Genomic DNA, 57,333 nt, shown 5'->3' with positions numbered 1-57,333 from the left:
GGTGAAAGTCCAAGAGAGTATGTATCGAGAGTTGCTCTGGGTAAAGCGATGTCAGCTCTTGAGGGTGATGAATACCAGAAGCAGTGGCCGGTTCTGACAGCAGACACCACGGTAGTACACAATAATGAAGCTTTGGGTAAACCTCAGGACCTGGAGCATGCGACAGAGTTGTTGCAACGTCTGAGCGGGAATACCCATACTGTCATATCAAGTGTCGTCATAGCGACCCCCCAGCAGCACTGGCAAAGTACGGTAGAAACCGAAGTGGTGTTTGCGCCACTGGATACCCAGTTGATAGAGCGCTATTGCCAAAGCAAAGAGCCACTGGGTAAAGCCGGTGGTTATGCCATACAGGGACTTGGCGGTTCCCTGGTTGAGTCAATTCGCGGAAGTTATAGTAACGTTGTTGGTTTACCCATTTATCAGACACGTCTCTTGTTGGAAGACGTAGGCATTCAGTTTGCACTGAGATAAGGAATATAAGTATGCGTGATGAAATTCTGATTAATATTACGCCTCAGGAGACGCGTGCTTCTATCGTGGAAAATGGCGTGTTGCAGGAAGTTCATTTAGAGCGCACAGAAAATAGAGGTATTGTCGGTAATATCTATAAAGGTGTTGTTAAGCGAGTAATGCCTGGGATGCAAGCGGCTTTTGTCGACATCGGTCATGATAAAGCTGCTTTTCTTCACCTGGCGGATATCGTGACTGATAAAGCCGAGGGCAGTAAGCAGGCTATCGAGGGTTCTCAATTACTGGACAAGCAACAGGCACAGGAAACCGATATCACTACGGTCCTGCACGAAGGTCAGAAGATCATAGTGCAGGTCATCAAAGATCCCATCAGCAGTAAAGGCGCCCGATTAACGACTCATATTACGATTCCTTCCCGTTACCTGGTGTTAATGCCTGACACCGAGCATGTTGGTGTCTCACAAAGAATCGATAACCAGGACGAACGGGTCAGGTTGCGTGAGTTGCTGGAAGAGCATCAAGAGCTCGACAATGGATTTATTATTCGAACCGCAGCTGAAGGTGCATCTGAAAAAGAACTGGTTCGTGATGCTTTATTTCTCGCAAAGTTGTGGAATGGGATCACCGACAAGTCAAAACAAGTTAAAGCCCCCGGTTTGGTTCATGAGGACCTCGGATTAGAGCTTAGGATCATGCGTGATATCTTCGAGGATGACGTCGAAAGAGTTCGTATTGATGATGAAAAAGCTTTGGAGCGAATTCGAGATTTTGTAAAAGAGTTTTTGCCAGAGATGGAAAGCCGGATCGAGTTGTATCAGAGCGAACGTCCAATCTTTGATCTTTACAACGTCGAGGAGGAAATTAAAAAAGCTCTGGAACGAAAAGTACAGTTAAAATCGGGTGGTTACCTAATCATTGATCAGACTGAAGCGATGACTACGGTAGATGTTAACACCGGTGCTTTTGTTGGTCATAAAAATCTGGAAGAAACCATTTTCAGAACGAATCTGGAAGCTGCGACCGCTTTAGCTAGACAGTTAAGACTAAGAAACCTTGGCGGCATCATTATTGTTGATTTTATTGACATGAAAGATGAAGAGCATAAGCGTCAGGTATTAAGAACACTGGAAAAGCTACTGGAAAAGGATCATGTTAAAACTCAGATAACTGAAGTGTCTACTCTGGGCTTGGTTGAGATGACCCGCAAACGATCCAGAGAAAGTCTGGAGCGACTGCTGTGCGAGCCATGCCAACAATGTAATGGTCGAGGTTATGTTAAAACCGCAGTCACAGTCTGTTATGAAATCTTCCGTGAGCTGAGCCGGGCGGCACGAACCTATGATGTACAAAAATTTCTAGTTTTGGCAAGTCAGGAAGTCGTCGACTGTCTACTGGATGAAGAGGCTAGCAGTCTCGGTGATTTAGAAGTAGAAATTGATAAACCTATAAAACTGCAGGTCGAAAGCTTATATTCGCCAGAGCAGTTTGACGTTGTTTTAATGTAACCGGAACCTTAATGGCAAAATCGTTTGTTAGATTCTTGAGAAAAACATTAACCAAATTACTTTGGTTGATGTCGGTTCTTGTCATTATATTTGTTGTCCTTCTGTCGCTGGCTAAACTGACCTTACCCTATTGGACAGAAGATAAAGCTAGGATGATAGCTTTAGCCGAGGCAGAGTTCGGTGGTCAGTTTGATTACCAGTCACTGGATGTAGACTGGACAAAATTTAAACCCAGTATTTTTATGGAAGATGTTCAATGGAGTAGTGATGACGGTGATGTCTCATTGGGTTCCAGCAAGAGTCTTATAGTTCTTAATTTCTGGGAAAGTTTGTTCAAAGGTTATTTAGTTACTGAAAAGGTTGAGCTTAATACGGTAACTCTTGATATTGCGATCAATGAGTCTGCCGCTAGCAATGACTTTTCCCCCAATGTTGAATTATTCCTTAAACGTTATCCGGAAATCATTAATCAAGAATCCATTGCAATTGATAATGTATCGATTAACTTCAGAAAAAATGATCAAAGCAAAAAGGTCCAGGTCTCACAGTTAAACTTTATCAGGCGAGATCAGCAGCGGCAGTTAACGCTCGACTTTCAAAGTGAATTTGCATCTCAGGGTAAGGTTATTGTTGAGTCTGATGGCAAACCATTTGCTGACGATAACCCCATCGACATATATGGTTTACTTCGTGACTTTGACTTGGTCAATAGTAGTCAGTTCTTTAATTTACCTCAGGGAATTCCAGTTGAGCTCGCGGATACAGAGTTTTGGCTAAGCTATGAAGGTGATTTTCCTGTATCCGGTAAGTTACTTTTTAAAGCTGACAGCACGGATTCAAAAGTAGCTAAGTTAGATGCAGAAATTAACTATATACATGAAGGTCGTTATACGATTTTTTCCAGCGATAAGTTTCATGTAGTAGAGCGTCAGGAGTCTGGTGACTTAAAACGCTACAATAGTTACTTCAAGGTTGTCAGGGATAAGGTTGATGAAGACACTACGGTATGGCGTTTTGAAGCACAGAATACACCAATCGGTTACTTTTCTTCTCTGTCCATCCCTTTTATGCCCCAGGACATAAGACAACACCTAATAGACTTAAAGCCCGAGGGTGATTTAGTCTCTTTGGATCTTGAAACACTTCAAAAAAATAAAGAGCTGGTTCCGATTAACGGTAGAGCCAAGGTAGACTCGTTCAGTGTACAGTCTACTGCGAATTCTCCCGGGGTAATGCTGAAAAGCCTGTTTGTAAACAAGCTTGATGATGGGTGGACTGTTAGAGCGAGCACTGAGGATTCCAATATTAAATGGCCCGGAGTATTTAAAAACAATATTCCCGTGGATACCTTAAGTCTGGATGCATGGATTAGTTTCAAAGAAAGCCCATTTATTAAGGTGAACTCTTTTGCTTTAGATAACCCTGATACAGAAGTCTTTGCCAGCGGCAAAATTGAGATTGTGGATGGCGATCCTGATATGTCAATTTATGCTGAAGCTCGTAACGTTAATATTGCCGCATTGGAAACCTACTGGCCTCGTAATGAAATGGACGAAGAGGTACTGTCTTTTCTCGATCAGTCTTTAATTTCTGGACAAGTTGATTTTGGTAAATTGACATGGCGTGGCAATATCGAAAACTTTCCTTATGAAAACAATGATGGCCAGTTTGATATACAGGCAAAAGTATCGGACAGCCAGTTTAATTTTGATAAGGACTGGCCACAACTGGAAAATCTATCGGCTGATGTTCACTTTTTGAATAATAAGTTGATGATCAATGCCACTTCAGGAAGTGTTCTCGGAAATGATATTGGGAATGTTGAGGGAGTGATTGAGTCAATTTTTACAGAAAATTCTGTACTTAAGATGGACATTGAAAACCAGGTAGCTTATCAACCGTATAGAGATTTGTTTTTCGAATCACCGATACATCAGTGGCTTGGAGACGATTTAATCGACCTCAAGTTTTCTGGAAAACTTGATCATAAATTAAGTGTCAGCATTCCACTTAGTGAGGATGATGACAATACTCGGCTGACGGGTAATATCAGCTTCAATGGGCAAAGCATTCAGCTTGACGGTTACAACTTTGCTCTCGATTCCTTGACGGGATCGCTTCATTACACTGAAAGAGGCGCCTACTCTAAAAATTTGAAAGGGGAAATCTGGAAGAGTCCGGTCACTCTGGATATTACTGTTGATGAATATACTGAAAGTGATGATCTGGTCAATATTAATGCAGAATCAATGTTCAATCTCGCCAGAGCAGTAGAATTTCATAATATACAGGCTCCGCTTAAGATTGAGGGTGAAAGTCCAGTGACTCTTCACTACAGGAAAGATGTGGGCGGTTCGGCCTCACTGATTTTGCGCAGCGACTTGAAAGGGACGCTGATAGAAGGCCCATCCTGGCTGAGCAAGTCAAAGTCAGCAGCGGCATCTTTTCTGGCAACCTTGTTTCAAACCGAAGGACGGATTCAGTCAAGAACCATTTACAGGGATACTGTCTCGGCACAGTTGAATTTTAGCCAGTCTAATCCGGAAGATATCAATGGAGTGATTGCTCTGGGAGAGCTGGCGACGAACTCTATTCAAGTTCCACCTCAAGGGGTTGCGATACAGGGCTTCTTTCCAGAAATTCATAGTTACGAATGGATTAATAGTCTGCAGATGAAAAAAGAAGGCGACTTCTTCTGGCCCAAGTGGATTGATCATATCGCTGTTAGGACGGATTTATTTACCGTAGCAGGACAATCACTACATGAAGTTTCATTAACAGACTCATTACTGGATGATGAAAGCGTTCGTTTTAATGTCAGTGCAAAAGAAGGTAATGGTAGTTTGACTCTGTTCACTGACGGCCGAAAACATGTGGTAGTGGATAGTCTGGATATTGAATTACAGCCATTTTCCAGCTTGTCTGAGTCTGAGCTGGATCTCCAAAAAGATGCACTTGATAAGTGGCAGCTGGAATGCTTTAGCTGCAAAATCAATGGGATTGATACTGGAAAGTTAACACTGGTTTCAACAAAGGAAGGTGACGCTGTTGTTTTAAAAGGCGACAGCCAAATAAAAGGGCAGTTAGCTGCCTATTTAGAGGGACGCTGGCAGGATGATCAGAGCGCGGTCAATATTCGCTTCACCACACAGGATACCGGTGCTCTCCTCAAGCGATGGGGTTATGGCGATGGATTGAAAGAAACAGAAGCCACAGGCAGTATCGCTCTATCGTGGCCGGGAGGGTTTCATGACATCAGCCTGGAAACCTTGAACGGTAATATCAGTTTAGATACCGGACCGGGTGCTGTGAAAGAGCTGAGCGATCGTCAGGCGCGAGTGTTCAGTTTATTTTCACTACAAAGCGTTCGCCGACGGCTGTCGCTAGACTTTAGCGACTTGTTTGAAGATGGATTCTTCTATGACACAATGCGCGGAGTATTTACCATTAAAAATGGCGTGGTCCACAGTGATGATGTATTCATCAACGGTACTGCAGCGGATGTTGAAGTCAAAGGAAGTATTGATTTAGTCGAACAGACTGTCGATCAAAATGTTACTGTGGTGCCAAAGCTGGGATCAAGTTTACCTGTGCTAGCCGGCTGGGCAATTGAACCGACAACTGGCTTGATCATGCTGCTGGTTAACAAGATATTCGAGCCTGTGATTGATGTTGTAGTGAGTATTGAATATAAAGTGACGGGCGATCTGGCCAACCCAGAAGTTGTTGAGTTAAGTAAAAAATCGAAAGAAGTGACAGTTCCTGAGTCTGAGCTAAAGACAGAGCAAGAAAGACAGGAACCCACTGACGCTGAGCCCGAGTCAGACGAAGAAAAGTTACCATCCGAGCAAGAAACGGCGGAGGATATTAATGATGAGTGATTCTAAGAGAATCAAAATCGGCCTGATTCAGTTGTCTTCATCAAGCGATATTGATGAAAATCTTAAAGCAGCTGAAAAACTTATTAAAGACTCAGTGTCTGATGGCGCTGAGATGGTGGTTCTACCTGAAACCTTTGCCTTGATGGAAAAATATAATGGCCAGAAATTAGATTTTGTTGAACCTCCCGGTCAGGGCAAAATTCAAGACTGGATGAAGCGAGTTGCTAAAGAAAATCAGGTAGCACTTGTCGGGGGCACCATAGCAGTTGAGTCAGAGATTAAAGAGCGTCCTTATGCCAGGTGTTATGTTTATGCTCCTGATGGTAGCGTCATAACGCATTACGATAAAATTCATATGTTTGATGTCGCTGTTAAAGATGACGAGGTTTATTCAGAATCCGCCAACACGTTGGCCGGTTACGAAACCAAAACGTTTGAGTTTAAAGATATAAAGTTCGGTTTATCTGTCTGCTATGACCTGCGTTTTCCAGAGGTATACCGTTTATATCAAAAGCAAAATGTGGAAGTCATTCTGGCGCCTTCAGCCTTTACATTGCAAACGGGTAAAGTTCACTGGAACTTATTACTACAGGCAAGAGCGGTAGAAAACCTATGCTTTGTAGTTGCTCCCAATCAGACCGGGTTACATGATAATAAACGTAAAACCTATGGTCATAGTCTTTTCGTCGGACCGTGGGGAGATGTCCTTGCTGAAATGGACAACCAGGTTGGCTACATTAATCATGAAATTGATACTCAACAGATTAACGCCATTAAAAAGCGTTTTCCTGTCCATACACACCGAAAGTTATAAGGTACTGAATGACAAACATTCTTGATCGTGTTGAGCAACACTTATTCAAAGAGTCCGATCTTACTGTAGATGCAGTTCAAAAGGCGATCGGAGCTCTAGGTCACTACCAGCAGGATTATGCAGATATATTCTTGCAGGAAGTCGTGATGGAATATTGGCAGTTGGAAGATGGACTGGTCAAAGACGCTAGCTTTAATTTAAACAAGGGGCTGGGTATCCGGAGCATAGACGGCGAGAAAACCGGTTTTGCCTACGCCAATCAATTTGAGCAGACCGCTTTAAATAATGCGCTTGCGGCTGCTACCAGTATCAGTAGGGCGGGTCAGTCTAAGACCATCAGTTTCAATCAAATGCAAAGAACGACAAGTCTTTATGAGCCTGAGTCTACTTTAGGAAATGTCGAGCAGGCACATAAAATAGCGTTGTTGCGACAGCTTGATGCCAAGGCGCGTCAACTGGATGAAAAAGTTAAGCAGGTAATTGTTAGTTTGTCGGCAGCGGATGAGCATATGATGGTGGCGGCCATTGATGGTACCCTGGCCGCAGATATTCGCCCTATGATTCGTTTGAACGTGACGGTGGTTGCAGAGCATGATGGGCGCCGCGAGCGTGGAAGTTCTGGAATGGGAGGCCGTTACAGCTGGCACCATCTGATTAGTCTGGACCTTGAACAATTAGCAGAGCGTGCAGTTAGCCAGGCTCTTATCAATCTGGAAGCGGTTGAAGCACCTGCGGGAACTATGCCGGTGGTGCTTGGTAACGGCTGGCCAGGGGTGCTTCTTCATGAGGCGGTTGGTCATGGCCTTGAGGGCGACTTTAATCGCAAAGGCTCTTCTGCATATGCTAATCGGATGGGACAGAAAGTCGCCTCCGAACTGTGTACGGTTGTTGATGATGGCACTTTACAGAACCAGCGTGGTTCTCTTAATGTAGATGATGAGGGTACGCTTACCCAGTCTAACGTTTTGATAGAAAAAGGTGTCCTGAAAGGATATATGCAGGACAAGCATAATGCTCGTCTTATGGGGCAGTCTCCAACAGGTAATGGCCGAAGAGAGTCTTACGCGCATTTGCCCATGCCGAGGATGACTAATACACTGATGCTTTCAGGAGAGTCTGAACCAGAAGAAATTATTCGCAGCGTTAAGAAAGGGGTTTATGCTCCTAACTTTGCCGGCGGTCAGGTAGACATTACTTCAGGCAACTTTGTGTTCAGTGCCAGTGAGGCTTATTTGATAGAAGACGGTAAGTTGACGGCACCAATCAAAGGTGCGACTTTAGCCGGTAATGGGCCAGAGGTTTTAAAGTATGTCAGTATGGTTGGGAATGATAGCCAGCTAGATCCCGGAATCGGCATTTGCGGGAAAGATGGACAAAGTGTTCCCGTCTGTGTCGGCCAGCCTACTTTGAAAGTGGATCAGCTGACCGTGGGTGGTACTCAGTCCGGTTAAGCTTAACTGTCTTGAAATTCTGCAAAATCTCTCAAGTACCTGAAAAGTTCTCTCTGGTATTTGGGAGGTTTTTTGAGAGACTTTTCCTTGGTCGCATTTCGGACCAGCTGTCTCAGGTGCTGACGCTCCAGGTTAGGTGCCACCTGAAGTAACTCAAAGGCAGCTTCATCACCTTCTTCCAGCAGGCGTTCTCGCCAATGCTCACACAACTTCTCTCTTTGAACTTCCAGAGTATGCTGCTGGTTATTAATGACGAGTTGTTGCTCAATACCTTCAACATCCTCATTTCGGAGTAATTTGCCTAGATACTTAATTTGTCGCTTTAATCCGGTGTGATGCCCGATTTTAGGAATTTCTCGCAAAGCATGAAGCAGAGTATTTGATATGGGCAGTGTTTGCCATTGCTGCTCATTTAGCTTCGCCAGCTTCTCTCCCAAAGCCGTTAGCTCAAGCATTTCTTTTTTGATCTGTGATTTGGATTTTTCTTCAGCGAAATCTTCGCCTTCTTCGTAATTATCTATCATCATCGTATGGCAGCAGAAACTTTACTTTATGATAACGCTTTACGGGTAATTGTGGTAGCGTATCACCTAATGAATGCTTGTTATTCGGGCTTTTTATTGTATTTTAAGTCTTTATAATGACACAGCGAAATATAGCAAAATTATCAATCAAGGGAGCTACTCTTGTCGCAGGTCGATAGTCAACAACTTACTTTAAAGCAAATTGCCAAACAGCAGTCAGCAACCTCAGAGGTCATGCAGTCAATAGCTGATCGCGTTATTAGCGAAGCCAAAAAACTGGGAGCGGAGCAAACAGAAGTTTGGAGCTATAACACCATTGGCAATAGTCTTGAAGTGCGTAATGGAGAGCTTGAAACGCTGGAGTTTAACCAGGATAGCCATTTAGGCATTAATCTTTATGTGCAACAGCGAAAGGGTACGGTCTCAATAAATGACTTAACTGAAGCTGCGGCTCTTAAGGGCCTGGAAGCGGCGTTTAATATCGCTAAATACACCGAGCCTGATCCCTATGCTGGGTTAGTTGAAGCCGATAGAATGGCAACAGAGTTTAAGGACCTGTCTTTAGATCATCCTTTTGATTTATCACTTGAAGATATGTTGGCAGTAGCCCAGGAAGGTGAGGCCGCTGCGCTAAAACATAAAGAAATAAAACAGTCTGAAGGCGCAAATTTTTATAGTCATCGCTCCCTATCATCCTATGCTAACAGTCATGGCTTTAGAGGCCTGAATCAAACCACTCGCTACAGTCTATCCAATGTACTTATTGGCGAGACAGAGAAAGGGATGATCCGTGATGGCTACTACACCTTGGGCAGGGACTTCAACGATCTGCTTTTACCGGCAGAAGTTGGTGAGGCAGCTGCCGAGCGAATAAAAAATAAATTAATACAGGGCAAATGCCGCTCTGGTCAGTACCCGGTCGTGTTTAGTCCTGAGGTTGCTCGTGGTCTATGGTCTCATTTATTAAGTGCCCTTAAAGGGGGGGCTTTATATCAAAGGTCGTCTTTTATGCTGGACAAACTTGGGCATAAGATATTGCCAGACTTTATCAGTATCAATGAAGACCCATTTTTGCTGAAAGGTTTAGGCAGCTCAAACTATGATAGTGATGGTGTTGCAACTCAGCAGCGTACTATCGTTGGTGAGGGTATTTTAAACGGATACTTTTTAAGTGGTTATTCTGCTCGGCGTCTGGGTATGGAAACCACAGGTAATGCCGGCGGCATCCACAACATCAGCATTGATTCAGAAAAGAAAAGTTTGGATTCAATATTAAAGGATCTCGGTACAGGTCTTCTTGTAACGGAGGTCATGGGGCAAGGCGTTAATATCGTAACAGGTAATTATTCCAGAGGTGCCAGTGGGTTCTGGTTTGAGAATGGAGTAATTCAGCATTACGTTCAGGAAATTACTATTGCAGGAAACCTGGAGCAAATGTTGCAGTCGATAGTATCGATGGGTAGTGACGTGGATAAACGCTCAAGCATACTGACCGGCTCTGTGGCGATAGAGAGAATGACCGTAGCAGCCTAAGCGAAAAAGTAGGTTGCCAGACCCAGTAGTGCAAAAAATCCAGCAACATCGGTTACCGTGGTCAGAACCACGCCACCGGCAATGGCTGGATCAATATTGAGCTTCTTTAGAACCAGAGGTATGCTGGCTCCGCTGATAACACCGGTTACCAGATTGAAAAGCATGGCTCCACCGATAGTTATGGCGAGGTGAAAGTGATTGACGCCGGATTCTCGATAGAATGAAAAGGCGTAAACCAGTGTCGATATAATAATCGCCCATAAAATTCCGTTAATGATACTCACTGCCAGTTCTTTTTTCAGAAAGTAGGACTGGTTTCCGTCACTAATATGTCCAAGCGACATACCCCGGATAACCAGAGTGAGAGTCTGGGTTCCTGCAATGCCACCCATACTCGGTACTATGGGTAAAAGTACTGCGAGGAGCGTTACCTTTCCGATGGTGCTTTCAAAAAGACCAATCACAAGCGCCGCCAATATTACAGTTAGTAAATTAATACCTAACCATACGGCACGTTTTTTTGCGGTTTCCATTACTGGACCAAAGGTATCTTCTAATTCGTCCAGACCTGCCATAGACATTAATGAGTGATCGGCTTCTTCACGGATAACATCAACCACGTCATCGATGGTGATACGGCCTAAAAGACGGCCCTCGTTATCCAGTACAGGAGCTGATACCAAATCATGACGCTCAAATATTTGTGCGACTTCGGTGTCTATCATATCCGCTGGAATGGTGAACATTTCCTCGTCAACGATTTGCGTGATTGAGGTGTCTGGATCACAGGTCAGTATGGCGCTGATTGGAACTGAGCCAATGAGAACGTCACGTGAATTGACCACGTAGAGATGATCCGTATGAGGTGGCATATTACCGCGAATTCGCAAGTAACGAAGCACAACTTCCACCGATACTCGAGGTCTGATCATGATCGTATCTGTATTCATCAGACCGCCAGCGGTATCTTCCGGATAGGTCAGTGCGTGCTCAATTAATGCACGGTTTTGCTCATCCAGCAGGCGTAAAACCTGATTACTGACGTTATGAGATAAATCACCCAGAATATCCACAACATCATCCGTATCAAGATCTGCCAGTGCATTAGCCAGTTCTTGCGGCTGCATGTTTTCGATGAAGTTCTGACGAATTTCATCGTTAAGATGTTGTAGTACATCACCTTCACGTTCTTTATCCAGCAGCTGCCAAATAACGTTACGTACTCTTGGCGGGGTGGATTCCAGAAGGTGAGCGATATCCGCTGAGTGGAGCTCTTCCAGCAGGTTGCGGACAGGAATAAGGTGACCACTGTCGAGGGCAGAGTTAAGAAGCTGCAGCTGTTCTTGACGAGTCTGATTGTTTTGATTCTCAGCCATAGCTACCCTGTTAGTGGTTGATTTTATTGCTTTATTCTAACGTAGCTGGCGAGTCTAATCCAGCCGCTTGAGCCTTAGACGGATTTAAAATGAGACCGGTTACATTTTGTTGAGCTGACTATGCTCAACAGTGAGGTTAGGGTAGTTTGTATTCAGGAACTTCCCAAGGGTTTCAACCATATAAACGGAGCGATGCCGGCCCCCAGTACAACCAATTGCGCAGGTAAAATAACTACGCCCCTGTTTGCTGAACTCAGGAATCCAGGTAGTAAGGAAGACTTTTAGCTGCCAGGTATACTCCATAACCAATGAACTTGATGATAGGTACTCTACTATTTCCTGATCCTTACCGGTTAAGTCTCGAAGTTCTTCAACCCAATAGGGGTTAGGTAAGCAGCGTACATCAAAAACAAAGTCCGCGTCCTTTGGAGCACCGTGTTTAAAGCCGAAAGACACAAGGCGCACATCCATTTGTTGATTTGAATTTGAGGTGACTCTTTCGCGAACTCGCTCTCGTAGTTCGTGCGGAGTCAGTTCAGAGGTGTTGATAACCAGATCAGCTGATGCGCGTACTGGAGAAAGTAGGTTGCTTTCTTCATTAATCGCATCCCTCAGAGAATAACCTTCTTTGGTCAGTGGGTGACGTCGACGAGTTTCACTGAAGCGTTTTAGTAAAACATTTTCATCGGCATCAATAAACAAAACCGAAGCCTGTGGTGCTGCAGCTTTAATCTGTTCCATTTGATCTGAAAAATTGGCCAGGGTGTTAGGGTTTCTGGCATCTACACCAATAGCAATTTTATCGTTTTGTAAGATGTGATCATTAATGACATTCAGTGTCAGGCTGAGAGGCAGGTTATCGATACAGTAGTAGCCTGCATCCTCTAGTGCTTTAAGAACGACAGATTTTCCTGAGCCTGAGCGACCGCTTACAATGACTAATTTCAAGAAGCTTTTTCCTTTTCACCATATTCTTTAAAGGCTTGTTCAATGATATCAAATAATGCTTCATTATTGTGAGCATTCCTGATTTGGGCACAAAATGTTTTATTATCGAAGATTGTCTTTACTTGTTCGATTCCCGCTAAGTCTCGAAAATCCAGATCCTTAGGGATAAGCAGGGCAAACATTACATCTATGTTTTCTTTATCGGAAGCAAAAAAATCTACCGGAGTGTCCAGAGTAGCCAGAATTGCTATGGGTTTTTCGCAGTTACTTAGTCGGCCATGGGGAAGGGCTATACCATTACCAATTGCCGTTGTACCAACCTGCTCCCGTTCAGTTAGTGCTTGGAGTATTTCAAATGAATCAAGTGATTCACAACTTTGGCTGAATATGTTGGCGAGAACCTGTAAGGCTTTTTTCCTGCTTGAGGCTTGCAACCCGAGCTGGCAGCGCTCGGGTGCAAGAGTTTCTAATATGTGCATTATGGTTTTAGTGACGAGTCATCTTTTCTTTATGTTTTATCACTTGTCGGTCTAACTTATCAATCAATAAATCAATCGCAGCATACATATCTTCTGACTCGCTATTCGCAAATATTTCTCCACCGTTAACATGTAAGGTTGCTTCAGCAATTTGGCGAATTTTTTCAACACTCAAGACTACGTAAACATTATTGATATGGTCGAAATGTCGCTCTAGTTTCGAAAATTTTTCATCGACGAATTGTTTTAGCGGTTCTGTAATTTCTAAATGACGACCTGTTAGATTGATTTGCATAATAAATAATCCTTCTATTAAAAATTAGTGTAAATGATGGTAACTCGAAACGTCTAAGGCGCGGTTACCTGAGTTCACGTGCGAAGGGGCCACATGACTCGGCGGAATACTGTATCCACAGTGGATAGGTTGGAAATAATAAGGTTGGTTTAATAGTTCACCTCCTTTTTTCGGCTGGAGACTACTGATTGAAAAGAATCCGGGGAATGATCGCTTGTTATGTGTATAAGAAAAACGCTTAAGTAGGTTCTTGGATTTAGAGTGTATCCAAGTTAGGAGGGTGTACAATGTTGGGCGTTCTGTCATTACCACTAAGCTAATCAATTCCTTCTTGACCCTTTAGTTACAAGTTACCCTGAGATTGAGAATCTTGCAAGGCTTATTATAAATTTGGGGATGAGCTCTTAGTTTTCAATGACTAGGATCACATTTTAAAGTGTTCACCTAAGTAACGCTGCCTAACTACCGGATTTGAAAGGATTGTATCTGTGTTGCCGTCGGCAATGATATTCCCACTATCAACGATATAGGCCCTTTCACAGACATCCAGTGTTTCACGCACGTTGTGGTCTGTGATAAGTACTCCCAGACCACGCTCTTTCAACTGCATGATGATACTTTTAATTTCGATCACCGAAATAGGATCTACCCCTGCGAATGGTTCATCCAGCAGAATAAACTTCGGATCATTAGCAAGTGCTCTGGCAATCTCTACGCGACGACGTTCACCGCCGGACAGGCTCATGCCAAGACTGAGACGGATATGCTCAATATGGAATTCCGCCAGCAATTCGTCGAGTTTTTGTTCTCTCTGTTCTTCGCTTAAGTCCTTGCGAAGCTGAAGGATCGACATGATATTGTCTTGAACTGACAACTTCCTAAAAATTGACGCTTCCTGCGGCAAATAACCAATTCCTTTTTGAGCGCGTGTGTGCATGGCGTTATCAGTAATATCTTCGTCTGCCAGCATAATCTTGCCTGCGTCCGAAGGTACCAGGCCTACAATCATATAAAATGAAGTCGTTTTTCCTGCGCCATTAGGGCCTAACAAACCGACAATCGAACCCTGTTCGACTTCCAGTGAGACGCTCTCAACAACTTTGCGGGACTTATAGCTCTTGGCTAAATTCTGGGCCTTTAATGCACTCATGTTACTGCTGGTTCTCTTCTTCTAAGGCTTTATCATCATCTTCGGAGTTTTCTTGTTCGAGCTCAACGTTGCTGTCTACTTCTTGTGGCTCTTGCTCGAGGGCTTTTTCTGTTTCCGTTTTTTCCGCTGGCGGTTCATCCTGCCAGTAGAACTCAGTGACCACAGGTTGTGAGCCGTCAGCACTTTGAGTCGCCGAGATGCGTTTAGTCTCGCCGTCATAAGTTAGCATTGCTGCCGATGTATTGGATGAGCCCTGTGTAAGTTTAACTGAGCCGACCAACTGAGTTTTTCTATCCTTACCGTTAGAGCGAAGTGTGTCCGCAATAGCAGTAATTTCAGATTGATTCGGCTGGTTCAAAATAAACTGAGTCGGTGAGCCTTTAAGTACAAAGCCGAAGCCGTCAGTTATCTGTTGGTTAGCACGTAACTTGTTACCAATCAGAGTAAGCTGATCGCCTGCGGATTGTTGAATGATCTTGATATCACCATCCGCAGCCAGTTCTCCTGTCTGTTGCTGATAGCTTATTTTGGGTGCCTCGATATCTGTTGTTTCACCAAGTTCGTTCACATGATGAATTTTTACCGGGCTACCTTCAGCTGTAATGATGCCAGCATCTTCACCTTGCTTGATAAGTTTGTCGGCACGAATGATAAGCTGACCATGTTCGTAAACAACATTATTCTCATAGACTACCAGAGGGGGCTCTTGTGAAGCCTCAATATAGGAATTGTCCGAGCGTAATTTTGACTTTTCAAATTCTGCTGCAGGCACCTTTGCTACAAGTGCTGACAGCAGTGATAAACCTAATGTAATAGTTAGTATTTGCTTCATAGTTCTTCAGAGACAACTTGAGATTTAAACTTAATCGTATTTTCTTTCAAGTCGGCTGTCATGCCCTTGGCTCTTTGCCGAAAAATAGTGTTGTTCAACTCAACTGCAGCATCTGTAAAAGCCGTTTGAGTGGTAAAATCAATCATTAATTGTGGCATTGTCAGTGTCATTGGAGGTCGCTGACTTTGTGAGTTGAGCTCAATTATCACATTTCCTTCAAGCTCAAGCTGTTCGCTCAGTTCATTGTTAACGGCTTTCTCAGCCGTAATCTGCCAGCGGCGGTCTGGAGACATCACCACAAAGTTTGGCTGTTCCAAACGAGTTTGCATAATATCTTTAAAGTGGGACGTTTTGCTACTGGTAAATTTTCGTGTTGTTTCACCTTGTTCGTTAAACTCCAGGGTTGAGGTATTCACCAGATAGTAGTCTGGGTTGTTGTTGGAGGTTACAAAGTCAGGTCTGTTCTCAACAGAGCTATCCCACAGAAAGGCCACCACGAAAGTACCTGGTACTAGTAACCATAATATTTGGCGACCTTTCAAAAATGTCATCAATAATACTCCCGGTGAAGAGACTCTAGCCCCGACTGGCTTTGTAGTATCATATCGGTAATTTCCCGTACAGCACCGTGACCACCTTTACTGTCGGTGACCCAGTCAGCATGTTCGCGAACAAACCAGTGCCCATCAGATACTGTAACACCAAGGCCTGAACGGCGCATTAACGGCAGGTCTGGCAGGTCATCACCCACATGACAGACCTCGAAAGGCTGGATAGAGAGTTTCTCACAGAGTTCGGTATAAGCTGCTATTTTGTTCTGCTGTCCTTGGTAATAGTGCTGGATCGATAGTTCCTGGCAACGTTTGGCTACGATTTCAGAGTTGCGGCCAGTGATGATTGCAACCTCGACACCGTGCTTCATTAAACTCTTAAGGCCAAAGCCATCTTTAATATTGAACGTTTTTAACTCTTCACCATGGTTGCCAATAATAACCTGGCCATTACTCAGCACACCATCAACGTCGCATATTAATAGTTTAATGCGGGCAGCTTTTTCCAGTAACTCTTCTGAATAGTGTGGTTTTATCATCACACCACTCCTGCTTTTAATAAATCATGCATATGAACCGCGCCCAGAGGCTTATTCTTATCGTCTACCACAATAAGACAGGTAATGCTGTTCTGCTCCATTAACCCAAAGGCATCTACCGCCAGGGCATCTGCTGTAATAGTTTTACATCCTTTGGTCATTACGTCCTCGATGATGGCATCAACACCGACTCCTTTTTCAAAGGCTCGTCGTAAATCGCCGTCTGTAAAAATGCCCAGTAACGAGTGATCCTTATCTAGGATTGCCGTCATTCCCAAACGTTTGTCTGTCATTTCTAACAGGGCATCTTTGATAGGAGTGTCAGGGGTAACTGCCGGAAAACTTTCAGCACTATGCATCAGGTCGTCCACCTGTAATAAAAGTCGCTTACCCAGACTCCCACCCGGGTGGGATAGAGCGAAATCATCAGGTGTAAAACCTTTCGCTTCCAGTAGTGCCACTGCAATCGCATCCCCTAAAGCCAATACTGCTGTAGTTGAGGCTGTGGGTGCCAGATTATGAGGACATGCTTCCTGTTGAACTTTAACTGTAAGATGGATTGCGCTCGCTTTAGCCAGGCTGGAGTCCGGATTACTGGTTATACTGATTAGCGGAATTTTGCGGCGCTTAATTACAGGAATAAGGGATGTAACTTCATGAGTCTCCCCTGAGTTCGAAAGAGCAATAACGACATCACGCTCTTCGATCATTCCGAGGTCACCATGACTGGCTTCTGCAGGGTGTACAAAGAAAGCAGGAGTGCCGGTACTGGCAAACGTAGCAGCCATTTTACCGCCGATATGTCCTGATTTTCCCATACCAATGACGACAACTTTTCCCTGGCAGTTTAGTAAACGCTGGCAAGCAGCAAAAAAGTCATTATTAAGCTGGCTCTTAAGTTGCTCAACGGCCTGGCTTTCAATATTGATAACGCGCTCAGCGCTTTCTAGGAACTGTTGCTTGCTTGGCTGTTGACTCAAACCTTTACTCCTAACTGCCTGCTATATATGAATTATTTGAGTTATTGTACTCGACCTTAGAGTACGAAGAACCGAACTATATAATACCCCAGGAAGACAGCAACTAAAATACCGCCCTCGATACGGTTGATTTTACCGGTACCGCGTATGCCATAGGCCATTATGGCGGTTGCTATGATTAAGGCCAGCATCAGGGGGTAATCAACATAAAGGATCTTATCCTCTATCACTGGCGCAGCGATAGCTGCAGGGATGCCGAGTACTCCAAGTAGGTTGAATATGTTGGAACCAATGACATTCCCGATGGCAATTTCGTGTTCATTTTTCAAGACACTGGCAACCGAAGCGCCAAGCTCTGGCAAGCTGGTCCCCAAGGCAACGATGGTCAGGCCAATGACTGTTTCTGACACACCGAAAGCGGTGGCAATTCCACTGGCACCAACGATAAGAAGCTTTGAGCTTCCTACCAGCAAGACAAGACCTAAAATGACCCAAAAGGTTGCTTTGCCTGTGGGCATACCTTCGGGCAGTTCCTCAATCAACTCGTCAACCATTGGGTCATGCTTCTGGCGGGACTGTATACCCGTGCGCACTAACCAGATGAAATATAAAACCAAAGCTCCCAGTAAAATAAACCCTTCAATATGACTGAGGCGTAAATCAAGAAAGAAGAAAAAGACAGCTAAAGAGCAGAGAAACAGGATCGGAATCTCTCTTCTTAGCAGTGTCGAATGAATTAATAACGGCTTTACCAGTGCAGTAATGCCTAGAACCAGTGCAATATTGGTAATATTGGAGCCTAGGGCGTTACCAATAGCAACTTCTGGGCCACAATCTGGTTTATCGGGAGCACAGGTCTTAAATGAGTCCAGTATTGATACGAAAATTTCTGGAGCTGATGAACCGATGGCAACAATTGTCAGTCCTACAATTAGTCGAGACACACCAAGGTTTCGGGCGATCGCTGCTGCGCCGTCAGTAAAGCGATCAGCGCTCCACATCAGAAGAGTAATACCGATAATGATGTAGGTAATATTTTCTATCATGGGAACCTTAATGGATTATCTTGAGTACTATTATAGGGTTAGCAGAGTGTCGATTTATAGCGGCAAACTGTAACTAAGCTTTGCTAATCGGTCGCTGAAAACCTGCAAAAACGAGCGCGCTATTGTACAAGGTTGGTCTGAGATTGTCATTAAAAGTCGTGGCTGCAGCCCATGCTATATGGTTGATTTGCTTTTATTTTAAGAGAACTTAACGATTATTCTCGAGTTTTATGCAGTATGTCACTTTATGTTATTGTGTAAATTCGGCATTGAAAGGTGTTTATTCGGTCAATTTACGGTAAAATCCTGCCTCTTTACAGTCATATTTGATAATTCACCGCCTGATTCGGTCTTAACTTAGACAAATTTGATAGGCATAGTGTGAATTCATCAGTCATTTATCAGCAAACGAAGATTTTCCTAATGGTAGAAGAGATCAAAAAGCTTATAGAGCAAGCAATCGATACAACAGAATTACGCGTAGATGGTGATGGCAGTCATTATCAGGTTATCGTGGTTAGTGAGCAGTTCGAAGGCCTGCGCGCCGTAAAAAAACAGCAAATGGTTTACGCTGCTGTTAATGAGCACATTGCTAGCGGTGAAATTCACGCGTTGACGATCAAAGCATACACTCCTGCTGAGTGGGAAAAAGCGAAGTTATTTGTTTAGGCTGAAGTACGCTTCATGGCTCAAACATCAATTAAGAACGTAAGGCATATTGATGGATAAACTATTAATCAAAGATGCTGGTCCACTTGATGGTTCAGTAAAAATTTCTGGCGCGAAAAATGCCGCGCTTCCTATTTTAATGGCCAGCTTATTAGTAGATGGAGTGACCTCCATTGGTAATTTGCCTCACCTTAATGATGTCACTACGACTCTTGAGTTATTAGGTAGGCTAGGTGCGCAGCTCACCATTGACGATAAGTTCAATGTTGAGATCGATGCCTCAAACATCCATAGCCATGAAGCTCCCTACGATTTGGTTAAAACCATGCGCGCCTCTATCCTGGTGCTAGGGCCATTAGTTGCCCGCTATGGCCAGGCGGAAGTGTCCTTGCCGGGAGGCTGTGCTATCGGTGCACGACCAGTGAATCTACACATTGATGGCCTGCGCGAGATGGGAGCTGATATTGAGGTAGAGGGTGGTTACGTTAAAGCTAAAGTTGATGGTCGTTTAAAGGGTGCTCAGGTGGTAATGGACACAGTAAGTGTTGGTGCAACTGAAAATCTGATCATGGCTGCAACGTTAGCTGATGGTGAGACTATCATTGAAAATGCTGCCCGTGAGCCTGAAGTTGTTGATTTGGTTAATTTCCTCAACAAGATGGGAGCGAAAATTACTGGTGAAGGGACTTCTGTAATTACGGTTCAAGGTGTAGAGCGCCTTCATGGTGGTGAACACAATGTACAGCCAGATCGTATTGAAACGGGAACCTATCTGGTTGCAGCGGCGTTAACTCGCGGTCGGATCTTATGCAAGAATACGGATCCAAAACTGTTGGATGCGGTGCTGAAAAAGCTGCAGGAAGCAGGAGCCGAAGTGAATACCGGCGACAACTGGATTGAGCTTGATATGAAAGGACAGCGTCCTAAAGCTGTAAATATCAAGACAGCACCATACCCAGCTTTCCCTACTGACATGCAGGCACAATTCTGTGCGTTAAATGCCGTTGCTGAAGGTACCGGTACTATTACAGAAACTATTTTTGAAAACCGCTTTATGCACGTTCTGGAAATGCAGCGTATGGGGGCGGAGATTAATATTGAAGGTAATACTGCGATTTGTAGAGGTGTTGAAAAGCTATCTGGAGCCCAGGTAATGGCTACAGACTTGCGTGCTTCCGCCAGTCTGGTTCTATCAGGGCTAGTCGCTAATGGTGAGACCTTGGTTGACCGAATTTACCACATTGATCGTGGTTATGAGACTATCGAAGAAAAGCTACAAAATCTTGGTGCTTCTATTAAGCGAGTTGGCTGATCATTTGCTGACCAAACAAAAAAGGCGCTGAAACAGCGCCTTTTTTTGTTATCAGACTGACTTACTGCGGAGTTCTTCGTCCAAGTGTTACCTCTGTGGTCTGGGTGTCATTCCCTCGGATATACTCCACAGTTATTTCCGACTCTGGTGGTAAATTCCAGATTGCTGATATCAGATCGGCAGAATTATAGATCGGCTTATCATTCACCTTCGTAATGATATCCAATGGTTGCATACCAGCCTGATCAGCTGGCCCGTTAGTATTAATACCTGTGACGACAATTCCTTTCCCGTACGGAAGTTGATTAATTCTTTGTTGTAACTGCTGTACTTGGGGCTCAGACAGATTTAGTTCAGTACTAATCGAACGAATATTAATCGTCATATCGCCATCCAGACCAAGCCAGCCTCTATTAACCTCTCCATGTTCCATTAACTGCTGTACTACATGAGCAACGTTATTGGCGACAATGGCATAGCTTTGATAGAGCTTTTCACCTTGCTCACTTCGAGTGCTGAGGGAGGTAATTCCAATCAACTCTCCTCGGCTGTTTACTAGCGCTCCTCCTGAGTTGCCCGGGCGTAGTGAGGCATCTGTTTGAATGTAGTGTGATACTCTCGAGAAGAATTTTGCGCTGATGATGCCTTGCGTAACGGTCTGGTTGAAAGCCATATTGGGTGTACCAATGGCAAAAACCCAGTCTCCTACCCGGCTATTATCCTGCTGTGGCAGTGGTAGATAATGAGGAGGGGTAATATCAACCTGCAACAGGGCAATATCTGAATCGACGTCGACACCAATAATGGTTGCGTCTAATTGTTGCCCCTGATTCAACTCTACAATGACGGTGGCTGCTTTATCTAAGACATGAGCATTCGTTACAAGATGCCCCTGATCATCAATAAAGACACCGGAGCCATTATTAAGGAAAGCACAGGCATTTGTTTCAGGTGGCAGGGCTTGCAGGTTCGCCCCGCAGGCTTCACTGTTAAGAGGAAAAGCCTGTGATCGTGCTTTTATACTGACCACAGCCGGCTTTACTGTCTGCAACATGTCCGCAAAGCCATCATGCAGCTTGATTTTTGGGGGATTACCTGGCTGGCCAGTATTCTGTTCCGCCCGTTCATTTTTATGTGAAAACTTTTCGGGCATAAAAACGATAAATAGAGCCGCTATACCCAAACCAATCAGCAAGTATTTAATGATGAAACCAAGGAATTCAAATATTTTCATTGTTATCTCTTTTTTGGAGTTATTAGTTTGTGCCAGTTTTGCTTTCTTCATCAGATTCTTGGCTGCCCAATTGTTCTGGCTCAATACCTGATTGTTTTGCCTTATCTACAGCGTCCTTAGACAGGTCTGTAAACTGTGACTGCTTCGACTTTGAATCGTTCGGGTGATAGTCATCATCCATGTCATCGTCTGCCCAGTCTTTAGGTGGCGTCACTTCAATATCGATGTCTGGCGAATCCAAGTCTGTTGAAACGTCTGTTTTTATCTGCCCAACCTCCTCAGGAGAGGCGTCATTGCTCTCAACAAAAACTTCCTCATACGACTCTTTTTCAGTTTCATTTTTTTGAGTTTCCAGGGGCTCTTTTGCCAGCTTCTCTTCGGCATCAATTACGTCTGATGGGTTTGAGTTTGAAGGTAGGGCGTCTGAACCCACTGGGGCCGAGAGCTTAAGTTTAAAGTCGTTGGCTGACAGTTTATTGGCGCCTTCGGCAAGGTGTTGATACAAGGTTTTGTATTCTTCCGTCAGGTTTGAAAAGAGGCGTGCTGTCTCGTCAAAGTGTTGATTAACGCCACTTTTTAATTGCTCAAGCTCCTGATCCTTAGAATTAAGTTCCTTCCTAAGATCTTTGGTTCCATTTTTAAGGCCGTGCCAACGACCAATGAGAAAAGCAGAGATGCCAGCGATAAGGACGAAGAAAATAATAAGAACTGGTGACATTCAATGATTCCTTTTGCTTGTGAGCCTGACCATTACCCGAAATTAAAACGGGCGGATTGCAGATATTCTTACTTTACGCTTATGATACACAAAAGATAAGGAAAATTTCGAGTAGAATAATGAGTCAAAAAACACGTTTAGTCATCACTTTGGGAATTTTATTTACCATTGTCTTTGTTCTTTGCGCGATAAATCCTCATGACAGGGCGGACTGGGCTTTGGAAAATGCCCTAACCGTCATCTTCGTCATTGCCCTTGTTTCAACCTATAAATTCTTCCCTCTATCGAAAACCTCATATATCTGCATCTTTATTTTCATGTGTTTCCACGAGGTGGGTGCGCACTACACTTATGCTGAGGTACCTTATAACCAGTGGACAAAAACACTTTTTGGCAGCGAGCTGAACAGCTGGTTTGGCTTTGAACGTAATCACTATGACAGGCTGGTTCATTTCCTCTATGGGCTACTATTGGCGTATCCCATCCGAGAAGTCTTTGTAAGGGTAGGGAACGTTAAAGGGTTTTGGGGCTACTTTCTTCCTTTGGATCTGACGATGTCGACTTCGATGATTTTTGAGTTAATCGAATGGGGGGCTGCGGAATACTTTGGTGGCGATCTGGGAGTTGCCTATCTCGGTACGCAAGGGGATATCTGGGATGCACATAAAGATATGGCATTAGCCAGCCTCGGAGCGCTAATCACGATGTTGGTCGTAGCAACGATTAATTACAAGTGGCAAAGAGGTTTTGCAGAGGAGTGGAATCATTCCTTATCTATTAAACGCAGGGCTCCTTTAGGCGAAGAGTCTGATTACTAACTTGAGCCTTCAATCAATTTCTTGAATATTGTTTTCCCGGTAATACGAGAGATCTAAAAACCTCCTTTTTGAATAACGACATTTTATCCGTTTATAAAACATGCGAAAATAGCGCACACTATTGTTCTTAAGGTTTATGTTTTGAGTAGCGATAAGTTTTTAATCCCCGGAGCAGCAGGCTCCATTGAGGCAACGCTTGATCAAGCTGAAGGTGATGAGAGAAACGCTGTAGCTGTATGTTGTCATCCGCACCCCGTTCATGGAGGGGCTATGACGAACAAGGTTATTTATACCGTTTCAAGAACGTTAGCCAGCATGGGGATACCGTCGGTTCGCTTCAACTTCAGAGGCGTTGGCCGCTCTGAGGGTGAGTATGATGAGGGTCGTGGTGAGCAGCAGGACCTTATCAAGGTTATTGAGTGGGCTCGGCAAGAGTATCCCGGCAGGCCATTGTGGCTAGCAGGTTTCAGCTTTGGCTCATGGATTGCTGCACTCCAGGCTAAAGAGCAAGAAGCCGCTCAGCTGGTTTCTATTGCGCCGCCGGTTAACCGTTTCAGTTTTGAAGACTTTGAAATTCCTGACTGTCCCTGGCTGGTCGTTATGGGGGATGCTGATGAAGTAGTTGACCCAAAAGCTGTTTTTGACTGGGTGGGCGAGCTTGAGCCTCAACCAGAATTAATAAAAATGTCTGAAGCCGGGCATTTCTTCCATGGGAGGTTGGTCGAGCTAAGAGAAAAGCTCACCGAGGCTTTGACTCCTAACTTGCCAGAGTCCTTGTAAGCTATGACGCCAATAGAAAAGTATCAGCAGGACTTGAATGCGGGCTTCTCGAGGGATCAGGCTCAAGAGGATGCGGTTAAGGCATTGCAACGTGTCTACGATGACTTGCTGCAGGCAAGACCCGCAAATGGGTTCATGCAGAAATTGTCTCGATGGCTATCGGGCGACAGTAAGCCGGTTCAAGGACTCTATATGTGGGGTGGTGTCGGACGCGGCAAAACCTACCTGATGGACACTTTCTTCAATACATTGCCACTAAAAGCGAAGGTTCGGCTGCACTTCCATCGTTTCATGCACGAGGTCCATAATGAATTAAAGGCTCTTGCTGGTGAGAAAAATCCATTGGTTATTATCGCTGATCAGTTGGCTGAAAGAGCAAAAATTATCTGCTTTGATGAGTTCTTTGTTACTGATATTACGGATGCCATGATTCTGGGAGGTCTATTTGAAGAGCTATTTAAGCGCCACGTTGTATTGGTAGCAACATCCAATATTCCACCGGAAAAACTGTATTGGAACGGCCTGCAGCGTGAAAGATTCATACCGGCTATCGAGCAGATTCAAGAGCATTGCGAAGTAATGAACGTTGATGGCGGCGTGGACTATCGCCTGAGGACACTGGAGCAGGCTGAAATTTATCATTACCCACTGGACAGCGTTGCAGATAACAATATGGAGCAGTATTTCGAGCAGTTAGCGGGAGAGCGGGGAGAAATACACCGCAAGCTGAAAGTAGAGGGGCGTCTGATCGAAACGGTCCGTTGGTCTGAGAATATTGTCTGGTTTACCTTCGATGCTATCTGTAAAACTGAGCGTTCGGCGTCTGATTATATTGAGCTCTCACGAGGTTATCACACGGTCTTTGTCAGTAGGGTACCGCAAATGGATGACTCCCTGAATGATGCTGCACGCCGTTTTATTGCACTGATTGATGAGTTCTACGAGAGGCATGTAAAGTTAATTATCTCTGCCGAGGTTCCAATGGAGCAGCTGTACATAGGAAAGGGACTGGCATTCGAATTTAAGCGCACCTTGAGTCGCTTACAGGAAATGCAGAGTAAGGAATACCTCAGTTTAGAGCACCTGGCATAATATTAAGGGATGAAAAAAGCCGGCAAATGCCGGCTTTGTGTTAATACGTAATTAGAACTAGGTTTATGAAGCCATATCCTTCAGCTTTTTCAAAGGGCGAACTTTAACAGCTGTTGAAGCTGGTTTTGCCTTAAATGTGGTTTCTTCGCCAGTGAAAGGGTTAATTCCCTTACGTGCCTTAACAGCAGGTTTTTTTACTGTACTGATTTTCAATAAGCCTGGTAGGGTAAACTCTCCAACAGAACGTTTCTTGATATGACGCTCGATTACAATCCCTAGCTCGTCAAGTACCGCCCCCACGTCTTTTTTTGCTAAGCCGGTCTGGGCTGCTATTTCATTAAGGATTTGGGTCTTAGTGAACTTCTTTTTGACTGCGGTGACCTTGCGAGTTGTATTATTTGCCATTTTTCCTTTGCCTCTTGGGTTGTTTGACTGTTAAAATACCTTCTTGTCTTGGCGAGCAATGCAAAATTGACTCTCCCAACGCAGTTTTATTTATAGCGTTAAAAGCCCCGTAAATAAAGTCTTTTTGACAGGATTTGTTTTAAAAATCGATAATTTGCCCAAGACGAAACATAAATTTGGTAAATCCTTGGCCTGCCACTTGTAATATAGGGGCGGGTTCTGTATGATTTGCGCTCTTTTTTTAGGGTCGCTAAAGGCTTAAGTTATGTAGCCGAAGGCTCTATTCGCGGGTGCAAATGGCTTTTGGAGCTTAACGAATATGAAAACATTTAATGCAAAGCCGGAAACTGTTAAGCGCGACTGGTATGTCGTCGATGCAGCAGGCAAAACATTAGGTCGCCTAGCGACTGAAGTTGCTCGCCGTTTGAAAGGCAAGCACAAGGCTGAATATACACCTCACGTTGACACTGGTGATTACATCGTTGTGATTAACGCTGAGAAAGTTACTGTTACAGGTAACAAAGCGGAAGATAAGAAATACTACCGTCACTCTGGCTACCCTGGTGGTATTAAAGAGACTAACTTCAATAAACTTCAAGCTGAGAAGCCTGAGATGATTATTGAAAAAGCGGTTAAAGGTATGTTGCCTAAGAATCCATTAGGTCGTGATATGTTCCGCAAATTGAAAGTTTACGCAGGCTCTGAGCACAAGCATGAAGCTCAGCAACCTATTGAATTAGATATTTAAGGTAGGAAATCATGGCTGAACAATACTACGGTACAGGTCGTCGTAAAAGCTCAACAGCTCGCGTATTCTTGCGTCCTGGTAACGGTGACATCACTGTAAACCAAAAGAGCTTAGACCAATACTTTGGTCGTGAGACGTCACGTATGGTCGTTCGTCAACCACTAGAGTTGACAGAACTTCTAGAAAAATTCGATGTATACGTCACCGTTTCTGGTGGCGGCGGTACTGGTCAAGCGGGTGCAATCCGCCACGGTATCACTCGTGCATTGATGGAATATGATGAAGAACTTCGTGCGCCACTACGTCAGGCGGGTTATGTTACTCGTGATGCACGTGCAGTTGAGCGTAAGAAAGTTGGTCTTCACAAAGCACGTAAGCGTCCTCAGTTCTCTAAACGTTAAGAGATTTTCAGGACGATATACCCGAAAAGGTATATACCAAACCAAAAAACACCCGCCTACATGGCGGGTGTTTTTGTATGTGTAGCCGATAACTTTTTGAAGTTATTATGGAATTTGAAAGTTGAGCCTGAAAGCTTTGTCCCGCTCTTCTGGTCAGACCACATTGTAATGACCACTCATTTCCTATAAGATATGCGCCCAGTAACCTGCCGCTGAGACCGTAAGTAATATCTCTAGTGATTATGGCAGCTTATTATCAATATTGATTTAGTCCCACCTGTTATTTTGACGGGTGGGTTTTCTTCGTGGGGAGACTATTCGAATGAGTAATCAGGGCGTAAACAAAGGACGCAGAAATCTCCTGATCGGCGCTACTTCAGCAGTAGGCGCGGTTGGTGTGATTGGTGCGGCTGTACCTTTTGTACGTTCCTGGGCACCGAGTGCGAAAGCACAGTCAGCCGGTGCTCCAGTAGAGCAAGAATATAGCAAATTAGAAGTTGGTCAGCAGATTACTGTTGAGTGGCGTGGTAAGCCAGTGTGGATTCTGCGTCGTGATAAAAAAATGTTGAGCAGCATTTCTAAGAGTGAAGAGATGGTAGCGGATCCGGAATCTGAAAAAGAACAGCAGCCGGCTTATTGTAAGAATGAGCACCGCTCTATCGATCCTGAGATTTTTGTAGCGATCGGTATCTGTACACACTTGGGTTGTTCACCTAAATTATTCGCAGACCCGGGTTCATTAGAAAGTGATTGGTTAGGTGGTTTCTACTGCCCATGTCACGGTTCTAAGTTTGACTTGGCTGGTCGAGTTTATGCAGGTGTACCAGCGAATGCCAACTTGGAAATTCCACCTTATACAATCGACACATCATCTAAAGTGATAATTGTCGGTGAAGACGGAGGTGCCTAATGTTTAAAAGCTTTATGACATGGCTGGACGCACGTTTCCCTGCGACAAAAGTTTGGAATGAGCACCTGGCAGAATACTACGCACCAAAGAACTTTAACTTTTGGTACTTCTTCGGTTCTTTAGCACTGTTAGTTTTGGTTAACCAGTTGTTAACTGGTATCTGGCTAACTATGTTCTATAGCCCAAGCGAACCTTTTGCTTCCGTAGAATACATCATGCGTGATGTTGATATGGGCTGGATTATCCGCTATTTACACTCAACAGGCGCATCAGCGTTTTTCGTTGTGGTTTATCTTCATATGTTCCGTGGCATTATCTATGGTTCTTATAAGAAGCCGCGTGAGCTAGTGTGGATCTTCGGTATGATTATCTTCGTGCTACTGATGGCTGAAGCTTTCATGGGCTATTTGTTACCATGGGGTCAGATGTCATTCTGGGGTGCACAGGTAATTGTTAACCTGTTCAGTACTATCCCAGTGATAGGTGGAGACCTTGTAGAGTGGATTCGTGGTGACTTTACATTGTCGTTAGCGACTTTGAACAGATTCTTTGCACTACATGTTGTAGCAGTACCATTAGCGTTGGTAGCTATGGTGTTCTTACACATCGTTGCGCTTCACAAAGTGGGCTCTAACAACCCAGATGGCGTTGATATTAAAGAGCATAAAGATGAGAACGGTATCCCGTTAGACGGAATTCCTTTCCACCCTTACTACACAGTAAAAGATATTGTGGGAGTAGTGGTGTTCTTGATGATATTCCTCTCTATCGTATTCTTCGCACCAGACTTTGGCGGTTACTTCTTAGAGCGTCCAAACTTTGAGCCTGCGAACCCATTGAAGACACCGGCACACATTGCACCTGTCTGGTACTTCACACCGTTCTATACGATGTTACGAGCTGTACCGGATCCATTTGGTGGTTTCTTAGTAATGGCCGCTGCTATTGTGATCTTATTCTTATTACCATGGCTTGATCGTCAGAAAGTAAAATCAATCCGTTACCGTGGTTTATCATTCAAGCTACTTCTAGCGGTATTTGTTATTTCTTTCATCATCCTAGGTGTTCTTGGTGTAGTGCCAGTAACTGAATTCACGAAATGGCTAGGAAGAATTTGTACTATTTATTACTTCTTCTTCTTCTTCGCTCTTTGGTTCTTACCTAAGTTCGAGAAAACTAAGCCAGTACCAGAGAGGGTAACAGACAAATGAAAAAGTTAATTTCAGCTATTTTATTACTGCTGCCCGCTGTAGCGCTTGCTGCAGGTGGTGGCACGACGTATCCAAACGATAAAGCCAATGTTAACTACACTGATAAAGCATCTATGCAGAATGGTGCAAAGTTGTTTGTTAACTACTGTCAGGGCTGTCACTCAATGCAATACGTGCGTTATTCACGTATTGCCCAGGACCTGGATTTAACTGAAGAAGAAGCTTCTCAGCTAATCCTGGGTGATGGCAAACTTGGTGACACTATGGACAAGGCAATGGATCCTGAGTTGGCCAAGAAAAAATATTTTGGCGTAAATCCTTTGGACCTATCGTTAGCAGCTCGTGTTCGTGGTAACGACTGGTTATACAATTACCTGAGAGCATTCTACCTTGACCCAGCTCGTCCTTATGGCGTAAACAACACGGTTTTCCCTGGTGTTGGTATGCCACACGTGTTAGCTGATTTACAGGGCTTACAGGTCAAGAGTGATGAATTGCTAGCTGCTGAAGAAGTTATTTCCATGGGCAAAGCCCGCATGGAAGAACTTAAAGCAACAATCAAAAATCCAGAGTCTTCGGCCGAAGCAGTGGCTCGTGCTGAAGCGGATGTTGCGAAAATTGAAGAAGATATTCAAGACGCACAACAGGATATCGCTCGTATTTCTAGTAAGGGTAATATGTTCACCATCGTTGAAGAAGGTGATATGACTCCGGAAGAGTACGATCATGCAATTCGCGACTTAGTTGCTTTTATGGCGTATACCGCTAACCCGGTAAAAATGAAAAGTAAGAGTATAGGCCTTTGGACTATGCTATTCCTTCTCATTCTATTGGTGTTGGCATACTTCTTGAAGAAAGAGTTCTGGAAAGACCTTAAGAAGAAGTAGATTGGTATTGATGAGCCTCAAGTCACTTGAGGCTCAAATTGTTTAGGAGAAAGAGTATGGCCGTAGTTGCCAAGCGTTCAGTAATGACACTTTATTCGGGTAATGATGTGTACAGCCATCAGGTACGTATCGTATTAGCTGAAAAAGGTGTTAACTATGAAGTCGTTGAAGTGACTTCAGATAAAGTTCCGGAAGATTTAATGGACTTGAATCCCTATGGATCGGTTCCAACATTGATTGACCGTGACTTAGTACTTTATGAAGCAAGTATTGTCATGGAGTATTTAGACGAGCGTTTTCCGCACCCTCCGTTAATGCCGGTATACCCGGTTACTCGTGGCCGTAGCCGTTTGATGATGCATCGCATTCAGAAAGAATGGTACAGTCAGTATGAGATTATCGTTAATGGCACGGAAGCAAAAGCGAAAAAAGCACGTAAAGAACTTCAAGAAAGTATCCTGGCATTATCACCCGTATTCGCAAGCAACCCTTACTTTATGAGTGAGGAGTTTTCGTTGGTTGATTGTGTTATAGCTCCATTACTATGGAGAGCGGATAAGCTTGGTATCGAGATTAGCGGACGAGGTAGTAAAGCTATCCATGAGTATATGGAACGCATTTTCGAGCGTGAATCTTTTAAAGTTAGCTTAACTGAAGAAGAGCGCGAGATGAAATTGGGTCTAATGTAATGGCGAAATCTACGCCATTACAGCCCTACCTGTTAATCGCATACTACGAGTGGATGGTCGATAATGGCTGGACACCACAAGTATTAGTTGATTGTTCCTACCCAGAGGTTGATGTACCGCAACAGTTCGCAAATGATGGCAAAATTGTTTTAAATATTGCTCCAGAAGCCGTTGCAAACTTTGAACTTAACCATAATTACTTAAGTTTTAGTGCACGCTTTTCTGGTAAATCACTTAACATTTATATCCCGATGAACGCGATAGTAGCCATTTACGCTCGAGAAAACGATCAGGGAATAATGTTTTCACCAAATATGTATTCTGACGAGCCTGCAGAGGAACCTCAGCAGACCACCGATCATGATGATGGAGATGGTCCTGATGATGAGCCACCAAAGCCACCTAAGGGACGACCAAATCTAAAAGTCGTAAAGTAGTTGTCTGATTAGCAGATACAGTAAGTACAAATTTTCTTTTTCAGCCATTCTTCCTTTGCTGTCATGCCCATAAGCCAGGTAGGGTATGAGCCTTTAATTATTTTATATCGAGTATGGGCTTCCCGCTTGTTTCATATGGATAAAAAAAGCCCAGCAAGTGCTGGGCTTTTATGAGTACTAAGTCTTAGTTTATATACTCGAAAATCTTAATAACCTTTTTCACACCTGAAATATTACGCGCAACCAAAGCGGCTTTATCGCCTTCTTCACGAGTAACCAACCCCATTAAAAAAACTTCTCCAGCTTCTGTTACAACGTTAATTCGCTTTGAGTCTAATCCCTTTTCAGCGGCAAGACTGGATTTAACTTTTGTCGTGATCCAGCTATCCGACATAGTGCTTACTTTTTCAGGATCTGCGACCCGAAGTTCATTAAAAATTTTCCTGATTTCTGGAATGTCACGTACTTCGTTGGTTACCGTATTCTTAACCGCCTGGGTCGGAACCTGTCCATAAATTAATACATAGAGATTATGACTGTCGACTCCAATAAATGCTGGCTGGTTCTTGGCTTCTATGGCATCTGTAAGGGTCCTGACTCTGCTTTCAATGCTGTTATCTTCGGCAATGGTACCAAAGGTTGTGCAGGCTGGTAAAACAGTGACCGTAGCTATAGCAATAAGAGTAATACGAAAAAGTTTTTGGAATGTCATAAAAATTAAGCCTCGGTGCCAAATAATGTATTATCAATATAATCACACAATGCGTGAATGACGACTAAATGAACTTCTTGAATACGTGCAGTTGAATTAGAAGGGACGCGGATCTCGACATCATTTTGGCCTACTAGCCCTGCCATTTCGCCACCGTCCTTCCCCGTTAATGCGACGATAAGCATATCTTTACTAAGAGCAGTTTCCATGGCATTGATCACATTACGTGAATTGCCGCTGGTGGAAATTGCCAGAAGAATATCTCCAGGCTGACCCAGTGCCCGAAGTTGCTTCGCAAATACATCGTTGTAACTGTAATCATTAGAAATTGAGGTTAAAGTACCTGTGTCGGTCGTTAATGCGATAGCAGGAAGACTGGGCCTTTCTCTCTCAAATCGGTTCAGCATTTCTGAAGAAAAATGCTGTGCGTCACCAGCCGAACCGCCATTGCCACAACTGAGTATTTTATTGCCCTGGAGTAGGCTATTCACCATCAACTGACCAGCTTTGCCGATTGATTCGGGAAGTGAATCAGCCGCTGCAATTTTTGTTTGAATACTTTCAGTAAAAATGTCACGTATACGTTCTATCATGATAGCCTAGTTGTTCTTTACCAGCCTGATTGTTGAAAAGCATCTTTAAACCAATCGGCTGACAGGGATTTGTGCCCTAATGTTACGGAAACTACATCAAAACGACAATTCAGATGCTGATATTTTTTCATCTGTTGCAAAAAAAACTGTGCTGTTTTGATAATCTTCTGTTGTTTTCGATAATCTACCGTCTCGGCACCGCTCCCGTGCCGTGTGTTGGCTCGATATCTTACCTCTATAAATACTAGTGTATTTTCGCTTTGCATTATCAGGTCAATTTCACCGTGTTTTGAGTGGAAGTTGCGTTCTAATAACTTTAACTTACTCTTTTTCAACAATTGCTCTGCATAATGCTCTGCTTGTTTGCCCTTTTGACGCGAAAGCATAATCTTCCTTGATTATATATTTTTTGACCCTTTCCTAGGATAAAGTTCCTGCCTAATTAAGAGGGGAGACTTCGCCGCCACTAAATAATCCCCAAGACAGTTGTCGGATGAACCGTCCGTAAACGTCCATGGTTAAAGAACCTGTTAATCCATAAACCATATGGTTGGGGTTTTGAGTAAACTCAACCAGCTCAGGGATTATGAGGAACGAGTCATGGCCTAAAGCGAAAAAGCGTGCCAAGCTGTTGGTTGAGTTTGGAACTAACTGTTTCATGCGTCTACGGCTGTCTTGTATTTCCTCTGTGCTACCTAGCATCCAGGGAGCATCAGTAAATGATATTCCGTCCAAATCATTGTCACGAGATGGGTTAGTGCTGCCGGTGTAAACTGCTGATGTTGCATATACAGGCAGGTCGTAAGCGTAGTAATAATTTAAATATGGTTTAATAATTCGTGCTTTATCGACCTTTGATACCATAAAAATAAAGTCTGCAGTGGCTGAACCCTGGCCACTCGCCTCTATTGGCAAATTGAGGAGGTTCTGTAGATCTTGGGCTCGTTTTTCTGCTTGGTCTGCACCGAGCATAGACATGACAGCTGCTTTGACATTTTGGTTGTGAGATATATTGGCAGTCTTTACCACGTAGCCACCCATTTGCTCAAACTCATTCGTAAATGCCTCTACGGCTCTCTTCCCAATAGCCTGGTCTGCATTGATGACAAAGGCGCGTGTCTGTCCCTCTCGGATAGCATGACGCGCAATCTGTCTTGCCTCATCTTCAACTGGTAAACCAAATTGGAAAAAATTGTTTGGTACGTAATTTGAATCTAACCTATTCAAAGCCAGAGTTGGGATGGGAAGGTTGGGCTGGGCCGTCAAGTCATCAATATTGGACTTTAATAATGGGCCTACAATAAAGTCCACGCCATCTTCGAAAGCCTTTTGATACAAGGTTTGCATATCAATACCCTGCGTATCATAAACAACTATTTCTGCAGATTCAGCAATATTGCTCTGTTGGTAATAACCTGCCATAAATCCATCACGAATAAGGTGACCAACTGGAGCGAGTTTTCCGCTCATAGGGACAAAAAGTCCGACTCGGGTTGGTTTGGTGACAGCAAAGTCAATGGAGCCAATCTGGCTCATATCAATGTAACTTTTAGCGGGATGCTCAGGGTAAATGTTTGACCATTCCTCCATTGCAGCAGACATGCTTGACGCGCTTCGGGCGTAACGTTTATAGATAATGGCCATGTCAAGCCAGCCGAGAATGCTGTGATCAGCCGCTCTGTTCCTTTTTATTTCAATTGCTCCCATAGGCGAAAGGAGCAACTCTTGCCAGGCGAGCTCTCTTTGCTCTGATGCAACTCTGAAATTTTTGAATAAGTCATCGGCTTCAAGACGGACTACTGCAGCGTCGGCTAAACGATTATTAGCGGCGAGACTGTCAGCCAGCTGGATAGCATAGTGTGCTTGCCACCCAATGCTGTGGTCTTGAGGATTACTTACGGATTGCAAAGAGCGTATAGCTTCTAAAGGCTTTCCTTGACTGAGAGCCACTTCACCAAATAGAAGGTAATAAGCATCCCTTTCTTCAAGTGGTAACTCGGTTGGCTGAAAGCTTCGAAGAACGGCGTATGATTCGGCCTCTGAGTCTCGCTCTTTATATGCAATGGCTGCTTTCAGTTTAAAAGGAGCTTGTGCTGTGCCTTGTAGCTGCTCAGCTTGACTAAGGTAATACTCAGGCGGCTGAGCCACCCGATCTCTAATACCATGATCCTGGGTCAAGCTACCGGTTTGAGTGGTAACGCAAGCTGTCAGTAAAAAACCACTTAATGCTAATAATAGGTTCTTGTTAAAAGACTTTTTTGTCATAATCTCATTCTCAAGACTTTATTAGAGCGTATTCTAAGCTTTAGGTGTCGACATAGCAAAGAACCAGTCGCAGATTTGAAAGATTCTTACAAGGAAAATTCCATGAAAAGTCATCAGGTTAACGAAGCATCCGGTATTCTTTACGTGGTTGCTACGCCAATCGGTAATATTGACGATATGTCGTACCGTGCGGTGACTACTTTACAGCAGGTTAACTTAATCTGTGCTGAAGATACTCGGCATAGTCAACGTCTGATGGAACATTATGCGATTAAGACCCCAATGATGTCTTTGCATGAACATAATGAACAGTCGCGTATTCAGCAGATCATGGATCGCCTGGAGTCGGGAGACTCAATTGCTTTGATCTCTGATGCGGGTACGCCATTGATAAGCGACCCCGGTTTTAAGTTAGTGAGGGAGTTAAGAGATAAAGGGTATAAGGTCAGTCCAATACCAGGTCCCAGTGCTATTGTTACTGCTTTGTCAGTGGCGGGTTTAGCTACCGATAGTTTTAGTTTTTGGGGATTTCTACCTGCGAAATCGAGCGCCAGAAAAGCCCGGTATAGTGAGTTGGCTGAACATAGCGAAACTCTGGTATTTTATGAATCCTCACACCGTATTGTGGACAGCTTAAAGGATTTACTGGAAGTTCTCGGTGATCGAACTATAGCGGTGGCAAGGGAATTAACCAAAAACTTTGAAACAATTATCTCTTCTGAGACGTCTAAGGTAATAGAGATGATGCTAGCCGACTCAAATCAGCAGAAAGGTGAGTTCGTGTTAATCATCAGTGGTAATACTCCAAGTGAAAAGGGCTTGAGTGTAGAAGCCAAAAACGTAATGGGTAGTTTATTGAGCGAATTACCGCCTAATAAAGCTGCCAAGCTCGCAGCGCAGATTACTGGTACAAAAAAGAAGGAGTTATATCAGTGGGCGCTGGAGCAGAAAGATAATTAATCGGAGGTTATATGTATAACTTTAAATCGTACATAACAGGTATAATTGCTTTAATATCATTAGCTATGGCACCTTCTCTTAGTGTTGCTGACGCTGAAAATGATGCTAAAGGCAAGTCCGCCATCGAGGTCACCTGGGGTGATTTTAATGACTTCCGGGATGTTAGCCCAGCGATGGAACCTAGAGGAGCCTTCCATGAGCGTGTAAAACGTAGTTTTGATAAATTCTTTACGGAATATAGCGAAGAGTTGCCTGAAGGTCAGACATTAGTTCTAAAGATCAATGACCTGGATTTGGCTGGAGCAGTACAGTTCGGGGCAACTAATGAATTTCGAGTTATGAAGGACGTTGACTTCCCTAGAATGAGTTTCAGCTATAAGTTATTGGATAACAATAAGAATGTAGTAAAACAGGGTAATGCAAGTATTAAAGATATGAACTATCTTCATCATGAGAAGACATGGAAGCGCTCTAGAGAAGGGTTTTACTATGAAAAACGAATGTTTAAAGAGTGGGTTAAAGAAAATATACTCAACTAGATTTTTAAACTAGCCAAAGGGCAAGGAGAGTAACTTTTCCTTGCCTTTTTTTGTGCGAGGACTAAACTTGCTGCAAAGCTGGCCAGACAGTCGCTGCTCGTGCCCCGTGCATGAGGAGAGGAAAGTCCGGACTTCATAGAGCAGGGTGCCAGGTAACGCCTGGGCGGCGTAAGCCGACGGAAAGTGCAGCAGAAAATATACCGCCGATGTTCTTCGGAGCAGGTAAGGTTGAAATGGTGCGGTAAGAGCGCACCGCGCTTCTGGCAACAGTAAGCGGCATGGTAAACCCCACCCGAAGCAAGACCAAATAGGGTTCCGTATGGCGTGGCTCGCGTTGGAACCGGGTAGGTTGCTGGAGCCATCGAGCGATTGATGGCCTAGACGAATGACTGTCCACGACAGAATCCGGCTTATCGGCCAGCTTTTCTTTTTCGCTTTTTGCGCTGAGGCCCTCCACTTTTATAGGTTGGGCTAGCTTTGGCGTAACCCAACAGTGTATCTTTTTATAGTTCCAGGTTTATTATCAATGCCATGAGTATTTCTATGTTCATTTTCTTTGTGCCTGACCGCAGGGAATCCCTTGGCGCAAGAAAAGTAGCTCGCTATAAAAGCGAAATAAACACTTAAAAAGTACAAACGGTTAACCTAATTCCAATTTGGTATGTTACCTTCACCTATATCAAGATTATTTTCTACGGCTTATGAACTATGAAACAAGTCACTGAAGGAGAATGGTTAGAAATTGCTAGCCCTTACCCTCTGTGCACCCTTCCATTTGCATTAAGCAAGCTAGCTTCTAAGTTTGACTTTAAGCTAACAACATACTCTGAAAACGGCCTCGGAGAGCTCAATTCTGCTATCGTATAGATAGATGGCATAAACTACTGGCTCTCTTCTCCGCATGTAGAGCAGCAATGGGGAACTTCTGTTCAAATACAAAGTTTCGAGTCTAACTCTAAAACAGCACTAAATACTCTTCTGGATAAATTACAACTCAATGATAACGATCTTTTATGGAAAAACGATGAGTTAGGCCCAGCTAAGTGGGCGTTATACCGACTGGATGACAACGTCAACGAAATTTTAATTAAAACTTTTCTCGACAAAAGCAGTGCCCAGTTTGTAGCAGAACAGTATGAAAAAAAGGGACACAAACAAAGTTACTTTGTGCATGAGTTAATACTCTCCTAATTCATTGTTGGGTTACGCCTAGCGGCTAACCCAACCTATGACTGGCGTAGGCTTATGCTCTTATAACCCCTTTAAAGTTAGCCGAGAGAGAAAAAGTTATAGCGTAAATTAGTAGGTGACCGTAGGGAATCCCCTTGGGAGAGCCTAATTTAGTTAAGACGAAACAGAGATGTTTCGTTTAGCGGCGCGTAAATAACTTTTGTGAACGAGGGGAGTCCGAAGGACCTAACGCGCAGGGTGCCTTTTCTTTTGGTTCGTTTTCTTTGCCCCGAAGGGATTCCCTGCGGTCAGGCACAAAGAAAATGAACATCTAAAATTAATTACTGGTTAAAAGTAAAACTATAAACCGCGATCCCACACGCCGTAGCTACGTTCATTGATGAATTACGTCCCAGCATGGGGATGTGTGTAGTGATGTCGGCTAGGCTTAGCAAGTCTTCACTAACCCCCGAGTTTTCCGAGCCGAGTATTAAGCAAATTTTGGTGTCTTTTTCTAGCTTCAGTTCTTGAATGGGAATGCTGTCGCTGGTTATTTCCAGCGCGACAATGGTGTAATTATCTTCCTTTAGTTCTTCTATTAGCTCTACCGGATTAACGAATGTTTTGTAATCGACGTACTTTTCCGTACTACGTGACGTTTTTCTAATTTTATTATTTGGTGGAATGGGAGTGTTCCCTGACAGGTAAATTTTTTCCACGCCTAGTGCGTCGCTTATACGAAATATGCTGCCAACATTCATCGGCACTGTAATGTCATGAACTAGAATTCTTATAGGATGCTTATTATTACCACCTAGATGATCGTGGTGTTCGAGTTGTCGGTTATCACTCATGCTCAATTGGCGGGACTTGTACAGGTGGCATTAGTTTGCCTGAGCTTAATAATTTTGGCAAAAGTTGTTGTTTAGCTTAGTACTGAAAAAAGTCAGCGCCGGTTTTTCATCAGAAGTCACTAGGGGTAGTCTGAGATATTAGAGGCGCTGACTATTATGCTTTTAAAGTCTGTTGTAAAAACTAAGACTCTTCCTCTCCAGTCTCTTCAGATTGAGTGGTGACTAGAGCACGAGTATGATCACCATAGACGGGCTTCTCATTGCGTAGCATGTCCATGATTATTTGAAACTGTTCTGCATTAACGGGGATTGAGCGACTGCGCTCGTTATCGTAGTAAGTAAACCAGAAATAACCGCGGTTTTGACTGGAATCCCACCAGCCTTGGTATTTTTGTATGAGCTTAATAGCCATAGGAAACTCCTTTTCTCATAATCCATTTTTAAGTTGCTGGAAGGGGGTACACGTCCTGTGTAACACCCCTTTATACCAACAAGCTCTTCCTGAGCTGTTCTCTTCCATAAGAGACTCTTTCCTAGAGTTCTCGTCCTGAGATATTCTCTTCCTGAGAATAATCCATCACTCCTGTCCTTTTGAGTGGAACCATTCCATTGGTTCGATTGTTATTTAACTATAATTAGTGTGAGGGATATAGTCGTAAAAGATGAAGGTTTTGTGAGACATTGTCCATTGTTACCAGAGGTTATTACTCGTACTCTAGCTCATCAAAAATCGGCATTGGCCCAAACACGTTGGATTGAGTAATGGTTGTAAAAATTTCCAAAGCTTTAATCCCTTTGCTTGAATTACCTTTACTATTCAATCCAGGGCTCCACACGGCGATACTATATTGATCGGGATAAATAGCGACGATACCACCTCCTACACCACTTTTCCCAGGTAGTCCCACTTTAAATGCGAACTCACCAGCTTCGTCATAAAAGCCGCAAAGCAGCATGATAGAATTTATTCGTTTGGTTTCCTGCGCCGTCAGTACTCTTTTGTTAGTAAGTGGATTCTTGCCGCCCCGTGCCAAGAACATAAATGTCTGGGCCAAATCTTTGCATGACATTTCGATAGAGCATAGATAAAAATAGAAATCGAGTACCTGCTCGACGTCATTATCAATATTGCCAAAAGATTTCATGAGATTAATGTGGGCGTTGTTTTTGTAACCACATTCCTTTTCCGAAGCTGCTGTTTCTTCGCGGTATTGGATGTTGGGGTTACCCGAGAGCTCACGAACGAAGCGAATAAAGTCGTCGTAGGGATTTTCTAGCTGGCTAATCAATATGTCACAGATGACTATGGCGCCGGCGTTAATCAAAGGGTTCCGGGGTATCCCTTGTTCATATTCCAGTTGCACCAGTGAATTAAAAGGGCTGCCGGAAGGTTCGACGCCAACACGCTTCCATAAGTCAGTGCCAACTAATTTAAAGGCATAAACAAGCGACAGAACCTTAGAAATACTTTGTATCGAAAAGGGCTCTTCAGTATCGCCATGAGCATATTCGTGTCCTTCTTCAGTCACCAGGTACATACCGAATTTATTGGGATTGCCTTTTGCCAGTGCTGGAATGTAGGTCGCGACCTGGCCGATTTCATCAAATCCTTTGAGTTCGTTACTAATTTCCTGGAATATCTCTTGATAATTCATAGGTTTAAGGTCAGATTCAATGTGCCAATGCCATCAGTGTAGCAAGCTAGAGCTTAAATATCAGTCAATAAAAAGGCTGTTTTATAATGCCTACTTATAGGATAATGAAGAAGTAACAGGTAAATCCCCTTAAAAATCGAGAAATATAGAAAAATAATCCCAAAAATTGGCTTTTTCCGCCTCAGTTCCTGATTTTATCGACAGTTTTACCCTAAAAAATACAATTTAACTTAAAGTAATTTCTAACTTATAACGCTAATTTGATGAAAAACTTGAGTTTTATTTTTGCGTGTTTGTTAGTGCCAACTAACCCATGCTAAGTGTTTGTCAAATAAGGACATTTTTCACATTTTACTTGCAAATTTGCCTTGCAAAAATCATACAAACTTCATATAGTGTAGAGAAGTGGAGAAAAGTGTCGCAAAGTGGATCGAATAGGATCAGTGAAGATCAACCGACTACTGAGCGTTGTTAAAAGATGAAAATGCAAGACCTGATTTCAGTGGAGTCGAGAATTTAGAAAGCGGTTGGTTGAGCTCTCTCCCAATGAGCCCTTTCTAAATTCTCCCCACAGAATAAGCAGAAGCAAGATTTCATCGAATGAGTTAAATGGGGTCAGAAGAAGCCAATGTTTAGAGGCGCAACAGCAATAAATATGGACGCGAAAGGTCGCATCGCCATCCCGGCGAAGTACCGCTCGCGTTTTCATGATGCTTGCGCTAATCAAATTGTGGTTACTATTGACCTGTTTGACCCATGTTTACTGCTTTTCCCACTACCCCAATGGGAGCAACTCGAAGCAACCCTAGACACTTTTTCCAATACCGATCCTAATCAACGTCGTATCAAAAGAATGTTACTCGGACATGCATCTGAGCATGAAATCGATGGCAATGGACGTATTCTTCTACCTCCTGTTTTGCGTGAGTATGCGCAATTAGAGAAGGAAGTACTTCTTGCTGGCCAAGGTAAAACGTTCCAAATCTGGAATGAAACCAACTGGCATCAGAAGATTGAAGAAGATGTGGCTGCATTAGGTGAAGGTCCACTTGATACAGAGAATTTACCGGACCTGGCGTTTTAGTTATGAAAGACAAGGCGCACGATTCGGTTCTACTAGATGAAGCAGTGGAGGCTCTAGTGATCAACCCTGATGGCATATACATTGACTGCACATTTGGCCGCGGTGGTCATAGTCGGGCAGTATTGTCTGCGCTATCAGAAAACGGTCGTTTAATGGCTTTTGATAAAGATCCTCAGGCAATTGAGAAAGGCCAGGCACTGGAGCGTGAAGATTCACGGTTTGAAATAATACATGGAAGTTTTTCATTATTGGAACAGGAAGTTAAAGAACATGGTTTGTTCGGTCAGATTGACGGGGTTTTGATGGACTTAGGAGTGTCATCACCACAGTTAGATCAAGCTGAGCGAGGCTTTAGCTTTATGCAGGATGGTCCACTGGATATGAGAATGGATACCAGTAGTGGACAGACAGCAGAGGGCTGGATTGCCAATACTGAAGAAGAGGACATGGTATGGGCATTCAAAACGTATGGTGAAGAACGTTATGCAAAGAGGATAGCTCGAGCAATTATTGAGAAACGCCAGAAGGCTCCAATTACAAGGACGCTACAGCTGGCTGAAATTATTAAAGAAGCTCATCCTCGCTGGGAAAAACATAAACATCCGGCGACTCGCTGCTTCCAGGCAATAAGAATTGCGGTTAACAGCGAACTGGATGATTTAGCTAAAACGCTAGAGCAGTCACTTGAGTGCTTAAAAGTCGGTGGTCGAATTGTTGCCATTAGCTTTCACTCGCTGGAAGACCGAATGGTAAAGCGGTTTATACAAAAACAGGAAAGAGGTCAGGATTTTCCGCCTGGACTGCCAGTGACAGAAGACATGATCAAGCGGCGGATGAAAAAGGTCGGCAAGTTTACCAGAGCTGGTGACGAGGAGTTAGCAAGAAATAACCGCGCACGTAGCGCGGTTATGCGTATTGCGGAGAAGATCGCATGAATAAGAAAAAGGCCAGAGAAACCAATAGCTTATGGCCTTTTTATAGCTTGGCAGCAGTATTGATGCGACGTTTCGGTGTATTAATGTTGGGTGCGGTTGTTGTGGTATCAGGAATAGTAGTCGCGTATCAGACCCATCAGCACCGTCAGGCAACGATAGCGTTTAAGCAGTTGCAGGACGAACAGACAGCACTGGATTTGCAATGGCAAAAACTTCGCCTGGAGCAAAGCGCGTTAGCGGAGCACAGCAGAATTGAGCAACTGGCAGAAGAAAAATTAAAAATGAAGCACACAGACAATGCTGATGAGATCATCATGAAACCAGCTCTTAGAAGTAAAGAGTAGAGGATCAAAAAGTAATGAAGAAAGTTCGGAACCGCAAAGTTAAAACAGTACCACTGTGTACATGGCGTTTTTACGTCATGACCGGCGTACTGTTGTGTGGTTTTGTAGCTTTGATTGGTCGAGCCGCATATTTGCAGGTGGTTTCGGCGGAAGACTTAACTAAAGCGGGAGAATCTCGCTCAGTCAGAGTTAAAGGTATATCAAGTCATCGTGGTCTAATTATGGACCGAAACGGTGTGGAGCTGGCACGTTCAGTGCCAACAGAGTCGGTGTGGTTAGACGTAGAGACCTTGCTTAAAACTCCGGATATTTTAAACAGCGAGGAGTGGAGTGCATTTTCAGCTGCGTTAAAACGTAATAAAAACGAATTAAATCAGTGGGTTAAAAAGCGTTCTGACCGCCGTTTCGTATGGCTCGAGCGTCAGGTTGATCCAAATGTTTCTCTTTATATCAAGCGACTTGATATCGATGGTGTTAATTTCAAAACTGAATACCGACGCTATTATCCAAGCGCTGAAGTGACTGCGCATGTTGTTGGATTTACTGGTGTTGATGACAAAGGATTGGAGGGTGTTGAAAAAGCATTTGATACCTTCCTTACTGGAAAGCCGGGCAAAGAGAAAGTCGTAGTAGACCTCTATCGTCGTGTGGTTGAAGAGCGTGGCGTTCTGGCAAAGGCAGAACAAGGGAATGATCTACAACTCAGCATTGACTCAAGAATACAGTCAGCGGCTTATAAAGAATTGAAACGAGCAGTATTATCTAACGGAGCAAAAGGTGGCTCGGTTGTTGTTATGGACGTACATACTGGGGAGGTTCTAGCCATGGCTAGTCAGCCTTCATTCAACCCCAACCGTTCTGATAGCCGGTTACCAGCACTGACCCGAAACCGCTCAATTACAGATATGTTTGAGCCGGGCTCGACAGTAAAACCCCTAACAGTCATAAGTGGGCTGACAAGCGGTAAGTTTGATGTCGACAGTAAAGTAGACACGTCACCCGGTCGCATGTACCTCGACTACGCCTATGTTAAAGATCACCGAAATTACGGTGTTTTAACGTTAGATGGCATTATTAAAAAATCGAGTAATATGGGCGTGTCTAAAATTGCCCTGGAGTTAACGGATGAAGAGTTCTTAAGTACCCTTTATGCCGTTGGTTTTGGTGTTGAGACAGGCTTAGGTATTCAAGGTGAAGCGGACGGTAAATTAACTCCTAGACCAAACTGGTCTCGACATGAAAAAGCTACCTGGTCATATGGTTATGGCTTTATGGTCACTCCAATTCAGCTTGCTCAGGCGTATTCGATTTTAGGCTCTGGCGGAATAAAGCGTACACCAACTCTGTTGAAGCGTTCAGAGGAAGAGGAAATCGAAGGGGAACGAGTGATTGAACCTGAAATTGCTTTGTCTGTAGTGAAAATGATGGAGCAGGTTACTCAGGACGGTGGAACAGGTACGCGTGCGAGAGTTGATGGGTATCGTGTAGCTGGAAAAACCGGTACTTCGAGAAAAGCCGTACGCGGTGGTTATGGAGATGAATACGTTACATATTTTGCAGGCCTGGTTCCTGCAACCAACCCACAGTTCGCCATTGTAGTAATGGTAGATGAGCCAGCAGGTGACAGTTATTACGGTGGTACAGTCTCAGCTCCTGTGTTTGCGGAAGTCGCTGATACTGCATTACATCTTATGAATATTGCTCCAGATGGTGAGATGAGTCATCCGGCAGTTGCAACTGCTACTGGAGGGGTGAGCCATGACTAAGTACCTGGGTAGTAACTTCAAACCAAAAACACTTTCACGAGTGTTGAAGGGACTGATTTCGAAAGAGCAGATGGGTAATCTCGCAGAGTATGAGGTTGCTGGGGTCTGTCTTGATAGTCGAGCTGTAACTGATGACGTTTTATTTATTGCCTATCCTGGCCATGTAGCCGATGGAAGAAATTATTTTAAGCAAGCTGTAGAAGCGGGCGCCAAAGCCATAGTTGCTGAAAAAGAGGGGCTTGAAGAGTTTGTGGATTTGGAGCATACCTCCGATAGTGATGTGTGCCTTTTGAATTATCAAGGTATTCCTCTGGTTGCCATAAAAGACCTGATACAGTTCAGTGGAATTATTGCAGCTCGATTCTATGGAAATCCAACTCGCAAAATGACCGTCACTGGTATTACAGGAACAAACGGTAAAACCAGCTGTTGCTATTTGCTGGCACAGGCGTTGGAGTTTTTACATTACCCCACCTTGATGTTAAGCACGATCGGTAATGGCAATCCCTCTGCGCTACAGGTGACACAGAACACAACACCGGATGCCGTAACCTTACAGCGAATCTGTGCTGAATATTTACAGCAAAAGAACCATTATATGACGATGGAAGTCTCGTCACATGGCTTATTACAGGGGCGCGTCAATGGGGTCGAATTTAGTGTCGCTCTATTTACAAACCTGTCAGTGGACCACTTGGATTATCACGGTGACATGGAGTCCTACTTTCAGGCCAAGCGTCAACTGTTTTTAAAGAAAGACTTAAAAGCTGTGGTTATCAACGCTGATGATGAATACGGCTGCCGTTTGTTGCAGGATAGTGAGATTAAATGTGAAAAAATTGCTTACAGTCAGCGCGGTGAAGATAAGGAAATTCATAAGGGGCATTGGATAACTAGCGAGAATACATACCTAAGCTTACAGGGAATAAAGGCCGATCTTCATACACCGTGGGGTAGTGCAAAGCTGCACTCCAGCTTGCTTGGGCAGTTTAACTTATCCAATATCATGGCAGTCGCTGGAGCATTAGGGGCCATGCTAGGCGACAGTCATAAGTGGATTGTCGCGTTAAACTCAGCAAACTCTGTTCCGGGTCGAATGCAGAAATTTAGTGGAACGGGAAAGCCAACTATCGTAGTCGATTATGCACATACACCTGATGCTTTAGAAAAGGCCCTGGAAGCTTTAAGAGCGCATTGCTCTGAGGGTGAGGTGTGGGCAGTTTTTGGCTGCGGCGGGGATCGAGATAACAGTAAAAGGCCTATTATGGGCAAAGTTGCTGAAAGCCATGCTGATAAGGTCATTATTACAGATGATAACCCACGGACTGAAGAGCGTGAATCAATAGTCGAGATGATTCGCAAGGGTATGGCCAATCAAGAGACTCCTTACATTAGCAGCCGTCTGGAGGCGATCAAGTATGCTCTTGAAAATGCAGGGCCGAAGGACATGATTCTTGTGGCTGGCAAAGGGCATGAGGACTATCAGGTGATTGGTACTGAAAAAATCCATTACAGCGACTTAGAGTCTGTGGCGGAGTTGATGGAGGTAACTGAATGATTCCTTTGACTTTATCCGCAATTGCAGACTTCTGTGCCGGGCAGTTAATCGGTAATGACCTGACCGTTGAGCGCGTTATGACTGATAGCCGTGAAGATTGCACGGGCAGTTTATTTGTTGCATTAGTGGGAGACCGGTTTGATGCACATGAGTTCATCAATACCGCCAAAAACCAAGGTGCCTCCGCGCTAATGGTCAGCAGACAGGTTGAAAGCGAATTACCGCAAATACTGGTCAAAGATACTCAAAAGGCATTAGGCCAACTGGCCAGGTTTGTACGTCAGGAAGTTAATCCAAAAGTGATTGGAATTACTGGCAGCGCGGGAAAAACCACCGTAAAAGAGTTAGTCGCATCTATATTACGCTTAAAGGGAAATGTCTTAGCTACACAGGGTAACTTCAATAATCATATTGGTGTGCCATTAACTCTATTACAGTTAACCCAGGATCACGATTATGCAGTGATAGAAATGGGGGCTAACCATAAGGGTGAAATCGCCTACTGTGCCAGTATCGCCAAGCCGGATGTCAGCGTAATCAATAATGTTGAACCTGCCCATATCGAAGGATTCGGATCCATTGAGGGCGTGGCAGAAGCAAAGTCCGAAATCTATCAGGCTCTGGGGCAAGATGGAACAGCGATAATAAATCTGGACTGTGACTTTGCTTCACAATGGCAGGAAGAGTTTATCGACTGTCACAAAGTTACAGTATCTCGCCATAATGATGCCCATTTTAGTGCCAATAATGTCCACCTGAATTCAGAAGGCAGTGTGACATTTGATTTGACTAAAAGAAGTATTGGCAGTAAAGACACCGTGACTGTTTCATTGCAATTGGCAGGTGAGCATAACGTGTCCAATGCATTAGTTGCTGCAGCAATTTGTAGCCAGTTCGATGTGGACTTGGAACTCATTAAACAGGGGCTGGAAACAGCTGGAGAAGTCAAAGGACGATTAAATCACTTGCGGGGTCTGGAAGGCTGTCTATTGATTGATGACACCTATAACGCGAGTGTTGGAGCAGTAAAGGCTGCTATTGATGTTTTAACAGGACATCAAGGGGAGCATATTTTTGTCTTTGGCGATATGAAGGAGCTTGGGAAAGACAGTGCTCAGTACCACAAAGACATTGGTTTATACGCCAAAGATAAAGGCGTAGAAAAACTGTACGTCGTGGGAGAAGACGTCAAGCATACAATCAAAGCATTTGGGGAAAATGGCAAATGGTTTGCGGATAAAGTTGCTCTGATAGATGCAATAAAAGAACAAATAACATCACAACAAATAATTTTAATTAAAGGCTCGCGCAGTGCTCGCATGGAACAAGTAGTACAGGCGTTAATAGAGCCACAACTAACAGATAAGAGGGGAGGTTAACCATGCTAACCTGGTTGGCAGAATATTTATCAGAGTTTTACTCAGGTTTTAATGTATTTCAATACTTGACGTTCCGCTCAATCTTGAGCGTGCTCACGGCATTAGGTATCTCGTTATTGGTGGGGCCGCCAATGATCCGACGCTTGAGTAGTTATCAGATCGGTCAGACTGTTCGTGACGACGGACCGCAGACACACTTGAGTAAAGCCGGTACACCAACCATGGGTGGTGCCTTAATTATTGTGGCTATCGTGCTGGCTTGCCTGTTATGGGGAGAGCTGGAAAACCGATATCTTTGGGTTTGCCTGGTCGCCATAGTGGGGTTTGGCCTAGTGGGCTTAGCCGATGATTATATTAAATTGGTTAGAAAAGATCCTAAAGGGCTTATCGCTCGCTGGAAATATCTGTGGCAGTCAGTGATTGGTGCTGGTATTGCAATATATCTCTTCTACACAGCCAGTCCGCAGGAAACTCAGCTGCTGGTACCCTTTGTCAAAGATGTCATGCCACAGCTTGGGCTGATGTTTGTATTCATGGCCTACTTCGTGATTGTTGGTACCAGTAATGCAGTGAATCTCACCGATGGCCTAGACGGGCTTGCCATTTTACCTACAGTTCTGGTCGCTGGCGGACTTGGGATATTCGCTTACCTTACTGGTAACCAGGTGTTCTCAGAATATCTTGCCATTCCATATATCAACGGTGTTGGAGAACTGGTAATTTTTTCAGCCGCTATTGTTGGTGCTGGCTTAGGCTTCCTGTGGTTCAACACCTATCCGGCGCAAGTCTTTATGGGTGATGTGGGAGCTCTTGGATTGGGCGCGGCGCTTGGCACAATTGCTGTGATTGTTAGACAGGAATTAGTCCTTTTCATTATGGGTGGGGTCTTCGTCATAGAGACCGTTTCTGTAATGTTACAGGTCGGTTCATACAAGTTGACTGGAAAAAGAATTTTTAAGATGGCGCCATTACATCATCATTATGAATTAAAAGGGTGGCCAGAGCCTCGAGTGATCGTGCGCTTCTGGATTATTTCATTGATCCTGGTGCTGGTTGGTTTAGCAACCCTGAAAGTACGTTAATAGGGAGTTTATGTAAGCTGATGCAAACGCAAGCAATCGACAATAAGAACCGCTTAATTCTCGGTTTGGGACAAACCGGGCTTTCGGTTGCGCGTTATTTATCAGCACAAAACCAACCTTTCAAGGTCATGGATACCCGTACACATCCACCAGGAGCAGACGAGCTCGCAAAAATTGATAAAGACGCCTTAGTAGACTGGAATGGCCAGAAAATGCTTGGCTATGACCAGTTAGTGGTCAGCCCTGGAATTGCTGTGACGAATCCAGACATTGCAAGAGCGAAGGATTTTGGGGTTGAAATCGTAGGTGATATCGAGTTATTTGCACAGGCTAATACTACGCCAGTAATTGCGATCACAGGATCAAATGGTAAGAGCACGGTTACTGAACTGGTAGGTTTGTTGCTTGAAGCCAGCGGCAACAAGGCGTTGGTTGGCGGCAATATAGGTATGCCGGCGCTTGAACTGTTGCAGCATAGTGAAAAAGATGCAGTCTCAGTATTGGAACTTTCAAGCTTCCAACTTGAGACGACTTATACTTTACAACCTGCGGTTGCCACCATTCTGAATGTCAGTGAAGACCACCTTGACCGATATGCAGACTACAAGGAATACGTCGAGGCTAAACAAAGAATATTCAATCATGCCAAGAAGATTGTAGTTAATGCGGAAGATGAAGTAACACAGCCGGGTAGAACTGGAGCAGACGTCACTTCCTTTGGATTTGGCAGCAAATCAGATTGGCAGGTTGATCTGAAGAATGGGGCATTAGTTGGACACCACAAAAAGCTAATGTCCTTAAATGAGCTAACCCTGCAGGGTGCTCATAATGCTCTGAATGTCGCTGCAGCCTTCGCTCTACTTGATGCTGTAGGCATCCCCATTGATGAGGCAGTGATTCAGAGTGCAAAACACTATGCTGGTATGCCTCACCGTAGCCAGCTTGTGGCGGTGAAAAATGGGGTTACCTTTATTAATGACTCTAAGGCAACCAACGTTGGTGCTACAGTTGCCGCTATAAACAGTTTTGCCCCGAAATTTAATCACAAAATTGTATTAATCGCTGGTGGAGATGCAAAAGGTTCGGATTTGTCGAGTCTTGCGGACAGCATTAATAAACACGCTAAAACATTGATCTGTTTTGGCAAGGATGGTGTTGAGATTGCATCATTAGCACAAGACCGCTCAGTCATCGTGGAAAACTTGTCTCAGGCAGTGGAACAGGCTGTAGCTTCCAGCAAGCCCGGTGATTGCGTATTACTATCACCGGCCTGCGCCAGTTGGGATATGTTTAAGAACTACATCGAACGTGGTGAGCAGTTCGAGCAATTGGTGGAGGCGTTATGACAGGTTTAGTTAACGTATTGCGCTTAAACGATTTTGCAGAACAACTAAAATTGTCTGATCCTAGAACGCGTCTGGATCCCTGGTTGCTAGGACCTGTCATTACCTTATTGGCGATAGGTGTGGTAATGGTGGCATCCAGCTCAATGCCGTTCGCAGAAGATCATATGAAGGGTAATGAATTCTACTTCCTGATCAGGCATTGCGTTTATCTATCTATTGCTATCGTAGCTGCAATTATGACGTTACAGCTGGATACGCGGTTCTGGCAGGAAAATGGCCCTAAATTCCTGGTATTAGGAATTGTACTACTGGTAGCAGTTTTAGTCATAGGTCGTGAGGTTAATGGCAGTAAACGCTGGATTGGAGTCGGCCCATTGACAGTACAACCGGCAGAATTAATGAAATTCTTCTTAGTCATTTATTTAGCAGGATATCTGGTCAGACGTAGCGATGAGTTACAGACTCAGATTAGGGGATTTATGAAGCCGCTTGTTGTCATTGGTCTGGTGGTCGCATTCCTGCTGCTACAACCAGACTTTGGAACTTCAGCAGTAATCGTTGCAACGGCTTTGGCGATGATGTTTTTAGCTGGCGCCAGGCTGTGGCAGTTCATCACACTAACGGTATTTGTTGGGATTGTGATGGGATTAGTCGCCTGGCAGGAGCCCTATCGAATGAAGCGCTTAACCAGTTTCCTTGATCCTTGGGCTGATCAATTTGGCAGCGGATATCAGTTAGTGCAGTCATTGATTGCCTTTGGCCGTGGTGATTGGTTTGGTGTTGGTCTCGGTAACAGCGTACAAAAATTATCTTATCTGCCCGAGGCTCATACTGACTTTGTCTTTGCTGTGTTTGCGGAAGAATTTGGCTTTGTTGGTGTGTTACTGGTGATTTCGTTATTTGCCATTATTTTCTGGAAAGCGCTAAGCATTGGTCGAAGAGCTTTAAAGATGGAGCATCACTTCGCTGCTTATATGTCTTATGGAATCGGTTTCTGGCTAAGTTTGCAGGCACTGATAAATATCGGTGTGGCTAGTGGTTCATTACCGACCAAAGGGCTTACATTACCGTTTATTAGTTACGGTGGTAATTCGCTTATTGTTAGTTGCGTAGCCATGGCAGTGCTTTTGAGAGTTGATTTTGAAGTGCGTCGAAAAGAACACGAGTTTTCAAAGGCGAAAAGTGGCTATCGTCAAAAAAGTCGAGGAGGTCATTCATGAGTGACTCCGTTAATAAGACCATTCTTCTGATGGCTGGTGGAACGGGAGGACATATCTTCCCGGCTCTTGCCGTGGGCAAGCATTTACAGCAACAGGGCTGGAAGCTGCACTGGTTAGGCTCTGAGGGTGGCATGGAAGAAGAGTTGGTGCCAAAACATGGCATTCGCATGACATTGCTTCCAGTTAAAGGTATTCGCAAGAAAGGCCTGACGTCATTATTAAAAGCACCATTCCAGCTACTGAACAGCGTGTTAAAAGCGCGCGCGGTTATTAAAAAGGTGAAACCCGACGTAGCTTTGGGAATGGGTGGTTTCGCCAGTGGCCCAGGAGGGATTGCTGCCAAGCTTTGCGGAGTCCCTCTGGTGTTACACGAACAGAATGCAATTGCAGGGATGACCAACAGTTACCTGAATCGCTTGAGCAATATTACGCTACAGGCTTACCCCGGGGCGTTTGATAACAGTAATAAGCTGGCAACCGTTGGGAACCCTGTAAGAACAGATTTAATGGCTATTGCTAACGCTGAGCAACGCATACACCGAGATAATGGAACCATCAAAATATTAGTAATAGGTGGTAGCCGTGGTGCCATGATCCTGAATCAAAAAGTCCCTGCGATGCTCGACATAATTAACGGCGGCTTAAATGTTGATGTTCGACACCAATGTGGAAGGGGTAATTTAGGTGATGTAGCGGCACGCTATAAACAGATCAAAAATCAGCTGATTACACATGACGTAACGGAATTTATTGAAGATATGGCGGAAGCTTATAGCTGGGCTGACCTGGTTATTTGCCGAGCGGGTGCTTTAACGGTTGCAGAGATAGCAGCAGCAGGATGTGCAGCAATATTTGTACCTTATCCTCACGCCGTTGATGATCATCAGACGCATAATGCTCGTTATTTGGCCAGTCAGGGAGCCGCGTTGATTATCCAGCAACATGATCTGGATGAAACCGTGTTGGCTCAGCAAGTGACTTCTTTAGCAAACGATAAGGAACATTTAATTGAAATGGCTGCAATGGCCAAAAAACTGGCGAAGCCATATGCAACCGAACAGGTAGCTGATTATTGTAAGCGAGCAGCTATTGGCGATTACAGAATTCAAAAAGAAACTAAAGTGACAACAGACAAAGATACGATGCCGGAGGACGCAAATGAGTCAAGATAATATCCAACAGGCGATCCCGGAAATGCGTCGAATAAAGCGTATACACTTTATCGGCATCGGTGGTGCGGGTATGAGCGGTATCGCGGAAGTATTACTTAACCTAGGATACCAGGTAAGTGGTTCGGATCTCCGTCAAAGCCACGTTACTCACAGGCTAGAAGAGCTAGGTGCAGAAATCTTCCTGGGACATAGAGGCAACAATATTCTGGATGTCGATGTGGTTGTCTGCTCAACCGCTATTCCTAAGAACAACCCAGAAGTAGAAGCAGCTAAAGAACGTCGTGTACCTATCGTTCGACGTGCTGAAATGCTAGCGGAATTGATGCGGTTCAGACACGGTATTGCAGTAGCTGGTACTCACGGTAAAACGACTACTACCAGTTTACTGGCAAGTATCTACGCTGAAGGTGGGTATGACCCAACATTTGTTATCGGTGGCTTACTCAATAGCGCCGGTTCGAATGCAAAACTGGGCAAAAGTCGTTACTTCATAGCCGAGGCGGACGAAAGTGATGCATCGTTCTTACATCTCCAGCCAATGGTTTCTGTGGTTACCAATATTGAAGCCGACCATATGGATACTTATGGCGGGGACTTTAAAAATTTAGAAAGTAACTTTATCGATTTCCTACACAACCTGCCGTTTTATGGTTTGGCCGTGATGTGTATAGATGATGAAACCGTACAGGAATTAACGCCCAGAGTATCGCGTCCTACGGTGACTTATGGATTCAATCAGAAGGCTGACGTGAGGGCTATTGACTATGAACAGAGAGGAACAAAAAGCTTCTTTAAAGTTGTGCGTCGGGACTGTGTTGGTGAACTTGAGATTGAATTAAATCTTCCGGGTAAGCACAACGTTCAGAATGCACTGGCGGCTATTGCCGTTGCCACCGATGATGGTGTCAGCGACAAAGCAATCCAAAAAGCATTGTCAGAGTTTGAAGGTATCGGCCGTCGCTTCCAGATGTATGGCGACTTCACGATAGACGATAAAACGGTCACCCTGGTGGATGATTATGGTCATCATCCGAGTGAGGTTAATGCGACCATCAAGGCGTTGCGTCAAAGTTGGCCTGAGCGCCGGTTAGTTATGGTGTATCAGCCACATCGTTATAGCCGAACTCGAGATTTATATGAAGATTTTTGTGCGGTATTGAGTGAAGTTGATGAGCTGGTGATGTTGGAAGTTTACGCTGCTGGTGAAGAGCCGGTTCCGGGAGCTGATAGTCGATCATTATGCCGCAGTATTCGTCAACGTGGGAAGATTGAACCAATTTTCGTTGAGAAAATTGATGAATTACCAGAAGCACTGTCTCACCTGCTGGAGGACGGAGACGTGCTCGTGACGCAGGGTGCCGGAAATGTAGGTAGCCTGGCGCCATCATGGGTTCAGGTAGGACTGGACTTCAAAAAGTTAATGCCGAAGGAGCAGAAGTAATGGGTGCACGATCTGCAGCTGATTACGGAAAAGTCGCAGTTGTTTATGGCGGCTACTCGGCTGAGCGAGAGATTTCGCTAGTGTCGGGTGAGTCTGTACATAAAGCGCTATTGAGCGCTGGTGTAGATGCGTACAAAGTCGATCCAAAGGTGGATGGTTTAGCTGCGATAACTGATCAAGGGTTTGATCGTGTTTGGAATGCCCTGCATGGTCGTGGCGGTGAAGATGGTGTTATTCAGGGTTTTCTGGAGCTTCACCAGATTCCCTACACCGGTAGTGGCGTAATGGCCTCTGCAATCGCCATGGATAAGTTACGTACTAAATTATTATGGAGTGCACAGGGCTTGCCGGTAGCAAAACATAAAATGGTATCGACTGGCAGTTTATCGCTGGTTGAGGCTGATAAGTTGTTGGCTGAGGTTAACGGTTGCGTCATGGTAAAGCCAATACATGAAGGATCCAGTGTGGGTATGGCAAGAGCTGATACCGCTGAGAGTTTGCAGCAAGCTGTGGCTAAAGCACAGCAGTTTGATCAAGAGATCATGCTAGAGGAGTGGATTAACGGCGAAGAATTTACGGTCGCAGTGCTAAATGGTAAGGCACTACCAAGTATACGGGTGGAGACGCCACATACATTTTACGATTTTAACGCTAAGTACAGTAGTAACCAGACTGAATATCATTGCCCAAGTGGCCTTTCATCGGATGATGAGCAGGCATTAGCCAGACTTAGCGAGAAAGCATTTGCGGCATTGGGTTGCTTCGGCTGGGGGCGGGTGGATTTTATGCGCGACTCAAAAACAGGAGACTGGTTATTGCTTGAGGTGAATACGGTACCTGGAATGACACAGTCATCGCTGGTCCCTAAAGCGGCAAAAGTTAGTGGTATCAGTTTTGAAGAGCTGGTTCTGAAAGTGTTGGATACCAGTTTTGAACGGACGCCAATACTAGGCTCTCAATTGGAGGTTAATTAGTAATGGCTAAGATGGCAACCCGGAGTGAAAAGCAGCAGCGTTCTTTTAGTGGCTTGATAAAGCCATTGAAATGGGCTGTTGGCTTGCTTGGGGGAGCCCTCGTTGCAGCCGGGTTAGTGTTCGGAGGTATATGGGTGGTAAGCCTGAATACTGACAATGTTTTCCCGATTAATAAGGTAGAGCTTCGTAAGCAACAGTACACCCATGCTTTGGGCGTTTATGAAGTCTTACGCTCTATAGAGGACCGTGGTTTCTTTACCATGGATATGGCTTTAGCTGAAGAGAAGCTGCTACAGCTACCGTGGGTTAAAAAAGCACAGTTAAGAAAAATCTGGCCTGATACCCTACAGGTTGTAGTGACTGAGCATCAGCCTATGGCTTACTGGGGTGACTCAGGTGTTGTTTCTCGATTTGGCGAGGTTTTTTATCCTGTTGAACTGCCGAACGCTGACTGGGTAAAGCTGAGTGGTCCTGACAATATGGCAAAAGACCTGACTGAATTATTGCAACTGTATCAGGAGCAGTTGTTACAGAAAAATATGGTGATAGAAAAAATGGAATTAACCCAGCGAGGAGCAATAGATCTAGTGCTAGCGGAAGGGTTAACAGTACGTCTGGGGAATGTACACGTAGAAGAACGCATAGAGCGATTTTTACAGTACATCGATAGTGTAAAAGAACAAAAAGATGCCAAATTGGCATATGTGGATTTGCGATATCAAAATGGTATGGCAGCGCAGTGGGTAGATAATAAAACGTCAGTCACAAGTGACGGAGGCAGTAGATAAGGCTATGTCAAAATCAACAGAGAAAAGGTTAATTGTAGGGCTCGATATTGGCACATCCAAAGTGGTGGCCATCGTTGGTGAGGTCGGGGCCGACGACACAGTCGATATCATTGGTATCGGTTCACACCCCTCTCGTGGCCTGAAAAAAGGAGTGGTAGTAAATATTGAGTCGACTGTTGCTTCCATCCAGCGAGCGGTTGAAGAAGCTGAGTTGATGGCCGGCTGTCAGATCCACTCAGTTTACACCGGGATTGCTGGTAGTCACATTAAAAGCCTCAATTCGCACGGTATCGTTGCCATCAAGGATAACGAAGTAACACAGAGTGATGTAGACCGTGTCATTGATGCCGCTAAGGCAGTAGCTATTCCGGCTGACCAAAAAATAATGCACGTATTACCGCAAGAATTTGTTATTGATAACCAAGAGGGTATACGTGAGCCGGTAGGCATGTCAGGGGTTAGACTTGAGGCAAAAGTCCATATGGTCACAGGAGCAGTTAGTGCCGCACAAAATATCACTAAATGTGTTGCGCGATGTGGTCTGGAAACAGAGGACGTAATTTTAGAACAGTTAGCGTCGAGCTACTCGGTGTTAACTGAGGATGAAAAAGAGCTCGGTGTTTGTTTGATTGATATCGGCGGGGGAACTACTGATATCGCAATATTTACTGGTGGCGCAATTCGTCACACTGCGGTGATACCTATTGCGGGAGATCAGGTAACTAACGATATTGCAGTGGCATTGAGAACACCGACGCAGCATGCCGAAGATATCAAAGTGAAATACGCCTGTGCCTTACGTCAGCTGACCAATCTGGATGAAACGATAGAAGTTCCTGGGGTGGGTGAGCGTCAGCCACGTCGGGTTTCGCGTCAGATTCTGGCAGAAGTAGTTGAGCCGCGTTACAGCGAACTGTTTGAGTTGGTTCATGCTGAAATTCGTCGCAGTGGATTTGAGAATTTAATAGCTTCGGGCATGGTCATTACAGGTGGCGGTTCGAAAATGGAAGGATTGATGGAGTTGGCAGAGGAAGTATTCCATATGCCAGTTCGTCAGGGTTTGCCACAACATATCAAAGGTTTGGTAGATGTGGTTCGTAATCCTATTTATGCCACGGGCGTTGGCCTCTTGATCTATGGTAAACAGGATCTGGGGCATCACCGTGAAAGAAATGTAACTGGTTTTAATGGGCTCTGGGAGCGCATGAAAAGCTGGTTTAGTGGATTTTAATTGCTGATAGATAGACGTTTATTAGCGATTAAATGTGAAGAAATTACTTAACGCTATGAACACTCATTTTAGAGAAGGCTTAAGTAAAAATTTGGCTAAACAATCGAAGGGGATATAGTTATGCCTAATATGTTTGAACTAGTAGATAGCTGCCAGAACAGTGCAGTAATCAAGGTCATTGGTGTTGGTGGCGGCGGCGGTAACGCTGTTGAGCACATGGTAAAAGCCAACATTGATGGTGTGGAATTCATTTGTGCCAATACGGATGCACAGGCATTGGACTCTTCCAGTGCAAAAACAACCATCCAGATCGGTCAAAATATCACTCGCGGTTTGGGTGCGGGTGCGAATCCTGATGTAGGTCGGCAGGCAGCACTGGAAGATCGAGAGCGCCTGATGGAAGTCTTACAAGGGTCGGACATGGTCTTTATCACAGCCGGTATGGGCGGTGGTACAGGTACTGGAGCGGCACCAGTTATTGCTGAGATTGCGAAAGAAATGGGGATCCTGACCGTAGCGGTAGTAACTAAGCCATTTAAGTTTGAGCGCAAAAAGCGTATGAATCTGGCCGAGAATGGTATTGATGAGTTACGTAATGTTGTGGATTCATTAATAATCATTCCTAACGACAAGTTGGTTGCTCAATTTGCGGGACTACGCCTAACAGAAGCATTTGCATCGGCAAATTCAGTATTGCATGGCGCAGTACAAGGTATAGCTGAGCTGATTACTTGTCCTGGCTTAATTAACGTCGACTTTGCTGACGTTCGTACCGTTATGGCCGAGCAAGGTCAGGCGATGATGGGTACTGGTATTGCTTCAGGTGAGGGGCGAGCTCAAGTTGCTGCAGATATGGCGGTTGCAAGTCCATTATTGGAAGACGTTGATCTGGCAGGAGCTCGAGGTATCTTGGTAAATGTCACTGCAAATGAAGAGTTTACTATTGATGAATTCTCAGAGGTTTGTGAGGTAATAGAAGAAATTGCTCACGAGGATGCTATTGTAGTAGTTGGTACTGCAATCGATGACTCTATGGGTGACGAAATGCGTGTCACTGTAGTGGCAACTGGTCTGGGTCAGGAAGCGGGAATGCGTCTGGTCTCTGATAACAAAGAGAAACAAGTTCGCAAGCCAAGTGGTGAGCTGGACTTTAATAAACTAGATGTTCCACCTGCAGCACGTAAACAAGCCGGAGTGGATGAGTCTACGGATAACTCTACTCAAAAAGTAGCAGTGGGAAGTGATGTTGATAACTTCCTGGATATTCCTGCATTTTTAAGAAAGCAGGCTGACTAGGCTTGGTGTTGAACTTACTTGATACAAACAGGATGTGAAGTGCTAAACGTTAAAGGTTTAATGTTCAGATACAGTGACATTTAAAGCCGTTATGACGGTTAAAGAGTCAAGGAGGCCATCCCTTCGAGCCTCCTCAGCTCTCCTTGCTCTGCATTCAGTGCAGATTAAGGCGGTAGCAGGAAAATAGGGATACTGTGAGAATTTTCTTGGAAGAGGAAAATTCAAACAATTGTTCAATTAATGTTCAAAAATTGTTCAAACAGTAGAAATATTGTGGTAA

57 protein-coding genes and 1 other RNA gene (1 of these 58 running past the window's edge) are annotated in these 57,333 nt (G+C 44.3%); 37 read left to right on the top strand and 21 right to left on the bottom strand.

Features of this window, described 5'->3' with window-relative positions:
• The 5 genes in view from KS2013_RS09120 to tldD are tightly spaced (at most 11 nt apart) and all read left to right on the top strand, a layout consistent with a single transcriptional unit that may run on beyond the window.
• A protein-coding gene (locus tag KS2013_RS09120) for a Maf family protein (protein ID WP_068992817.1) crosses the window boundary here: on the top strand, positions 1–474 show its 3' portion. 123 nt of this gene lie to the left of the window's left edge; the window shows 474 of its 597 coding nt (coding positions 124–597); its start codon lies off the left edge, out of view; the stop codon is at positions 472–474.
• An 11-nt stretch (positions 475–485) separates the two neighbouring features.
• Positions 486–1,979: a ribonuclease G gene (gene rng / locus KS2013_RS09115; protein WP_068992813.1), complete on the top strand. Its 1,494-nt coding sequence runs from the start codon at positions 486–488 to the stop codon at positions 1,977–1,979.
• 11 nt (positions 1,980–1,990) lie between these two features.
• Positions 1,991–5,860, top strand: a complete 3,870-nt coding sequence (locus KS2013_RS09110) for a YhdP family protein (protein WP_068992811.1) — start codon at positions 1,991–1,993, stop codon at positions 5,858–5,860.
• Positions 5,850–6,674 (top strand): carbon-nitrogen hydrolase family protein, encoded by an 825-nt coding sequence (locus KS2013_RS09105; RefSeq protein WP_068992808.1) that lies wholly within the window; start codon positions 5,850–5,852, stop codon positions 6,672–6,674. The genes KS2013_RS09110 and KS2013_RS09105 overlap by 11 nt, the downstream gene beginning before the upstream one ends.
• Before the next feature lie 8 nt (positions 6,675–6,682).
• The gene (gene tldD / locus KS2013_RS09100) at positions 6,683–8,125 is read left to right on the top strand and encodes a metalloprotease TldD (RefSeq protein ID WP_068992805.1); all 1,443 of its coding nucleotides are present in this window, start codon (positions 6,683–6,685) and stop codon (positions 8,123–8,125) included.
• A gap of 2 nt (positions 8,126–8,127) precedes the next feature.
• Here tldD and yjgA read toward each other — a convergent pair whose 3' ends face one another.
• Positions 8,128–8,652: a ribosome biogenesis factor YjgA gene (yjgA, locus tag KS2013_RS09095; RefSeq protein WP_228703660.1), complete on the bottom strand. Its 525-nt coding sequence runs from the start codon at positions 8,650–8,652 to the stop codon at positions 8,128–8,130.
• 159 nt (positions 8,653–8,811) lie between these two features.
• On the opposite strand from yjgA, the gene pmbA reads away from it, so the two are divergent.
• Positions 8,812–10,182 (top strand): metalloprotease PmbA, encoded by a 1,371-nt coding sequence (gene pmbA / locus KS2013_RS09090; protein ID WP_228703659.1) that lies wholly within the window; start codon positions 8,812–8,814, stop codon positions 10,180–10,182.
• Here pmbA and mgtE read toward each other — a convergent pair.
• The 10 genes from mgtE to KS2013_RS09040 form a co-directional block, all read right to left on the bottom strand.
• On the bottom strand, positions 10,179–11,558 hold the full coding sequence (mgtE, locus tag KS2013_RS09085; RefSeq protein ID WP_068992802.1) for a magnesium transporter: 1,380 nt from the start codon (positions 11,556–11,558) through the stop codon (positions 10,179–10,181). The genes pmbA and mgtE overlap by 4 nt on opposite strands.
• A 99-nt stretch (positions 11,559–11,657) precedes the next feature.
• Complete coding sequence (gene rapZ, locus KS2013_RS09080) at positions 11,658–12,506, bottom strand: RNase adapter RapZ (protein WP_068992799.1); 849 nt, start codon at positions 12,504–12,506, stop codon at positions 11,658–11,660.
• On the bottom strand, positions 12,503–12,985 hold the full coding sequence (locus tag KS2013_RS09075) for a PTS sugar transporter subunit IIA (protein ID WP_068992796.1): 483 nt from the start codon (positions 12,983–12,985) through the stop codon (positions 12,503–12,505). The genes rapZ and KS2013_RS09075 overlap by 4 nt, the downstream gene beginning before the upstream one ends.
• Before the next feature lie 7 nt (positions 12,986–12,992).
• The gene (gene hpf, locus KS2013_RS09070; protein ID WP_068992793.1) at positions 12,993–13,280 is read right to left on the bottom strand and encodes a ribosome hibernation promoting factor; all 288 of its coding nucleotides are present in this window, start codon (positions 13,278–13,280) and stop codon (positions 12,993–12,995) included.
• A 424-nt stretch (positions 13,281–13,704) separates the two neighbouring features.
• A complete protein-coding gene (gene lptB, locus KS2013_RS09065; RefSeq protein ID WP_068992788.1) occupies positions 13,705–14,430 on the bottom strand; it encodes an LPS export ABC transporter ATP-binding protein in 726 nt (241 codons plus the stop codon).
• A 1-nt stretch (position 14,431) separates the two neighbouring features.
• Positions 14,432–15,262 carry an LptA/OstA family protein gene (locus KS2013_RS09060; protein WP_068992785.1) on the bottom strand — a complete coding sequence of 277 codons (831 nt, stop codon included), beginning with the start codon at positions 15,260–15,262 and terminating at the stop codon, positions 14,432–14,434.
• Positions 15,259–15,813 carry an LPS export ABC transporter periplasmic protein LptC gene (gene lptC, locus KS2013_RS09055; RefSeq protein ID WP_068992782.1) on the bottom strand — a complete coding sequence of 185 codons (555 nt, stop codon included), beginning with the start codon at positions 15,811–15,813 and terminating at the stop codon, positions 15,259–15,261. The genes KS2013_RS09060 and lptC overlap by 4 nt, the downstream gene beginning before the upstream one ends.
• Positions 15,813–16,352 (bottom strand): 3-deoxy-manno-octulosonate-8-phosphatase KdsC, encoded by a 540-nt coding sequence (gene kdsC / locus KS2013_RS09050; RefSeq protein ID WP_068992778.1) that lies wholly within the window; start codon positions 16,350–16,352, stop codon positions 15,813–15,815. The genes lptC and kdsC overlap by 1 nt, the downstream gene beginning before the upstream one ends.
• Positions 16,352–17,332: a KpsF/GutQ family sugar-phosphate isomerase gene (locus tag KS2013_RS09045; RefSeq protein WP_068992776.1), complete on the bottom strand. Its 981-nt coding sequence runs from the start codon at positions 17,330–17,332 to the stop codon at positions 16,352–16,354. The genes kdsC and KS2013_RS09045 overlap by 1 nt, the downstream gene beginning before the upstream one ends.
• 56 nt (positions 17,333–17,388) lie before the next feature.
• On the bottom strand, positions 17,389–18,378 hold the full coding sequence (locus KS2013_RS09040) for a calcium/sodium antiporter (protein WP_068992773.1): 990 nt from the start codon (positions 18,376–18,378) through the stop codon (positions 17,389–17,391).
• 423 nt (positions 18,379–18,801) lie between these two features.
• On the opposite strand from KS2013_RS09040, the gene KS2013_RS09035 reads away from it, so the two are divergent.
• Both KS2013_RS09035 and murA read left to right on the top strand, forming a co-directional pair.
• Complete coding sequence (locus tag KS2013_RS09035) at positions 18,802–19,047, top strand: BolA family protein (RefSeq protein ID WP_068992770.1); 246 nt, start codon at positions 18,802–18,804, stop codon at positions 19,045–19,047.
• Positions 19,048–19,099: 52 nt separating this feature from the next.
• Entirely contained in the window at positions 19,100–20,359 is a 1,260-nt protein-coding gene (murA, locus tag KS2013_RS09030) for a UDP-N-acetylglucosamine 1-carboxyvinyltransferase (protein WP_068992768.1), read from the top strand.
• Between the two features lie 61 nt (positions 20,360–20,420).
• Here murA and KS2013_RS09025 read toward each other — a convergent pair whose 3' ends face one another.
• Both KS2013_RS09025 and KS2013_RS09020 read right to left on the bottom strand, forming a co-directional pair.
• Positions 20,421–21,593, bottom strand: a complete 1,173-nt coding sequence (locus KS2013_RS09025; protein WP_068994509.1) for a trypsin-like peptidase domain-containing protein — start codon at positions 21,591–21,593, stop codon at positions 20,421–20,423.
• Between the two features lie 22 nt (positions 21,594–21,615).
• The gene (locus tag KS2013_RS09020) at positions 21,616–22,311 is read right to left on the bottom strand and encodes a YhcB family protein (RefSeq protein ID WP_068992765.1); all 696 of its coding nucleotides are present in this window, start codon (positions 22,309–22,311) and stop codon (positions 21,616–21,618) included.
• 119 nt (positions 22,312–22,430) lie between these two features.
• On the opposite strand from KS2013_RS09020, the gene KS2013_RS09015 reads away from it, so the two are divergent.
• From KS2013_RS09015 to zapE, 3 genes are all read left to right on the top strand, one after another.
• Positions 22,431–23,129: a DUF2238 domain-containing protein gene (locus KS2013_RS09015; RefSeq protein ID WP_068992763.1), complete on the top strand. Its 699-nt coding sequence runs from the start codon at positions 22,431–22,433 to the stop codon at positions 23,127–23,129.
• A 141-nt stretch (positions 23,130–23,270) separates the two neighbouring features.
• The gene (locus KS2013_RS12015) at positions 23,271–23,909 is read left to right on the top strand and encodes an alpha/beta hydrolase (protein ID WP_068992761.1); all 639 of its coding nucleotides are present in this window, start codon (positions 23,271–23,273) and stop codon (positions 23,907–23,909) included.
• 3 nt (positions 23,910–23,912) lie between these two features.
• Positions 23,913–25,001: a cell division protein ZapE gene (gene zapE, locus KS2013_RS09005; RefSeq protein ID WP_068992759.1), complete on the top strand. Its 1,089-nt coding sequence runs from the start codon at positions 23,913–23,915 to the stop codon at positions 24,999–25,001.
• A 63-nt stretch (positions 25,002–25,064) separates the two neighbouring features.
• Here the strand turns inward: zapE and KS2013_RS09000 are convergent, their stop codons facing one another.
• A complete protein-coding gene (locus KS2013_RS09000) occupies positions 25,065–25,406 on the bottom strand; it encodes an HU family DNA-binding protein (protein WP_068992757.1) in 342 nt (113 codons plus the stop codon).
• Between the two features lie 319 nt (positions 25,407–25,725).
• Here KS2013_RS09000 and rplM point away from each other — a divergent pair, with 319 nt between their 5' ends.
• The 7 genes from rplM (at position 25,726) to KS2013_RS08965 (ending at position 30,689) form a co-directional block, all read left to right on the top strand.
• A complete protein-coding gene (rplM, locus tag KS2013_RS08995) occupies positions 25,726–26,154 on the top strand; it encodes a 50S ribosomal protein L13 (protein WP_068992754.1) in 429 nt (142 codons plus the stop codon).
• Between the two features lie 11 nt (positions 26,155–26,165).
• Entirely contained in the window at positions 26,166–26,555 is a 390-nt protein-coding gene (rpsI, locus tag KS2013_RS08990) for a 30S ribosomal protein S9 (protein ID WP_046561709.1), read from the top strand.
• A gap of 322 nt (positions 26,556–26,877) precedes the next feature.
• A complete protein-coding gene (petA, locus tag KS2013_RS08985) occupies positions 26,878–27,465 on the top strand; it encodes a ubiquinol-cytochrome c reductase iron-sulfur subunit (protein WP_068992751.1) in 588 nt (195 codons plus the stop codon).
• Complete coding sequence (locus KS2013_RS08980) at positions 27,465–28,676, top strand: cytochrome b (protein ID WP_068992748.1); 1,212 nt, start codon at positions 27,465–27,467, stop codon at positions 28,674–28,676. The genes petA and KS2013_RS08980 overlap by 1 nt, the downstream gene beginning before the upstream one ends.
• A complete protein-coding gene (locus tag KS2013_RS08975; RefSeq protein WP_068992745.1) occupies positions 28,673–29,563 on the top strand; it encodes a cytochrome c1 in 891 nt (296 codons plus the stop codon). The genes KS2013_RS08980 and KS2013_RS08975 overlap by 4 nt, the downstream gene beginning before the upstream one ends.
• A gap of 56 nt (positions 29,564–29,619) precedes the next feature.
• Positions 29,620–30,252, top strand: a complete 633-nt coding sequence (gene sspA, locus KS2013_RS08970; protein WP_068992742.1) for a stringent starvation protein SspA — start codon at positions 29,620–29,622, stop codon at positions 30,250–30,252.
• Positions 30,252–30,689: a ClpXP protease specificity-enhancing factor gene (locus tag KS2013_RS08965; RefSeq protein ID WP_068992738.1), complete on the top strand. Its 438-nt coding sequence runs from the start codon at positions 30,252–30,254 to the stop codon at positions 30,687–30,689. The genes sspA and KS2013_RS08965 overlap by 1 nt, the downstream gene beginning before the upstream one ends.
• A 184-nt stretch (positions 30,690–30,873) precedes the next feature.
• Here KS2013_RS08965 and KS2013_RS08960 read toward each other — a convergent pair whose 3' ends face one another.
• Genes KS2013_RS08960 through KS2013_RS08945 form a run of 4 tightly spaced genes read right to left on the bottom strand, consistent with a single transcriptional unit; the run spans position 30,874 to position 34,259 of the window.
• Entirely contained in the window at positions 30,874–31,401 is a 528-nt protein-coding gene (locus KS2013_RS08960) for a BON domain-containing protein (RefSeq protein ID WP_068992735.1), read from the bottom strand.
• A gap of 5 nt (positions 31,402–31,406) precedes the next feature.
• Positions 31,407–31,994, bottom strand: coding sequence for a phosphoheptose isomerase (locus KS2013_RS08955; protein WP_068992733.1), 588 nt, complete (start codon positions 31,992–31,994; stop codon positions 31,407–31,409).
• 17 nt (positions 31,995–32,011) lie between these two features.
• A complete protein-coding gene (locus KS2013_RS08950) occupies positions 32,012–32,380 on the bottom strand; it encodes a YraN family protein (RefSeq protein ID WP_068992730.1) in 369 nt (122 codons plus the stop codon).
• Between the two features lie 52 nt (positions 32,381–32,432).
• Positions 32,433–34,259, bottom strand: coding sequence for a penicillin-binding protein activator (locus KS2013_RS08945; RefSeq protein ID WP_068992727.1), 1,827 nt, complete (start codon positions 34,257–34,259; stop codon positions 32,433–32,435).
• 102 nt (positions 34,260–34,361) lie between these two features.
• Here KS2013_RS08945 and rsmI point away from each other — a divergent pair, with 102 nt between their 5' ends.
• The 4 genes from rsmI to KS2013_RS11955 all read left to right on the top strand — a co-directional run bounded on the left by rsmI (position 34,362) and on the right by KS2013_RS11955 (position 36,625).
• Complete coding sequence (rsmI, locus tag KS2013_RS08940; RefSeq protein WP_068992725.1) at positions 34,362–35,219, top strand: 16S rRNA (cytidine(1402)-2'-O)-methyltransferase; 858 nt, start codon at positions 34,362–34,364, stop codon at positions 35,217–35,219.
• Positions 35,220–35,230: 11 nt separating this feature from the next.
• Complete coding sequence (locus KS2013_RS08935) at positions 35,231–35,758, top strand: DUF3016 domain-containing protein (RefSeq protein WP_068992722.1); 528 nt, start codon at positions 35,231–35,233, stop codon at positions 35,756–35,758.
• A gap of 74 nt (positions 35,759–35,832) precedes the next feature.
• Positions 35,833–36,187: RNase P RNA component class A (gene rnpB / locus KS2013_RS08930), an RNA gene on the top strand.
• 279 nt (positions 36,188–36,466) lie between these two features.
• Positions 36,467–36,625, top strand: coding sequence for a hypothetical protein (locus KS2013_RS11955; RefSeq protein WP_156768987.1), 159 nt, complete (start codon positions 36,467–36,469; stop codon positions 36,623–36,625).
• A 644-nt stretch (positions 36,626–37,269) separates the two neighbouring features.
• On the opposite strand, the gene KS2013_RS08925 is transcribed toward KS2013_RS11955, so the two are convergent.
• From KS2013_RS08925 to KS2013_RS08915, 3 genes are all read right to left on the bottom strand, one after another.
• On the bottom strand, positions 37,270–37,782 hold the full coding sequence (locus KS2013_RS08925; protein WP_068992719.1) for a TrmH family RNA methyltransferase: 513 nt from the start codon (positions 37,780–37,782) through the stop codon (positions 37,270–37,272).
• A 181-nt stretch (positions 37,783–37,963) separates the two neighbouring features.
• Positions 37,964–38,194: a hypothetical protein gene (locus KS2013_RS08920; RefSeq protein WP_068992716.1), complete on the bottom strand. Its 231-nt coding sequence runs from the start codon at positions 38,192–38,194 to the stop codon at positions 37,964–37,966.
• A 292-nt stretch (positions 38,195–38,486) separates the two neighbouring features.
• Positions 38,487–39,437 (bottom strand): glutaminase, encoded by a 951-nt coding sequence (locus tag KS2013_RS08915; protein ID WP_068992713.1) that lies wholly within the window; start codon positions 39,435–39,437, stop codon positions 38,487–38,489.
• 628 nt (positions 39,438–40,065) lie between these two features.
• Here KS2013_RS08915 and mraZ point away from each other — a divergent pair.
• The 15 genes from mraZ (at position 40,066) to ftsZ (ending at position 57,053) form a co-directional block, all read left to right on the top strand.
• Positions 40,066–40,521, top strand: coding sequence for a division/cell wall cluster transcriptional repressor MraZ (gene mraZ, locus KS2013_RS08910; protein WP_068992710.1), 456 nt, complete (start codon positions 40,066–40,068; stop codon positions 40,519–40,521).
• 2 nt (positions 40,522–40,523) lie between these two features.
• Positions 40,524–41,456, top strand: a complete 933-nt coding sequence (gene rsmH, locus KS2013_RS08905) for a 16S rRNA (cytosine(1402)-N(4))-methyltransferase RsmH (RefSeq protein WP_068992707.1) — start codon at positions 40,524–40,526, stop codon at positions 41,454–41,456.
• A complete protein-coding gene (ftsL, locus tag KS2013_RS08900) occupies positions 41,453–41,800 on the top strand; it encodes a cell division protein FtsL (protein WP_068992704.1) in 348 nt (115 codons plus the stop codon). The genes rsmH and ftsL overlap by 4 nt, the downstream gene beginning before the upstream one ends.
• A 14-nt stretch (positions 41,801–41,814) precedes the next feature.
• Positions 41,815–43,566 carry a peptidoglycan D,D-transpeptidase FtsI family protein gene (locus KS2013_RS08895; RefSeq protein ID WP_068992700.1) on the top strand — a complete coding sequence of 584 codons (1,752 nt, stop codon included), beginning with the start codon at positions 41,815–41,817 and terminating at the stop codon, positions 43,564–43,566.
• Positions 43,559–45,124, top strand: a complete 1,566-nt coding sequence (locus KS2013_RS08890; protein WP_083217828.1) for a UDP-N-acetylmuramoyl-L-alanyl-D-glutamate--2,6-diaminopimelate ligase — start codon at positions 43,559–43,561, stop codon at positions 45,122–45,124. The genes KS2013_RS08895 and KS2013_RS08890 overlap by 8 nt, the downstream gene beginning before the upstream one ends.
• Positions 45,121–46,503, top strand: a complete 1,383-nt coding sequence (locus KS2013_RS08885) for a UDP-N-acetylmuramoyl-tripeptide--D-alanyl-D-alanine ligase (protein WP_068992696.1) — start codon at positions 45,121–45,123, stop codon at positions 46,501–46,503. The genes KS2013_RS08890 and KS2013_RS08885 overlap by 4 nt, the downstream gene beginning before the upstream one ends.
• Before the next feature lie 2 nt (positions 46,504–46,505).
• Positions 46,506–47,585 (top strand): phospho-N-acetylmuramoyl-pentapeptide-transferase, encoded by a 1,080-nt coding sequence (mraY, locus tag KS2013_RS08880; protein ID WP_068992693.1) that lies wholly within the window; start codon positions 46,506–46,508, stop codon positions 47,583–47,585.
• A 20-nt stretch (positions 47,586–47,605) separates the two neighbouring features.
• Positions 47,606–48,931: a UDP-N-acetylmuramoyl-L-alanine--D-glutamate ligase gene (murD, locus tag KS2013_RS08875; RefSeq protein ID WP_068992691.1), complete on the top strand. Its 1,326-nt coding sequence runs from the start codon at positions 47,606–47,608 to the stop codon at positions 48,929–48,931.
• Positions 48,928–50,151, top strand: coding sequence for a putative lipid II flippase FtsW (gene ftsW, locus KS2013_RS08870; protein ID WP_068992689.1), 1,224 nt, complete (start codon positions 48,928–48,930; stop codon positions 50,149–50,151). Before murD ends, ftsW begins: the two co-directional genes overlap by 4 nt.
• Entirely contained in the window at positions 50,148–51,323 is a 1,176-nt protein-coding gene (murG, locus tag KS2013_RS08865; RefSeq protein WP_068992687.1) for an undecaprenyldiphospho-muramoylpentapeptide beta-N-acetylglucosaminyltransferase, read from the top strand. Before ftsW ends, murG begins: the two co-directional genes overlap by 4 nt.
• Positions 51,310–52,764, top strand: coding sequence for a UDP-N-acetylmuramate--L-alanine ligase (murC, locus tag KS2013_RS08860; RefSeq protein ID WP_068992685.1), 1,455 nt, complete (start codon positions 51,310–51,312; stop codon positions 52,762–52,764). The genes murG and murC overlap by 14 nt, the downstream gene beginning before the upstream one ends.
• On the top strand, positions 52,764–53,738 hold the full coding sequence (locus tag KS2013_RS08855; RefSeq protein WP_068992682.1) for a D-alanine--D-alanine ligase: 975 nt from the start codon (positions 52,764–52,766) through the stop codon (positions 53,736–53,738). Before murC ends, KS2013_RS08855 begins: the two co-directional genes overlap by 1 nt.
• A gap of 2 nt (positions 53,739–53,740) precedes the next feature.
• A complete protein-coding gene (locus KS2013_RS08850; RefSeq protein WP_068992679.1) occupies positions 53,741–54,526 on the top strand; it encodes a cell division protein FtsQ/DivIB in 786 nt (261 codons plus the stop codon).
• Positions 54,527–54,530: 4 nt separating this feature from the next.
• Entirely contained in the window at positions 54,531–55,757 is a 1,227-nt protein-coding gene (ftsA, locus tag KS2013_RS08845) for a cell division protein FtsA (RefSeq protein WP_068992677.1), read from the top strand.
• Between the two features lie 120 nt (positions 55,758–55,877).
• Positions 55,878–57,053, top strand: a complete 1,176-nt coding sequence (ftsZ, locus tag KS2013_RS08840) for a cell division protein FtsZ (protein ID WP_211267760.1) — start codon at positions 55,878–55,880, stop codon at positions 57,051–57,053.
• Positions 57,054–57,333 lie beyond the last annotated feature (280 nt).

Origin of the sequence: Kangiella sediminilitoris (assembly GCF_001708405.1) — a bacterium.
GTDB classification, from domain to species: Bacteria; Pseudomonadota; Gammaproteobacteria; order Enterobacterales; family Kangiellaceae; genus Kangiella; species Kangiella sediminilitoris.
Note: the sequence above shows the minus strand (reverse complement) of the source record. Positions and strands in the feature narration are given on the sequence as shown.

Coding starts and splice junctions, on each gene's coding strand:
- rng (WP_068992813.1), top strand. CDS start 486: ATGCGTGATGAAATTCTGATTAATATTACGCCTCAGGAGACGCGTGCT.
- KS2013_RS09110 (WP_068992811.1), top strand. CDS start 1,991: ATGGCAAAATCGTTTGTTAGATTCTTGAGAAAAACATTAACCAAATTA.
- KS2013_RS09105 (WP_068992808.1), top strand. CDS start 5,850: ATGATGAGTGATTCTAAGAGAATCAAAATCGGCCTGATTCAGTTGTCT.
- tldD (WP_068992805.1), top strand. CDS start 6,683: ATGACAAACATTCTTGATCGTGTTGAGCAACACTTATTCAAAGAGTCC.
- yjgA (WP_228703660.1), bottom strand. CDS start 8,652: ATGATGATAGATAATTACGAAGAAGGCGAAGATTTCGCTGAAGAAAAA.
- mgtE (WP_068992802.1), bottom strand. CDS start 11,558: ATGGCTGAGAATCAAAACAATCAGACTCGTCAAGAACAGCTGCAGCTT.
- KS2013_RS09075 (WP_068992796.1), bottom strand. CDS start 12,985: ATGCACATATTAGAAACTCTTGCACCCGAGCGCTGCCAGCTCGGGTTG.
- hpf (WP_068992793.1), bottom strand. CDS start 13,280: ATGCAAATCAATCTAACAGGTCGTCATTTAGAAATTACAGAACCGCTA.
- lptB (WP_068992788.1), bottom strand. CDS start 14,430: ATGAGTGCATTAAAGGCCCAGAATTTAGCCAAGAGCTATAAGTCCCGC.
- KS2013_RS09060 (WP_068992785.1), bottom strand. CDS start 15,262: ATGAAGCAAATACTAACTATTACATTAGGTTTATCACTGCTGTCAGCA.
- lptC (WP_068992782.1), bottom strand. CDS start 15,813: ATGACATTTTTGAAAGGTCGCCAAATATTATGGTTACTAGTACCAGGT.
- kdsC (WP_068992778.1), bottom strand. CDS start 16,352: ATGATAAAACCACACTATTCAGAAGAGTTACTGGAAAAAGCTGCCCGC.
- KS2013_RS09040 (WP_068992773.1), bottom strand. CDS start 18,378: ATGATAGAAAATATTACCTACATCATTATCGGTATTACTCTTCTGATG.
- KS2013_RS09035 (WP_068992770.1), top strand. CDS start 18,802: ATGGTAGAAGAGATCAAAAAGCTTATAGAGCAAGCAATCGATACAACA.
- murA (WP_068992768.1), top strand. CDS start 19,100: ATGGATAAACTATTAATCAAAGATGCTGGTCCACTTGATGGTTCAGTA.
- KS2013_RS09025 (WP_068994509.1), bottom strand. CDS start 21,593: ATGAAAATATTTGAATTCCTTGGTTTCATCATTAAATACTTGCTGATT.
- KS2013_RS09020 (WP_068992765.1), bottom strand. CDS start 22,311: ATGTCACCAGTTCTTATTATTTTCTTCGTCCTTATCGCTGGCATCTCT.
- KS2013_RS09015 (WP_068992763.1), top strand. CDS start 22,431: ATGAGTCAAAAAACACGTTTAGTCATCACTTTGGGAATTTTATTTACC.
- zapE (WP_068992759.1), top strand. CDS start 23,913: ATGACGCCAATAGAAAAGTATCAGCAGGACTTGAATGCGGGCTTCTCG.
- KS2013_RS09000 (WP_068992757.1), bottom strand. CDS start 25,406: ATGGCAAATAATACAACTCGCAAGGTCACCGCAGTCAAAAAGAAGTTC.
- rplM (WP_068992754.1), top strand. CDS start 25,726: ATGAAAACATTTAATGCAAAGCCGGAAACTGTTAAGCGCGACTGGTAT.
- rpsI (WP_046561709.1), top strand. CDS start 26,166: ATGGCTGAACAATACTACGGTACAGGTCGTCGTAAAAGCTCAACAGCT.
- petA (WP_068992751.1), top strand. CDS start 26,878: ATGAGTAATCAGGGCGTAAACAAAGGACGCAGAAATCTCCTGATCGGC.
- KS2013_RS08980 (WP_068992748.1), top strand. CDS start 27,465: ATGTTTAAAAGCTTTATGACATGGCTGGACGCACGTTTCCCTGCGACA.
- KS2013_RS08975 (WP_068992745.1), top strand. CDS start 28,673: ATGAAAAAGTTAATTTCAGCTATTTTATTACTGCTGCCCGCTGTAGCG.
- sspA (WP_068992742.1), top strand. CDS start 29,620: ATGGCCGTAGTTGCCAAGCGTTCAGTAATGACACTTTATTCGGGTAAT.
- KS2013_RS08965 (WP_068992738.1), top strand. CDS start 30,252: ATGGCGAAATCTACGCCATTACAGCCCTACCTGTTAATCGCATACTAC.
- KS2013_RS08960 (WP_068992735.1), bottom strand. CDS start 31,401: ATGACATTCCAAAAACTTTTTCGTATTACTCTTATTGCTATAGCTACG.
- KS2013_RS08955 (WP_068992733.1), bottom strand. CDS start 31,994: ATGATAGAACGTATACGTGACATTTTTACTGAAAGTATTCAAACAAAA.
- KS2013_RS08950 (WP_068992730.1), bottom strand. CDS start 32,380: ATGCTTTCGCGTCAAAAGGGCAAACAAGCAGAGCATTATGCAGAGCAA.
- KS2013_RS08945 (WP_068992727.1), bottom strand. CDS start 34,259: ATGACAAAAAAGTCTTTTAACAAGAACCTATTATTAGCATTAAGTGGT.
- rsmI (WP_068992725.1), top strand. CDS start 34,362: ATGAAAAGTCATCAGGTTAACGAAGCATCCGGTATTCTTTACGTGGTT.
- KS2013_RS08935 (WP_068992722.1), top strand. CDS start 35,231: ATGTATAACTTTAAATCGTACATAACAGGTATAATTGCTTTAATATCA.
- KS2013_RS11955 (WP_156768987.1), top strand. CDS start 36,467: ATGAAACAAGTCACTGAAGGAGAATGGTTAGAAATTGCTAGCCCTTAC.
- KS2013_RS08925 (WP_068992719.1), bottom strand. CDS start 37,782: ATGAGTGATAACCGACAACTCGAACACCACGATCATCTAGGTGGTAAT.
- KS2013_RS08920 (WP_068992716.1), bottom strand. CDS start 38,194: ATGGCTATTAAGCTCATACAAAAATACCAAGGCTGGTGGGATTCCAGT.
- KS2013_RS08915 (WP_068992713.1), bottom strand. CDS start 39,437: ATGAATTATCAAGAGATATTCCAGGAAATTAGTAACGAACTCAAAGGA.
- mraZ (WP_068992710.1), top strand. CDS start 40,066: ATGTTTAGAGGCGCAACAGCAATAAATATGGACGCGAAAGGTCGCATC.
- rsmH (WP_068992707.1), top strand. CDS start 40,524: ATGAAAGACAAGGCGCACGATTCGGTTCTACTAGATGAAGCAGTGGAG.
- ftsL (WP_068992704.1), top strand. CDS start 41,453: ATGAATAAGAAAAAGGCCAGAGAAACCAATAGCTTATGGCCTTTTTAT.
- KS2013_RS08895 (WP_068992700.1), top strand. CDS start 41,815: ATGAAGAAAGTTCGGAACCGCAAAGTTAAAACAGTACCACTGTGTACA.
- KS2013_RS08890 (WP_083217828.1), top strand. CDS start 43,559: ATGACTAAGTACCTGGGTAGTAACTTCAAACCAAAAACACTTTCACGA.
- KS2013_RS08885 (WP_068992696.1), top strand. CDS start 45,121: ATGATTCCTTTGACTTTATCCGCAATTGCAGACTTCTGTGCCGGGCAG.
- mraY (WP_068992693.1), top strand. CDS start 46,506: ATGCTAACCTGGTTGGCAGAATATTTATCAGAGTTTTACTCAGGTTTT.
- murD (WP_068992691.1), top strand. CDS start 47,606: ATGCAAACGCAAGCAATCGACAATAAGAACCGCTTAATTCTCGGTTTG.
- ftsW (WP_068992689.1), top strand. CDS start 48,928: ATGACAGGTTTAGTTAACGTATTGCGCTTAAACGATTTTGCAGAACAA.
- murG (WP_068992687.1), top strand. CDS start 50,148: ATGAGTGACTCCGTTAATAAGACCATTCTTCTGATGGCTGGTGGAACG.
- murC (WP_068992685.1), top strand. CDS start 51,310: ATGAGTCAAGATAATATCCAACAGGCGATCCCGGAAATGCGTCGAATA.
- KS2013_RS08855 (WP_068992682.1), top strand. CDS start 52,764: ATGGGTGCACGATCTGCAGCTGATTACGGAAAAGTCGCAGTTGTTTAT.
- KS2013_RS08850 (WP_068992679.1), top strand. CDS start 53,741: ATGGCTAAGATGGCAACCCGGAGTGAAAAGCAGCAGCGTTCTTTTAGT.
- ftsA (WP_068992677.1), top strand. CDS start 54,531: ATGTCAAAATCAACAGAGAAAAGGTTAATTGTAGGGCTCGATATTGGC.
- ftsZ (WP_211267760.1), top strand. CDS start 55,878: ATGCCTAATATGTTTGAACTAGTAGATAGCTGCCAGAACAGTGCAGTA.